We start from the raw sequence: 53,981 nt of genomic DNA on the forward strand, positions 1-53,981 counted from the left end.
CGACCGTCTGTCTGGAGCGAAGGTGCGAAGGGCGGGCGGCCTTGCGGCTGCCCGCCCTCGATTGAGGTGTCAGGAGGGCCTTACTTCACCAGGCCGACATCCGTCATCACCTTGCTGACGCGTGCCGTCTCGGTCTTCAGGAAGCTGTCGAACTCGGCCGCGCCGAGATAGGCGTCATCCCAGCCGCGGGCCTTGAGGATCTCGGCCCATTCCTTCGACTTGACCAGCTTTTCGACCGCGCCGGAGAGATCCTTCTTCTGCGCGTCGCTGAGGCCCGGAGGGGCGACGACCGAGCGCCAGTTCAGCAGCTCGAGATTGACGCCGCCTTCCTTCAGGGTCGGGGCGTCCGGAGCGTTGTCCAGGCGCTTGGTTGCGCTGACGCCGATCACGCGCAGCTTGCCGGCCTTGATCTGACCCTCGAACTCGCCATAGCCCGAGATGCCGGCGGTGACGCGGCCGCCGAGCATGGCGGCGAGCGCTTCGCCGCCGCCCGAGAATGGGATGTAGTTGATCTTCTTCGGGTCGCCGCCGGCGGCCTCTGCGAAGAGCGCGGCGAGGATGTGGTCGGCGCCGCCGGCAGAGCCGCCGGCCCAGGTCACCTTGGCCGGGTCGGCCTTGACGCGCTCGGCGAGGTCCTTGGCGTTCTTGATCGGCGAATCCGTCGGCACGACGATGACCAGCGCCTCGGCGGTCAGACGCGCGATCGGCGTGGTCTGCGACAGGTTCACCGGCGACTTGTTGAGCAGGATGGCGCCGACCATGACGAAGCCGTTGACCATCAGCTGGTGGCCGTCACCCTTGGCGCCGATCAGCTGGGCGAGGCCGATGGTGCCGCCGGCGCCGGTGACGTTGGTGACCTGGACGCTCTTGGCGATGCCGGCAGCGGTCAGCGCCTGCTGCATCGAGCGCGCCGTGCCGTCCCAGCCGCCGCCGGGTGCGGCGGGAGCCATGATCTTCAGCTCCATCTGGGCGAACGCAGCCGTGGTGAGGCCTGTGAGAGCGACGGCGGCGACGGCCCCGCGCTTGAAGAAGGACGTGAGCATAGTTACCTCCCGAGTGGTGCGCTTTGCGCACCGATTGTCGACGCTCGCCTGTGGCACCGCATCGGACTGCGGATCAATTGCGCCTGATTGCATAATCACAAGTCAAGATGTTTCGCTCCGGAGCCCTGCGAGCGCAGGAAAATTCGACGAGAGGCGGCTGGTGACATCGTCGAAGGTCGTAAGTCTTCATGGGGCGGCAGCGGCCTCGGAGCAGGTTCGGTCGGCGCCGTTGCCCCTAGGCGCGGCATCCCCCATCGCGTAAGCCGCAGCGCATGAGTCAGATCTCCCCGCCCGCCAGTTCGAAGGTCCTGCCCGCTCATGGGAGCGAGCCCGCGGCAGCGCGCGCCCTCCGTGTCGCAGGCGCGGTCTGCCTCGTGCTGATGCCGCTCGCCATGTGGCTGGCGAACCGCTCGGCTCCGCTCATGCTGGGGCTCGCCGCCGCGGCCTTCCTGGGCGCTGGGCTGCTGTCGGGGCCGGCCACCGCGGTGCTCGCACGCCTGCGGGCCTTGCTCTCGGCGCCGCTGGCGCTGGCGGTCGTGGCCTTCCTCGCCTGGGCGCTGGTCTCGATCGGCTGGAGTCACAACCCGTCCATGTCCCTGCGGGCTTGGGGCGAATTGGTCCTCCCGATCGTGTTCGCGCTCGCCATCGCCGCTTCGGGGCAATTGCAGCGGAGCCCGGTTCTGCTGCGGGCGCTCGCCCTGGCGATCATCGTCGCTTCGGGTCTTCTGGTCTTCGAACTCGCTTCCGGCCTGTCTCAGCGTTCTGCACTCGGTTCGGGCAAGATGATGAGCTTCGTCTTCAATCGCCCGGCCGTCGTCCTGCTACTGCTCGCCGCTCCGACCGTCCACGCGCTCTGGTCGCGGCCGGCCGCGGGCCTGCCCGACCGTGCTCTGGCGGCTCTGCTGGCGGTGATCGTGGTCGTCTTCGTCTTCCGCTCCGAGAGCGAGGCCGCCAAGCTCGGAGCGCTGGTGCTGATCGCTTGCTGGGCGCTCGCCCGCGTCGCGCCCCGCATTGCTCTGGCGGGTACCGCGCTGGCATTCGTCCTGACCATGGCGGTCGCCCCGGTGCTCGGTCCGATGGCCGAAAAGCTGGTGCCGTCCTTCGTGCTCAATCGCCTCGATGTCATGAGCGCCCAGGCGCGGATCGACATCTGGGACAGCTTCGGCGAGGTGGCGCGGGCGCGGCCAATCGCCGGCGCCGGCTTCGGCACCTCGGCGACCATGCACCTGCACCCTGTCGCCCCCGAGGTCTCGGCGGAGCATCGGACGCTGCTGGAGGTAGGCCATCCGCATGACATGCCGCTGCAGGCCTGGGCGGAGACCGGCGCGGTGGGGGCCGGCCTGCTGACGCTGGCTGGCCTTTTGCTGCTCGCCTGGCTGCGGCGCCTGCCGGCGGCGGAACAGGCGCCGCGCCTGGCCTTGTTCGCGGCAGCCTTCTCGATCGCCACCGTCGGGCACGGAGCCTGGCAGGGCTGGTGGATCGCCGGGCTCGGCGCCGCCACGCTCTTGTTCTGCAGGGATGCCGCATCGCGGCAGGGGGACAGCCATGTCTGAATTCGACGTCGATCTCTTCGTCATCGGCGCGGGATCGGGCGGAACCCGCGCCGCCCGCATCGCCGCCGGCCATGGGGCCCGCGTGATGATCGCAGAGGAGGACCGCATCGGCGGCACCTGCGTCATCCGTGGTTGCGTCCCCAAGAAACTCTTCGTCTACGCCAGCCGCTTCGCCGACGAGTTCGAGGATGCCGCCGGCTTCGGCTGGAAGGTCGGCAAGCCGGAATTCGACTGGCCGACGCTACGCGATGCCGTGGCCAACGAGGTAACGAGACTGTCCGGCCTTTATCGCAAGGGGCTCGACGCTGCGATGGTCGAGATCCGCGAGGAGCGTGCCGTGGTCGCCGGGCCGCACGAGATCAAGCTGCTGAAGAGCGGCGAAACGATCCGCGCCCGTCACATCCTGGTCGCGACCGGCGGTCACCCGGCCTTCGATCCGCCGATCCCTGGCGGCGAACTCGGCATCTCCTCGAACGAGGTCTTCAACCTTCCGAGCCTGCCCAAGCGCATGCTGGTGATCGGCGGGGGCTACATTGCACTCGAATTCGCCAGCGTCTTCGCCCGGCTCGGCGTCGCCGTCACGCTGCTGCATCGCGGCGACAATGTCCTGCGGGGCTTCGACGAGGATCTGCGCTCGCGTCTTCGCGACGCGCTCGGCCATGCCGGGATCACCCTGCGGCTCGGCTGCACCGTCGACCGGATCGAGTTGCTGCCCGATGGCAGCCGCCGGGCCCATTGCGCCAACGGCGCGCCGATCGATGCCGATGTCGTGCTCGTCGCCACCGGGCGCCGCCCGAACACGGCCGGGCTCGGCCTCGAGGCGGCCGGCGTCAAGCTCGGCCCGACCGGTCAGGTCCTGGTCGATGCAGCCTCGCTCTCCAATGTCCCCTCGATCGCGGCTGTCGGCGACGTCACCGACCGCGTCAACCTCACTCCCGTCGCGATTCGCGAGGGCCACGCCTTCGCCGACTCGACCTTCGGCAGCAAGCCGTGGACAGTCGAGCACACCCTCGTCGCCTCCGCCGTGTTCACCACGCCCGAGATCGGCACCGTCGGCCTCACCGAGCAGCAAGCAATGGCGACCGGCCGTGAGCTGCGGATCTTCGAGACTGGCTTCAGGCCGATGAAGGCGACGATCTCGGGTCGCAACGAGCGCATCTACATGAAGCTCGTCGTGGATGCTGAGACCGACCGGGTGCTTGGCGTCCACATCCTCGGCCATGACGCCGGCGAGATCATCCAGGCGGTCGCCATTGCCGTCACGATGGGCGCGACCAAGGCTGATTTCGACCGCACTGTCGCTTTGCATCCGAGCGCGGCCGAGGAACTCGTCACCATGCGCACGCCGCGTAAGAGCGCGCTCTGACGGCTGTCAGGCCTCCTGGTCCGAGCGGCGGCTGTCATAAATCAGGCTTGCATCACTGAGCCCGACATCGCGCGCCATGTGAGCGGTCAGCCCCTCCTGCTCGAGCCGGTCGTCGAGCCCGACCAGGCGATTGCGCTGGATGCGGCGCCACTGGGCCAGCACGGCCTGCAGGACAGGCATAAGGCTGACATATCCATTGTTTCTGCTAACTTCGGCCGACATGATGCGGCTCCTGGGAGTGGATTTCGTTGTGCCCAGGGATGCTGCCGATCGGCCCTGAGGACAAACCGGATTTCACGCCTGATACATAAGGCCAGCTGATGAATGACCTGGTGACAGGCCTGCCTCCGCTCAGCGCGGTCCGGGCCTTCGAGGCGGCCGCCCGCCATGGCAGCTTCACCCGCGCCGCAGCCGAGCTCGGCATGACGCAGGCTGCGGTGAGTTATCAGATCAAGCTGCTGGAGGAGCGGCTCGGCCTGCCTTTGTTCCAGCGCCAGGCCCGCCGCGTCATCCTGACCGAGGCGGGCGAGCGGCTGGGCATCTCTGTGACGGACGCTTTCGACGGCCTGCGTGGCGCCTTCGCCGCCGTCACGGAGACGGCGGAGGGTGTGCTCTCGATTCAGGCGATGCCGACGCTCGCCGCGAACTGGCTGGCGCCGCGGCTGGGCCTGTTCCAATGCGCCAACCCCAGCCTCGCCATCCGCCTCGTCCCGCGGGCGATCCAGCGTGAGTCGGAGGCCGACGATTGCGATGTCGCGATCCTGCGCGGGAGCGGGCAGTGGCCGGGGCTGGAGGCGCACTGGCTGATGACCAACGAGTACAGTCCGCTCTGCGGCCCGGGGCTGTTCCGGCACCTCGGCCGCGCCCCGGAGCCGTCGGACCTGCTGGCGGTGCCGCGCTTCGGCTGCCCGAAATCCTGGGCCAGCTGGTTCGCCGCGGCAGGGCTCTCGTCGGCCAGCCTGCCCAATGAACCCCGGATCGATCTCGTCGTGCAGCAATACGAGGTCACGGCCGCGCTGGCCGGCAATGGCGCGGTGATGGCTCAACCGGCCTTCTTCCGACGCGAGCTGAACCAGGGCGTCCTGGTCCAGCCCTTCGACGTGATGCTGCGCGACGGACAGGACTACTGGCTGGCCTATCCGGCGCGACGACGCAATTCCCGCAAGATCCGCCTGTTCCGCGACTGGCTGCTCAAGGAGGCGCGGGACGGCTGAGGCTGCGCCTTTACTTGTAGAGCCCCTTTTTCGCCAGCCAATCCTGGATCACCTGCGCGACCGCGAGGTTGTTCTTGTCCATCATCAGCATGTGCGAATTGCCCTTGATGCCGATGGCGGGCAGGTTGACGACCTCCACCGAGCCGCCGGCAGCGCTGATCTTGTCGCCGAAATCGGTCGCGGTCTTGCGGATGGTCGGCCAGCGCGCGTCCTGCTCGATATAGTCGCCGAACACCATCAGGACGGGGATGTCCTTCAGCGCCGCGGCCTTGGCCGGATCGCCGATGCCGGCCGGCTCGACGGCGATCAGCGCCTTGACCTTGTCAGGCCGCGCCTGCGCCACCTTGAAGCCGAACTGGCCGGACTGGCTGTGGAACGAGATCACGCAGGGGCAGACCCTGTCGACCTCGGCGATATAGGCATCGATGATCATCTGGTCGGTCGAGGTCCAGCGCGGCACGATCTGCTTGACGAAGTTGTCGTAGCCCTCGGCCGGGAACTGGCTGCCCGGCAGGTATTTCCGCTTGGCCGGATCGCCGTCGTAACCGCCGCTTGCGCCGATGCGGAAGCGTTCGAACGGGTTCGCCGTGGTCAGGAACAGTGGCTCGCCGGGGATGACATCCGGGTACATCGCCCAGCTTGAGCGGCCGCGCTCGACCGCATCCGAATTGTAGACCGACCAGCCCTTGCGCAGGAAGAATTCGAGCCAGCCCTGGCGGCCGTCGGGCGTGGTCTCGTAGTTGACGCCGGTCATGCCGCCGCCATGCCAGAGCAGCAGCGGAGCGCTGCCGCGCTCGTTCTGCGGCAGGAAGTACTGCACATACATCTGCCCGGTCTGGTAGGTGCCGTTGGGATCGACGCGAGCGGGTGTGCCGCCCGGCGTGAACACCACGTCCTTCACCGGCCGCCCGGAGATCTCGACCAGCTTGCCGCCGACATGGAAGGAGCCCATCCCGCGCAGGGAGATCGGCTCCTGCGCCTGCTGCGCCTGTGCCGCGCCGAGGCCGCAGGCGAGGCCGAAAGCGGCCGCCAGAACGTGACGTCTCATGGTTCCTCCCGTCGCCGCGATGGGCGTTGTTGTTTGCGCGGCCATCTTCGGCCGCGCCGCGCGAGGGAGACAATGGTCTTTGCGTGCGGGAGTGAAATGCAAATGCCGGAGTGATTGATGCAGGTGATGCATCAAATCGCTCTGCCTCACTCCACTTTGCCGAGATAGGCGGTCGCGTCGATCTCGACGAGACAGTCGGGCGAGCCGAGCCCGTTGACGATGCAGGAGACGCGATGCGGCGCCTCCTCGGCGAAGTTTGCGAAATAGACCTCGTTCATCGGCTCCCAATAGGCCCGGTCGGTCACGTACACCGTGCACTTGACCACGTCCTTCAGGCTCGCCCCGGCCTCATCGAGCAGGGCCTTGATGTTGTCGATGCATTGCTGCGTCTGCCGCCTCGCATCGCCAGTCGCATACTTGCCCTGCTGGTCCGCGCCGACGCAGCAGACGAACATGAAATCGCCGGCGATCGTCGCCTGGGCGAAGGGCAGCCGGCTCTTGTAGACCCGGTCCGAGGAAACGCTGCGCTTGGGCATGAGGTCGTCCTTTCCTGGCGCAGAGCCGGTTGAATCAATGTCCGAACGGGTTGAATCGTGCTCTCAGGCGTTTGAATCGCGATCGCAGCGGACCGCGCCAAGCGCTTGACGGGCTTCGAACTTTTGCGCTGCGGCACATCACCCTTGCCGTAGCGGTGGCCAGCGGCCACTTGCGGGTGTATAGGCCGCCCTTCGCGCCAAGATGAGGTTAACGCAGGCGCGACATGTGAAATCAGGAGCAAGACGATGTCCGAGCGGTGGACGCCCGAGAGCTGGAGGGCAAAACCCGTCCAGCAGTTGCCGGAATATCCGGACCAGGCAGCCTTGAAGGCGGTTGAGCAGCAGCTCGCCGGCTTTCCGCCGCTCGTTTTTGCAGGCGAGGCGCGCAAGCTCAAACGGGCGTTGAGCAAGGTCGCAGCCGGTGAGGCCTTCCTCCTCCAGGGCGGCGACTGCGCCGAAAGCTTCGCCGAGCACTCGGCCGACAACATCCGCGATTTCTTCCGTCTGTTCCTGCAGATGGCGGTGGTGCTGACCTTTGCCGGCGGCTCTCCGGTGGTGAAGGTCGGGCGTATCGCCGGCCAGTTCGCCAAGCCGCGCTCGGCCCCGACCGAGACGATCGGTGGCGTCGAGCTACCGAGCTACAAGGGCGACATCATCAACGACAACGAGTTCACGCCTGAGTCCCGGATCCCGGACCCGCGCCGCCAGCTCGAGGCCTATCGCCAGTCGGCGGCGACGCTGAACCTGATCCGCGCCTTCGCGACCGGCGGCTACGCCAATCTCGACCAGGCGCATCGCTGGATGCTCGGCTTCGTCAAGGATTCGCCGGCGTCGCACCGCTACCAGGAGGTGGCTGAGCGCATCACCGAGGCGCTCGACTTCATGCGCGCCATCGGCATCGATCCGGAGACGCATCCCGAGATGCGGACCACGGACTTCTACACCAGCCACGAGGCGCTGCTGCTCGGTTACGAGCAGGCGATGACGCGTACGGATTCGACCAGCGGCGAGTGGTACGACACCTCCGGCCACATGGTCTGGATCGGTGATCGCACGCGTCAGCTCGATCATGCCCATGTCGAGTTCTTCCGCGGCATCAAGAATCCGATCGGTCTGAAATGCGGGCCCTCGACCACGGTCGATGGGCTGCTCAAGCTGATCGATGTGCTCGACCCGCAGAACCAGGCCGGCCGCCTGACGTTGATCGGCCGCTTCGGCGCCGACAAGGTCTTCGACCACCTGCCAGCCTTGGTGCGCGCCACCAAGCGGGAAGGGCGCAATGTCGTCTGGTCGTGCGACCCGATGCACGGCAACACGGTCAAGGCGGCGAGCGGCTACAAGACCCGGCCCTTCGACCTGATCCTGACCGAGGTGAAGAACTTCTTTGCCGTGCATCAGGCCGAGGGGACGCATGCCGGTGGCCTGCATCTCGAAATGACCGGCAAGAACGTCACCGAGTGCACCGGTGGCGCACGGGGCATGACCGATGCGGACCTCAACGACCGCTACCACACCTTCTGCGATCCGCGCCTCAACGCCGAGCAGGCGCTGGAGATGGCCTTCCTCGTCGCCGAGCTGGTCAAGCGCGAGCGCGCCGGCCGCGCGCGGCCCGAGGTCGAAGCGGCCGAGTAACCGACAAGGTGACGGGCCGGCTTCATCTGCCCGTCACCTTGACCACCTAACCCCCGCCTCCCATGGTCGATGCCGAGAGCGGCTGAAGCCGACGAGGCGGGGGGAGACGGTGATGAAGCTCAAGGTTGCGGCGGCGCTGGCCGCTTTTCTGGTCGCGGCGCCTGTGCTGGCGCAGGAAGCCGCCAAGAAGCCCACGTCTGCGAGCGGTCGTTTCGTCGAGATCGCGCGCTTCAAGGCGCCCTCCGCCCGTCAGGCCGCAGCCGTCGATACGGGGCATGTCTACGCGATCACCGACCGGGCCATCGCCAAGCACGACAAGGCGACCGGCGCGCTGGTCAAGGAATGGAAGGGGGCCGAGGACGGCCCGATCATCCATCTCGACAGCGGCGCGGTGGTCGACGGCAAGCTCTACGCCGCCCATTCCAACTACCCGGCATCGCCGATGACCAGCTCGGTCGAGATCTGGGATGCGCAGACGCTCGAGCATGTCGGCTCGCACAGCTTCGGCATCCTGCTGGGCTCGCTCACCTGGCTCGACAAGCATGACGGCGCCTGGTGGGGCGTCTTCGCCAATTACAGCCGCGTCTTCGGCCAGAGCCAGCAGCCCTATGGCAATTCCTACTGGACGACGCTGGTGAAGTTCGACGAGGCCTGGAAGCCGGTCCAGGGCTGGACCTTCCCAGCCGCCGTGATCAAACGGGCCGAGCCGATGAGCATGTCGGGCGGCAGCTGGGGCAAGGACGGCCTGCTCTACGCCACCGGCCACGATCACAAGGAGGTCTATGCCCTGCGCCTGCCCAAGATGGGCTCGGTGCTCGAACTGGTCGGGACTTACCCGATCGAGGGCGAGGGCCAGGGCATCGCCTGGGATCGCAGCGGCGGCGCCGACACGCTGTGGATGATCAGCCGGGCGAAGTCCGAGCTGATCGGTCAGCGCTTCGAGCGCTGACCGGGGCGCGGATCAGAACTTCAGCGCAGCGGCGACGCGGGCGGTATTGACCGTCACCGTCGTGCCCTCGACCTCGGCGAAGCGGATGATCTGGTATTCGGCACGCAGGAACAGGTTGTCGGTGAGAGCCCAGTCGACGCCAGCGCCGGCGCTGAGGCCGAAAGCGTAGGTGTTGTTTTTGGTGCTGCCGACCTGCAGCGGATATCCTACGGCACGTACTCTAGTTTCGTTGACTTGGCCGGCATTCGTTACGATTGCGATGTCGGCGTCGATCGTCGAGGTCGTGTTGAAGCGCCCGAGCGCTGCGCCAATGGTCCCAAAGGGCATGATCCGGCCGTAGGCCCAGCCCATGCGCAGGCGCAAGGTGGCGTAGTCGTTGAGCTTGGCCGCCTGATTGGGAGCCATTGACCAGTCATAAACGCTGCCGCTCTGCAAGGAGCTGCGCCTGGCAATAGGCGGTATTTTGGATTGATAGGAATGCCCGGAGCGAGTGTAATCGGCTTCGAAGCCAAGCACGACATCGTCGAAGAGATAATTGTAGCCGACAATGCCGAAGAACTGAGCGCTGCTATCGCTCTTTTCGGGCTGGTTATCGATATACGAGCCCATATCCCGCTCGGCGACGAGGTCGGAATTGCGGAAGGCAGAATTGGCCAAAACTCGCAACCCTTCGTCCATTTTGAACTTGGTGTCGCTGACGCCAGCACCGCCGCCGAAATAGAAGCCGGACCAGTCGAAGCGCCCGCCCCCGAACATCGGCGGCGCTTCCACCGGCTGGTCGATCTGCGAGCCCCTGAGATAGTCGGCGCCTTGCGCGGCTTGCGGCAGCGCCAGTGTCCAGGCTATCGCGACGACGGGGGCGAGGGCGGCGATAGATGCAGCACGCATCGCGTGTCTCTCCAAGCAGCGGCCAGCACGATGGTAGCGCCGGTCCGGAGACAATTCATGCGCGGTTAACCCTAATGTCGGGTTAATGGATTGCCGATCAGGTCATCCTCGATCAGACATCCGCCCGCGGTCGACATTTGCGATTCCCGGCTGTGAGGAGAGGGCGGATGATTCGGCATATCGTGTTCTTCACAGCCAGGCAGGCCGAGGATGTCGGCGAGATCCAGCGACTGCTGGACCGCCTTGGCGATATCCCGCACGCACTCGCCTTCGAGATCGCGGCCAACGCCAGGATCGATCCGATCGGCAATGAGATCGATATCGTCGTCTACGGGGAGTTTGCCGATGAGGCTGCGCTTGCCGCCTGGAAGGCGCATCCGATCTATGACGAGACGACGCAGGCGGTGCGCCCCTTGCGCGAATTGCGCTACTCGGCCGACTTCCGCTCGTCGCTTCGCTGACCCGTCCTTGCGAAAACGCAGGGGCGGACCGGGCGCCGCACCGTTGCTGGCGCGGAGACCGCAAGCTACATCCAGATCATGACTGCGACCTCTCTTCGCCTGGCGCTCGCCCAACTCAACCCGATCGTCGGCGACGTCGCCGGCAACGCCGAGAAGGTGCGGGCCGCCCGCCGCGACGCGGCCGCCGGCGGCGCCGAGCTCGTGATGTTCCCCGAACTCTTCCTCTCGGCCTATCCGCCGGAGGACCTGGTGCTGAAGCCGGCCTTCCAGGACGCCTGCCGCAAGGCCTGCGAGGAACTCGCCCGCGAGACCGCCGATGGTGGCCCGGCCGTACTCCTCGGTCTGCCCTGGCTCGAGGACGGCAAGCTCTACAACGCCTATGCCCTGCTCGATGGCGGCCTGATCCAGTCGGTGCGCTTCAAGGTCGACCTGCCCAATTACGGCGTCTTCGACGAGAAGCGTGTGTTCGAGCCCGGCCCGCTGCCCGGCCCGATCGTCTTCCGCAACCATGTCCGCCTGGGCATTCCGATCTGTGAAGACATCTGGGGCGAGGAGGTCGTCGAGTGCATCGCCGAGACCGGCGGCGAGATCCTGCTGGTGCCGAATGGCTCCCCCTTCCGTCGCGGTGTCATCGAGGAACGGCTCAACGTTGCCGTGGCTCGCGTCGTCGAGAGCGGCCTGCCGCTGGTCTATCTCAACCAGCTCGGCGGCCAGGACGAACTCGTCTTCGAGGGCGCCACTTTCGTCCTCAATGCCGACCGCAGCTTCGCCCATCAACTGCCGGCCTTCCGCGAGACGGTCAGGATCACGCAATGGGAACGCGGACCTGACGGCTGGCGCTGCCTGCCAGGAGAGATCACCCCGATCGAGAGCGGCGACGAGGCTGATTACGCCGCCTGCGTGCTGGGCTTGCGCGACTATGTCGAGAAGAACCGCTTCCCGGGCGTCGTTCTCGGCCTATCCGGTGGCATCGATTCCGCCATCTGCGCGGCCATGGCGGTCGACGCGCTCGGACCTGAGCGCGTGCGCTGCGTGATGATGCCCTATCGCTTTACCTCGCAGGAGAGCCTCGACGACGCCAAGAAATGCGCCGACGCGCTCGGCGTGCGCTACGAGATCGTGCCGATCGCCGATCCGGTCGAGGGTTTCGAGGCGGCCTTGGCTGAGCTCTTCGCCGGCACCAATCGCGGCATCACCGAGGAGAACCTGCAGAGCCGGGTGCGCGGCACGCTGCTGATGTCGATCTCGAACAAGTTCGGGCCGATGGTGGTGACGACCGGCAACAAGTCGGAGATGTCCTGCGGCTACGCCACGCTCTATGGCGACATGAACGGCGGCTACAACCCGATCAAGGACCTCTACAAGACCGAGGTCTTCAGGCTTTCGGCCCTGCGCAATCGCTGGAAGCCGGCGGGCGCGCTCGGGCCGGACGGCGAGGTGATCCCCGAGAACATCATCGTCAAGCCGCCTTCAGCCGAATTGCGCGAGAACCAGAAGGACCAGGACTCGCTGCCGGCCTATGAGGTGCTCGACGACATCCTCGCCTGCCTGATCGAGCATGAGATGCGCCTCGCCGACATCGTCGCCCGCGGCCATGACCTCGAGACGGTGAGACAAGTCGAGCGCCTGCTCTATCTCGCCGAGTACAAGCGCCGGCAGGCGGCGCCGGGCGTCAAGGTCACCGTCAAGAACTTCGGCCGCGACCGGCGCTATCCGATCGTCAACCGCTTCCGCGATTCCGGCGAGCCGGCGCACGAGCCGGACCGGTCGTTGGTCAAGGGTGTCGGCAAGGCCGGCGGCGAGAGCTTCGATTTTTAGAGCGAGGAACCGCGTCGTCCTTCCGGGGCAGGCCGAAGGCCTGAGCCCGGAATGACGGCTAGGGAGGCGGCGCGTCTACAGCCAGAACCCGCCGATCTGGTTGGCCGCCGGATTGGCGATGCAGGCCGTCATCCGGTCGAGCCAGATGCGCTGATACTTGGCGTTGGCGCCGTGCTGGGTGTCGACGTCGTAACGGCGCTGGATCAGCTTGACGCGGCGCTTGATGTGCAGGTCCACGAGGCTGTTGAGCTGAGTGATCAGCCCGCCGATCGTCGGCGCACGGGCGATGGTGAGCTGATGCGCCAGCGCCCGGCAGACGACGAAGCCGACATCGTAGTGGAACTGCTCATGCGCCAGCAGAGGCGCGGTCAGCACCACGCCGATCCTGACCTGCGCGTTCGGCCAGACCTCGATCTCGTTGGGCACGCCGAAGGCGTAGTCGGTGCCGACCAGGCGGGCGCCCTTGTCGAAAATCTCGTATTCGAAGGCGGTGTAGGCGTCCTGCACCGTCCCGTCGGCCGGATCGATCACCATCGGAACCTGCAGGAAGTCGCCGGCCTTGAGCTTGATCGGCAGGCGCATCGCGCTCACCACGACGCCGGCAGGCGCCGGATTGTTGGCCATGTGCAGCAGGGTTGCGCCGCCCGGATCGACACGCGAATCCGTGCTCGGCATCTTGAGGTAGACCTGCTGGTAGCGCTTGATCGCGCCCCTCGTCAGCGGTCCGCAATCGCCATCGACATTGAGCAGGGCGACGCCGAGCGCGGCGACATGCGGATTGATAGTCGCCTGAACCAGGCGGACATCGGCAGCCACGTTCTTGCCGCCAAGCCCGACCGAAGCCGTGATGCTCATCCTCGCCTCCCAGCGTTGATATCGACATCCCCGTCGCCTTCTAACCTTGCGTCAATCTGGGCGGTTGTCGATCTCATTCCAACAAGCATGCGCCGTGCCCTTGCCCTCGCGCCGTTCCCGCGCGACAAGCGGCCGGTCATGACCACTCCCTTCGTCCGCACCGCCCCGTCGCCGACCGGCTATCTGCACATCGGCAACGCCCGCTCGCTGATGTTCAACTGGCTCTTCGCCAAACGGCATAGCGGGCGCTTCCTGCTGCGCTATGACGACACCGACCAGGCACGCTCGAAGCCGGAATTCGCCGATGCGATCGCCGAGGACCTCGGCTGGCTCGGCGTCATCCCCGATGCCAGCATCAAGCAGTCGGAGCGGATCGCGCTCTACGATGCGGCGGCCGACCGGTTGCGCGCCGTCGGCCGGCTCTATCCCTGCTATGAGAGCGCCGACGAACTCGACCGCAAGCGCAAGCGCCAGCTCGCCCGCGGCCTGCCGCCGGTCTACGATCGCGCCGGCCTGAAGCTGACCGCAGAGGAGCGCGCCAAACTCGAAGCGGAAGGCCGCAAGCCGCATTGGCGCTTCCTGCTCGACTGGGAGGAGATCGGCTGGGACGATCTCGTGCGTGGCCCGTCGCATGTCGACTGCGCCTCGCTCTCCGATACGGTGCTGGTGCGCGAGGACGGCACCTACCCCTATACGCTGCCTTCGGTCGTCGATGATCTCGACATGGGCATCACCCACGTCATCCGCGGCGAGGACCATGTCACCAACACCGCCGTGCAGATTCAGATCATGCAGGCGCTGGGCGGCGAACTGCCGGCTTTCGGCCACCACAACCTGCTGACCACCGCGAGCGGCGAGGGCTTGTCGAAGCGCCTCGGCCATCTCTCGCTCCGGGGCCTGCGCGAATCCGGCATCGAATCGCTGGCGGTGGCGTCGCTCGCCGTGCTGACCGGTTCGTCCGACGCGGTTCGGCCGGTATCGAGCCTCGACGAACTCGCCGGGTTGGTCGATCTCGCCCATGTCTCGCGCGCCCCGGCCAAGTTCGACGAGCACGAGCTGGAGGCGCTCTCCGCCCGCACGCTGCACCAGCTCGACTTCGCCACGGTCGAGGAGCGGCTGAAGCAGCTCGGCATCCCGGCGAGCGAGTCGTTCTGGCTGGCGGTACGCGGCAATCTCGCCCGGCTCTCGGGTGCGAAGGACTGGTGGAAGGTCGTCGAGGGGCCGCTCGAGACACACGTCGCCGATAAGGCGTTCGTGGCCGCTGCGGCTGCGCTGTTGCCTCCCGAGCCCTTCGATCAGAGCACCTGGAAGAGCTGGACCCAGGCTGTGGCGGCCGAAACGGGCGCCAAGGGCAAGGCACTGTTCATGCCCCTGCGCCAGGCGCTGACCGGCCTCGACCATGGCCCGGAACTCGCGGCGCTGCTGCCGCTGATCGGGCGCGAGAAGGCGCTGAAGCGACTCGCCGGCGAAGCGGCGTAATTCTCAGGAAGAACGCGCGCCGCCAGCCTGACCGACGACGCGCGCTTTTGATGCGAACTCAGGCCGCGGCGTAGCCCACGGTGCCCTTGATCTCGAGGAACTCCTCGAGGCCGAAATCGGCGTATTCGCGGCCATTGCCGGACTGCTTGTAGCCGCCGAACGGCGCGCCCGCGTCCCAGGCCGGGTAGTTGATGTAGACATTGCCGGAGCGCATCTGCGCCGCGACCTTGCGCGCCCGCTCCAGCGAGCCGGACTGGATATAGGAGGCGAGGCCGTAGGGCGTGTCGTTCGCCCGCGCGATCACTTCCGCTTCGCTCTCATAGGGCAGAATCGACAGCACTGGCCCGAAGATCTCTTCCCTCGCGATCGTCATCTCGTCGGTCACGCCGCCGAACACCGTCGGGCGCACGTAGTAGCCGCGATTGAGGTCTTCCGGCCGGCCCGGCCCGCCGGTCACCAGCGTCGCGCCTTCCTTGATGCCGCTTTCGATCAGGCGCTGGATCTTGTCGTATTGCGTCTCGCTGACGACCGGGCCGAGGAAGACCTTGTCAGCCGATGGCGCGCCGACCTTGAGGGGCTCGGCTGTCTCCCTGGCGATGGCCAGCGCGTCGTCGTGCAGCCTGGCCGGCACGAACATCCGCGTCGGGGCGTTGCAGGACTGCCCGGAGTTGCGCATCACGCTCTCGACGCCGAGCTTCACGGCGCGCTTCAGGTCGACGTCGTCGAGCAGGATGTTGGCCGACTTGCCGCCGAGCTCCTGATGGACGCGCTTGACCGTGTCGGCCGCCGCCTTGGCGACCAGGATGCCAGCGCGGGTCGAGCCGGTGAAGGAGACCATGTCGACGCCGGGATGGCGCGAGATCGCCTCGCCGACCGTCGGACCGTCGCCATTGACGAGGTTGAACACGCCCTTGGGCACGCCGGCCTCGTGCATCGCCTCGGCGAAGATGATCGCATTCATCGGAGCGATTTCGGAGGGCTTCAGCACCATGGTACAGCCCGCGGCGAGAGCCGGCGCGACCTTGCACATGATCTGGTTCAGCGGCCAGTTCCAGGGCGTGATCATGCCCACGACGCCGATCGCCTCCTTCGAGATCAGCGTCGAGCCCCGCAGCTCCTCGAACTCGAAATTCTCGAGCGTCTCGATCATCTTGGAAAGATGGGCGGTGCCCATCCCGGCCTGGGCGCGATGGGCCAGTTCCTTCGGCGCTCCCATCTCCTGCGACAGCGCATCTGCGATGTCGGCATAACGAGCCTTGTAGGCTTCGAGCAGGCGGCGCATCAGCGCCAGGCGCTCTTCCTTGGAGGTCGCGGCGAAGGCGGGAAAGGCGGCGCGTGCCGCCGCCACGGCCTTGTCGACATCGGCTGCGCTGCCGAGCGCGATCTTGGCGAACGCCTCCTCGGTCGAGGGGTCGATCACGTCGAGCGTCTTGAGCCCGCCGGCAGGATCGACCCAGGCGCCATCGATGTAGAACTGGAGAGCGTGGGACATTGGCTGGCTCCTTGCCGGCGGCCGTCGTGCAGGCCGGTCATCGCCACCCGCGTCGCCGGGGTAGCTGTATTCGGGGAGATATAGCGTAGCCGCGCCAGCCGGCGGATGTCACCGCATACCTGCGAATGGCGGGGATGCCTGGCGTGGGTATCGTGGGGGAATTGTCTGCAAGCCTTTCACTCGTGCCGGTGCATCGCCGAGGCGTGCTTGGTGTCGCGCATGGTCACGTAGACCAGCAGCGAGACGAAGATCACGCCAGCGAGATAGTAGTAGAACCACTGCTCGTGGCCCTGCTGCTTGAAGAACAGGGCAATCGCCGGCGCAGTGCCGCCGAAGATCGAGACCGTCACGGCGTAGGGCAGGGCGACGCCGGTGGTCCGGATCGAGGTCGGGAACAGCTCCGCCTTCACGATCGCATTGATCGAGGTGTAGCCGGCGACGAAAATCCAGGCGGCCGAGATCAGCAGGAAGGCCGTCCAGGGCGACTTGGTCTGAGAAAGCAAGGTCAGCAGCGGCACGGTCAGCAGGGTGCCGGCGATGCCGAAGAAGATCAGCAGCGGCTTGCGGCCGATCCGGTCCGAGACCCAGCCATAGATCGGCTGCAGGATCAGCGCGAAGATCAGCGAGCCGGCGATGACATAGGTCGTGGTGATGTCGGAGAGGCCGACCGTCTGCTTCACGAAGGTCTGCATATAGGTGGTGAAGGTGTAGAAGGCCGCTGTGCCGCCAGCGGTAAGCCCGACCACGATCGCCACCTCGCGCGGATACTTCAGCAGCCCGCGCAGCGAGCTTTCCTTCTGGAGGCCCGCTTTCTTGGCTTCCACGAAGGAGTCGGTTTCCTGCATGTGGCGGCGCATGAACATCGCGGTCACCGCCAAAAGCGCGCCGATCACGAACGGAATGCGCCAGCCCCATTCGACCAGCTGCTCATGCGTCAGGAAGACGTTCTGCAGCAGGAGCAGCACGAGGATCGCGGTGAGCTGCCCGCCGATCAGCGTGACGTATTGGAAGCTCGAATAGAAGCCGCGATGATCGGGATGGGCGATCTCGCTGAGATAGGTGGCGCTGGCGCCGTATTCGCCGCCGAGGCTGAGGCCCTCGATGATGCGCGCCAGCGCCAGCAGCGCCGGAGCGGCAAAGCCGATGGTGGCATAGGTCGGCGTCAGCGCAATGATCAGCGAGCCGAAACACATCATCACGACCGACAGGGTCAGAGACAGTCGCCGTCCATAGCGATCGGCGATATGGCCGAACAGCCAGCCGCCGATCGGGCGCACGATGAAACCGGCAGCGAACAGCGTCGCCGCATTGAGTTGCTGCACCACGGGGTCGTGCGACGGAAAGAAATGCGGCGCGAAGTAAAGCGAGAAGGCCGTGTAGGCGTAGAAATCGTACCATTCGACCAGGTTGCCGACCGAGCCGATGAAGATCGCCTTCAGGCGTCGCGCCGTATCGGCGACATCGAGGCCCTGAGGGGCAGGCGTGGTGATTGCTGGATCGGACATGGCTCGCTCCGCGTTTTGAAGGCGGCGCGAGCAGCAGCGGGCGCCGGCAGCAATACGCTGGTCTACGCCTAGCGCTCTGCGCCGGTCAGCGAGGAGAGATTTGGTCTGAGTTGCTTCTGGTGCATGGCCTGCGCGGGAACTTTATGGCCACGGGCATCCGGATGTCGGGAAAGAGGGCGGTGCTCTGCGGCGACCACAGATCAGTGGGCGTCGATGGAGGCCCCGTATTGACGCGTGCATGAGCCTGCGGCAATCACCCGGGCCCATAAGATCGGTCTCCGCGATGCCTGCCTACTCTCTTGCGATCTTCGACTATGACGGAACGCTGGCCGACAGCTTTCCGTGGTTCTGTTCGGTGCTCAACCAGACCGCACGGCAGTTCGGCTTCCGCGAGGTTGCCGAGGGCGAGGCCGACGAGCTTCGCGGGCTCGATTCGCGCCAGATCACTGCCCGCCTCGGCGTTCCCTTGTGGAGGATGCCGGCAATCGCGATGCACATGCGCAAGCTGAGCGCGGAAGCAGGGGATGCGGTGGCGCTCTTTCCGGGGGCCGAGTCGATGCTCGCGCGCCTGGCCGAGAGCGACGTCACGATCGCGATCGCCAGCTCGAACAGCGAAGCGGTCATTCGTCGTACGCTCGGCCGGGCCTCGGCTCATGTGAGCCATTTCGGCTGCGGTGCGTCGCTCTGGGGCAAGAGCGCCAAGTTCAAGGCCATCATCCGGCGGGCCGGAGTTCACCGGCGGCGCACGATCGCGATCGGAGATGAAATCCGTGACATCGATGCGGCGCGGCGAGCCGGCATCGCCTGCGGTGCGGTGACCTTCGGCTACAATACCGGCGAGTCCTTGCGAGCGCGCGGCCCTGACCTGATCTTTGATGACTATGGGCAGCTGCTGGCGACGCTGACCGCCTGAGCCGAGGCGATCACGGCCGTGCGGTTGCTCCGACGCCGAGATTGGGCGCGAGATTGGGCGCGACGATCCGCACGGTGCGGCGCTCGCCAGTGACACTCTTGCTCTCGCGCTTCAGGCCGTCGCCCTGCTGCAGCGTTTTCTCGCCGTCGATCCGCTGCGGGCCGACGCCGGCCGATTCGGTGCTGGCGGTCGGCACATTGGTGTCCGGCGTCGGTTCGTCGCCGGGGGCAGCCTGCAGCACGGTCGGGGCTGGGCCGGCCGGGGTGGCCGGCTTGGCCTCAGCCGTAGGCGCATTGGCAGCGCCCTTCTTGCCGCGCTGTGGCTGCTCGGGCTTTGGCCGTGACATTTCCTGCGAGCGTTGCTCGGTGACGATGATGTCGCCTTTGCGCTGCTCGAGCATCTGCTCGGCGTTCTGCAGCGTCTGGGCCCAGCTCTGGCCCTGGGCCCGGCAGGTGCAGGAGGCGTCGAAGCTGCGGGTGTATTTCAGCGCGTTCGGCAGGGACGAGTAGGGCTGCCCACTGCTGCGTGCCACCGCGTTCTGGATGTCGCCGCCGCTGCTCATGCCATAGGCCAGCGTCTCGCTGCCGGGGCAGAGCGACTGGCACATCTCGTCCTGGCTCTCGCGGCCGCCCGGGCTGTTGGCGAGCGGGAAGAAGTAGCCGTCGCAGCTGCGCACGCAGACCGAATAGGGCCCGCCCTGGCGTGCCCCGCCTTCCGTCGGCTCGGTCGGCTGATCGGGGTCGAGCTCTGGCAGGGTCGAATCGATCTCGCCACGGCGCGGCTCGATCCCGAAGATCGTCTCGAAGAAGCCGCGTTGCTGCGGCGCCCGGCAGTTGTTGTTGATCAGCGCCGCGAGCTGGGCGCGACGCTGCTCGACGCCGCCACCCTGGGCCTGCTGCTGGAGTTGGCCGTATTGCGACTGCAAAGCCCCGAGCTGGGCGCGGATACCGCCGCATTGCGGCGGCGGCTGCTCACCGAAGAACAGGAAACCGCCGCGGTCGCAGCCCATCGAGCGGTACTGGCTGGATAGCTGCGCCAGCTGGCCGGCGACGCGCTGCGCCGCCTGGGCGGCCCGGCCATCGCCGCCGCGCTGGCCCTGCAGGCTCGACAGCTCGGCCCGCCAGTTGTCGCAAGCCGGCGACTGCGCCAAGGCTGCGCCCGTCAGCGCGGCGAAGGCCAGCGCCGGAGCGAGCGCGCGTCGGAGCGAAGCGAAAATCATCGAAGGCAGAGTTGCTATCCCTGTGGCTCGTCCCATGCCAGCGGCGATCGCTTGCATCGGCAAAGCACATGCTAGAAACGCGACGGAACTAAGGAGGCACCTGTCGAACCGTCCGCGAAAGCCGATTCGATACGCTGCCCAGATAGCTTTGCGCATCGCATATCGCGTCCCGGGCGGCAAATCGCGCTGCGCGGATCACGGTCTTTTGAGGTCACGCCTCCTCGGTCTGGTAGGCGCCGGCGAGGTGGCGGCCGCGCTCGGTCAGCACCGCCAGCACGCGCTCGAAGACGCGCAGTTCATCGGCTGAGATTCCTTCGATCCAGCGCTCCTCGAAGGCCAGCGCCAACGGCACGATCTGGGCGTAGAGGCGTTGGCCGGCGGCGCTGAGGGCGACGAAGGCCTCGCGCCGGTCGGCCCGGTTCTCGGCTCGCGTCACCAGCCCGCGCTTGTCGAGTTCGGAGACGGCGCGCGAGACCTTGGTCTTGTGCATCTGCGAGAGCTCGCCGATGTCGCGCGAGGTCAATTGCCCGAACTCGCCGAGCTGCGCGATCACCCGCCATTCCGGGATGCCAATGCCGAAGCGCGTGCCGTAGACCCGGCCCAGCCCGCGGCTGGCGAAGAAGCCGACCACGTTTAGCCGATAGGGCAGGAACTGCTCGAGATGCAGGGCGCGGTCGGGGGCGGTTTTTGGCTTCGTTGACATTAGTTGCACATGTAACTAATTGAGGAGAAAGAAAAGGCCGCTGGCGGCCGCAGCCCGATCATTACCGAACGGCAGCGCCTGTCAAAGCGTGCGAGCATCGGATCGAAGAATGGACACCGTTTTTCGACGCAATACGATGCTCGACCAAGGCAAGGATCGTCCTGCGCCGACCGGGCCGGGCGATCGACGAGATCAGGAGGAAGCCCAGCCATGAACGTGCAGACCACGCTTCAGTCGAGCTTCGGCGAGCAGGTCCGGGGCGGTCGCCGCTACATGTCCGGTTTCGGCAACTCCTTCGAGACCGAGAGCCTGCCGGGCGCGCTGCCGGTCGGACGCAATTCGCCGCAGAAGGCGGCCTATGGCCTTTATGCCGAGCAGCTTTCCGGCTCGCCCTTCACCGCGCCGCGCTCCACCAATGAGCGCTCCTGGCTCTACCGCATCCGCCCGAGCGTCAAGCATGGCGGTCGCTGGACTTTGGTCGACAAGGGGCTGATGCGCACCGCGCCCTGCCGCGACGAGACACCGCCTACGCTCGGCCAATTGCGCTGGAGCCCGATTGCGATCCCGCAGGAGAAGGTCACCTTCCTCACTGGCCTGCGCACGCTGACCACCGCCGGCGACGCCGACAGTCAGGCCGGCATGGCGGCGCATATGCTCTTCGTCACCGCCTCGATGGAGCGCGAATACGTCTTCAACGCCGATGGCGAGTATCTCGTCGTCGCGCAGGAGGGCAGCCTGCGCTTCTTCACCGAGTTCGGCATCATCGAGATCGAGCCGGGCGAGATCTGCATCATCCCGCGCGGCGTCGTCTTCCGCGTCGAGTTGATGGGCGGGCCGGCGCGCGCCTATGTCTGCGAGAACTATGGCGGCGCGTTTACGCTGCCCGATCGCGGGCCGATCGGCGCCAACTGCCTCGCCAATCCGCGCGACTTCCTCACCCCCGTCGCCGCCTATGAGGACATCGAGGAACCCTCGACGCTCTACGCCAAATGGGGCGGGGAACTGTTCTCGACCCGTGTCGGCCAGTCGCCGCTCGACGTCGTCGCCTGGCACGGCAATTACGCGCCCTACAAATACGACCTGCGGCATTATTCGCCGGTCGGCGCGATCTCCTTCGACCATCCCGACCCGTCGATCTTCACCGTGCTGACGGCGCCCTCCGAGACGCCCGGCACCGCCAATATCGACTTCGTCATCTTCCCGGAGCGCTGGATGGTGGCGGAGAACACCTTCCGCCCGCCCTGGTACCACCGCAACATCATGTCGGAGTTCATGGGGCTGATCTACGGCGTCTACGACGCCAAGCCCGAGGGCTTCACCCCCGGCGGCTTCAGCCTGCACAACATGATGCTGCCGCACGGCCCGGATGCGCAGGCCTTCGAGCATGCCAGCACGGTCGAGCTGAAGCCGGTCAAGCTCACCGGCACCATGGCTTTCATGTTCGAGACGCGGTTCGCCCAGCGCGTCACCGGCTACGCCGCCGGCCTGCCGGAGCTGCAGGACAATTACAGCGATTGCTGGAGCGAGCTGAAGAAGCGCTTCGACCCGAACAAGCCCGAGGCGTGGTGAGAGGTTCGCGTTTGCGTGCCGTCATCACACGGGCCGGATTCCAGAGGGCGCATTCTGCCGATCAGGCGCGGGGAACCCTTCTCCCGTGTGGGAGAAGGGCAGGGATGAGGGCCCGCCGTCGACTATTGATGTCGCAGCGTCGCCACCTTCGCCTTGTCCGGAAAGGGCAGGCCCTCATCCGGCGCTCCGCGCCACCTTCTCCCATTCGGGAGAAGGAAGAGCGCGCGGATGCTGTCGGTCTCGCATGCCTGCTTATCTGGAAGGCGTGCCCTTCAGCGCGAGCGCAACCGGTTCATGAAGGCGTCGTAGGAGAGTTCCGCCACCTGCCACCAGAGCAGGTTCTCGCCACGGAAGGCGACCATCGACTCATAGCCCTTCTTGAAGGCTTCGCTCTTGGCCGAGGTCTCGGCGTAGTATTCCTCGGCCGCCTTGAGCGAGGCTTCCATGATCGGCTGCGGGAAAGCCTTGAGCTGCGCGCCCTGGGCGATCAACTTGCGCAGGCCGCCCGGATTGACGAAGTCGTACTTCGCCAGCATCCAGTTGTTGGCGGCTTCGCAGGCATTCTGCATGATCGCCTGATAGTGCTTGGGCAGCTTGTTCCACTGCTCCTGGTTGATGACGAGGTGCAGCATGGCGCCGCCCTCCCACCAGCCGGGATAGTAGTAATAGGGCGCGACCTTCACGAAGCCGAGCTTCTCGTCGTCATAGGGGCCGACGAACTCGGCGGCGTCGATCGTGCCGCGCTCCAGCGCCGGGTAGACGTCGCCCGCTGCGATCTGTGTCGGCACCACGCCGAGCTTGGCCAGCACCGCGCCGCCCATGCCGCCGATGCGGAACTTCAGGCCCTTGAGGTCATCGACTGTCTTCAACTCCTTGCGGAAGAAGCCGCCCATCTGGCAGCCAGAATTGCCGCAGGGGATCGAGTAGGCGTTGAACTTGGCGAGCGCGCCGTTGACGATCTGTTCGCCGCCGCCGAAATACCACCAGCTGTGCTGCTGGCGGGCGTTGAGGCCGAAGGGGATGCCGGTGCCGAGGCCGAGAGCTGGCTCCTTGCCCACATAGAAATAGGTCGGCGTATGCGCGCACTCGACCGTGCCGGAGGTGACGGCGTCGAGCGCCTGCAGGCCGGGCACGATCTCGCCGGCCGAGAAGGTCTGGATCTGGAACTTGCCGTCGGTCGCCTCGCCCATGAACTTCGCGAACTGCTGGGCGGTGCCGTAGATCGTGTCGAGCTGCTTCGGGAAGCTCGAGGTCAGGCGCCACTTTATCTCAGGCATCGACTGCGCGATCGCGGGCATCGCGATCGGCGCGGCGGCCGCGGCGAGCGCGCCCGTCTTCAAAAACGTACGGCGTTGCATGGACTTTCCTCCCCGGGACGGATTTGCTGCCATCATCACTGTTCGGCGAGGATTGAAAAGAGATGAAAGTCGCATCCCTCATGCATGGCCGGGATGGCCGCCTCGTCGTCGTCTCGAACGACCTGACCCGCGCGACCGACGCCTTTCCCGTCGTGGCGACGCTGCAGGGCGCGCTCGACGACTGGGCGCGCTGCGCCCCGCGCCTCGCCGATCTCGCCGAGAGCCTCGAGCACGGCTCGGTGCCGTCCTTCCGTTTCCACGAGCATCACTGCGCCTCGCCCTTGCCACGTGCCTATCAGTGGGTCGATGGCTCGGCCTATGTGAACCATGTCGAATTGGTCAGGAAGGCGCGGGGCGCCGAGATGCCCGAGAGCTTCTGGACCGATCCGCTGATGTACCAGGGCGGCTCCGATTCCTTCCTCGGGCCTCGCCAGGCGGTAAAGCTGGCGAGCGAGGATTACGGCATCGATCTCGAGGCCGAGATCGCCGTCGTCACCGGCGACGTGCCGATGGGCGTCACGCCCGAGGAGGCGAGGGGGCTGATCCGCCTCGTCATGCTCGTGAATGACGTGAGCTTGCGGAATCTGATTCCCAACGAATTGGGCAAAGGCTTTGGTTTCCTTCAAGCAAAGCCGTCTTCCGCCTTCTCGCCGGCGGCGGTGACGCCGGACGAGCTCGGCCCCGCCTGGAAGGATGGCAAGCTCAGTCTGCCGCTGCTCGCCCAGATCAACGGCAAACCCTTCGGCAAGCCTGAGGCGGGCGTCGACATGACCTTCGATTTCGGCGTGCTGATCGCCCATGCCGCCAAGACCCGCCCGCTCGTCGCCGGCACCATCGTTGGCTCCGGCACGGTCTCGAACCGCGACGCCGATGGCGGACCGGGCAGGCCCGTCGCCGAGGGCGGGCTCGGCTATGCCTGCATCGCCGAACAACGCATGGTCGAGACCATCCGGCATGGCGCGCCGAAGACACCCTTCCTGCGCTTCGGCGACAGCGTCCGCATCGAGATGAAGGCTGCCACCGGCCAATCGATCTTCGGCGCGATCGAGCAGGAAATCCTGCCGCATGCGGGGTGAAGCCACACCGTCATTCTCGGGCGAAGCAAAGCGCAGACCCGAGAATCTCAGGACGATTCGGGCGCCGACTGGAGCCCTCGCGGCTTGAGATGCCCGGGTCAAGCCCGAGCATGACGTCAGTATCGACACGTTTTACGAGGTTGCCCCATGTCCTCCCCCGCTTTCGCCTCCACCGCCGATCTCGGCGAGAAGACCGTCTCTTTCGAGGAGGTCGGCAAGGGCGTCTACGCCTATACCGCCGAGGGCGATCCCAATAGCGGCGTCGTCGTCGGCGACGACAGCGTGCTCGTCTTCGACGCGCAGGCGACGCCGACCATGGCTGAGCGCGTCATCGCCCGGGTGCGCGAGGTCACCGACAAGCCGGTCAGCCATGTCGTGCTCTCGCATTATCACGCCGTGCGCGTGCTCGGCGCGCCGGCCTATGGCGCCAAGGAGATCGTCTGCTCGGATGCGGCGCGGGCGATGATCGTCGAGCGCGGCGAGGAGGACAAGGCGAGCGAGATCGGCCGTTTCCCGCGGCTCTTTCAAGGCGCCGACTCTATCCGCCCGGGCCTGACCTGGCCGACCACGACCTTCTCGCACAACGCCTCGATCTGGCTCGGCAGCCGCGAGGTCCGCCTGATGAAACTTGGCCGCGGCCACACCGCCGGCGACATCGTCGCCTGGGCGCCGGACACCAACGTGATCTTCGCCGGCGACCTCGTTGAATACGGCGCCACACCCTATTGCGGCGACGCCCACTTCACCGACTGGCCGGCGACGCTCGATGCGCTCGCCGCCTTCGCACCCGCCGCCATGGTGCCGGGCCGCGGCGCGGCCCTGACCAACCGGGGCATGGTCGCCGACGGCATCAAGGGCACGCGCGCCTTCCTCTCCGACCTCTATGAGGCGGTGAAGGGCCATGTCGCCCAAGGGCGTTCGCTGCGCGAAACCTTCGAGCGCGTCCACGAGACGCTGAAGCCCTCCTATGGCGACTGGGTGATCTTCGAGCACTGCCTGCCCTTCAACGTCACCCGCGCCTATGACGAGGCTGGCGGCCTCGACCATCCGCGCATCTGGACCGACGAGCGCGACCGCCAGATGTGGCTGGACCTGCGCGGCTGAGGCGTCGCCCTATGCAGCCCTTCCGCCGGTTCGCCTACCAACGCAGTCCGGACCAGGACGCGGCCACGCCGGCCCGCCACCCGGTGGTCATCGTCGGCGCTGGCCCCGTCGGGCTGACGCTGGCGCTTGATCTGGCGCGCCGGCAGGTCCCGGTCGTGCTGATCGACGATTCCGATCGGATCGGCGAGGGCTCGCGCGCCATCTGCTTCGCCAAGCGCACGCTCGAGATCTTCGACCGGCTCGGGCTTGCCGAGGCGATGGTCGCCAAGGGCGTGACCTGGCAGAAGGGCAAGGTTTTTCGCGGCGAGGCGCAGCTCTACGAGTTCGATCTCCTGCCCGAGGGCGGCTACAAGCAGCCGGCCTTCATCAACCTCCAGCAGTTCTATGTCGAGGCGGCGCTGGTCGAAGCCGTTCTGGCCGAGCCGCTGGTCGATCTGCGCTGGAGCAACCGGCTCGCCGGCCTGGAAAACCGCGAGGACGGCGCGGAGCTCAGAATCGCCACGCCGGACGGGGACTACTCTCTCGAAACCGACTGGCTCGTCGCCTGCGATGGCGCACGCTCGCCGACGCGCGGCCTGCTCGGGCTGGAGTTCCGCGGCGAGGCTTTCGAGGACCGTTTCCTCATCGCCGATGTGAAGATGACCGCGCCGTTCCCGACCGAGCGCTGGTTCTGGTTCGATCCGCCCTTCCATTCCGGCCAGTCGGCGCTGCTGCACAAGCAGCCGGACGATATCTGGCGCATCGACCTGCAACTCGGCCCCGATGCCGATCCCGAGCATGAGAAGCGGCCGGAGATCGTGCGGCCCCGGATCGAGCGCATGCTCGGCCATGCCGAGTTTGCGCTGGAATGGGTGTCGGTCTACCGCTTCCAGTGCCGCCGGCTCGACAGGTTCCTGCATGGTCGCGTGATCTTCGCTGGCGATGCCGCCCATCAGGTCTCGCCCTTCGGCGCCCGCGGCGCCAATTCCGGCATCCAGGACGCCGACAATCTTGGCTGGAAGCTGGCGCTCGTCACCCAGGCTAGGAGCCCGGCCTCGCTGTTGCAGAGCTATGACGGCGAGCGCGTCGCCGCAGCCGACGAGAACATCCTGAACTCGACGCGGGCGACCGATTTCATCGCGCCACGCTCGCCCGGCGAGCGGCTGCTGCGGGAAGCTGCGCTGTCGCTGGCGCCGCTGACCGGCTTCGCCAAGCGCTTCGTCAATTCCGGCCGGCTTTCGTTGCCTTCAGCCTATGCCGGCTCGGCGCTCTCGACGGAGGATGACGGCTGCGAAGGCAACCTGCCGCCGGGCGCGCCCTTTCTCGATGCTCCGCTGGCCAATGCCTCCCACGCCTGGCTGAGCGAGGCCTTTTCGACTGGGCAGGCGATCCTGCTCGGTGAGGCGGCAGCGACGCTTGCGCCTGACGGTGTTCTTCCGATCGAGCCGGTTGAAGGCGACGAGACGCTGCGCCGCCGTTACGCCCTGGATTCTGGTGCGGTCGTATTGCTGCGGCCGGATGGGCATGTCGCCGCCCGCTTCCGCGGGCCGCGACGAGCCGCGATCGAGGCCGCGATCGAGCGGATGGAGGGCAGGGGATGACTGCCGCGGTTGCCATGGCCCCCGTGAACGGGCTCGCGCGCGAATCGCGCTTCGCCGATCCTGATGCCGCCTTTCGCCTGCTGGCGAAGGCGCATCGTGACCTCGATGAGCGCGAAAGTGCCGCACTCAATGCCCGCCTCATTCTGATCCTCGCCAACCATATCGGCGACGAGGCGATCCTGCGCGAGGCCGTGGCGCTGGCGCACGAGGCGAGGTAGACTCGGCTCACGACACCTTGGAGCCTTGAGCCTGATGGAAGATCTGCCGACCTTCTACTCCACCGTGATCCCGCTCGGCTTCTTCTTCTGGGGGCCGGCGCTGGTGGTGCTGACGCTGTTGCTCTCCTGGCTCTGGGCGCGCAGCCTCAAGGTCGACCGGGCGCTGGAGAGCGATTTCAACGGCTTCACCAAGGAAGACGTCGAGAAGCTGTTCTCGCTCTACGGCCCCGAGCGCCGGGCGATCTACCGCAACAAGCTGCTGCCGGCCGATCTCGCCTTTGCGCTGGTCTATGCGGTCGTCGGCGCGCTGATCGTCACCGGCCTGTCGATGCGCGGCTATCCCTGGTGGGTGGCAGCGCTTTGCGGCGGCGGCTGGCTCTTCGGCGGGCTCTGCGACGTCGCCGAGAACCTCGCCATCGCGCGCCTGCTCGATCGCTATCCCAAGGTCGAGAGCGGCACGGTCGCCTTCGCCAGCGGCTTCACCCAACTGAAGCTGGTGCTGACCGGGCTCGGCTTCGTCGGCGCGATCGCGGCTTATTATCTCGCCTTCAAGCCGATCGTCGCCTGAGCATGCGCGGCGTCGCGCGTGCCTTGCTGGTTGCGGGCGTCTTCGGCGCGCTGGTCGGGCCGGCGGCGGCCGACGAAGCCTATAAGCGCTGCATCGACACATCTGACGGCACCAATCCCGCATGGGCCGCCTGCGGCGGGGCATGGGTTGCGCGCGAGGATGCCAAGCTGAACGCAGCCTGGAAGCGTCTCCTCGCGGCGAGCGAGCCGGCGACCAGGAAGGACCTGCTCGGCGAGCAGCGCGCCTGGAACGCCTTCAAGGACAAGGCCTGCCAATTCTACGCCAATGGCGATTTCGGCCGGGAAGGGCAGGTTCTGCATTTCCCGAGCTGCCGCGCCGAGCTCATCGCCCAGCGTACCGCGACGCTCGACAGCTACGGCGCCGACCGGCGCTAACAAACATCAGGCCGCGATGTAAACGCGCCGAAGGCGGAAGCGGACCGCGGGCACAGGCGTTGCGCCGATCAGGATCTCGATCTCGCTCGGCGCCGATTCGAAGCCGAGCCGCGCCGCCAGCTGCAGCGATGCTGCGTTCTGCGGATGCGTGACGATGAGGGTCTCCGGCAGCTCTAACGTCTCGAACCCGTAGCGGAGCAGCCGGTCCACCGCTTCCCGGGCGAAGCCCTGTCCCCAATGCCGGGCGGCGAAGCGATAGCTGATCTGGGCCTGCTCCGCGTCGTCGCCATCCGGAATGAGCCCGACATAGCCGAGCGGGTCGCTTTCGTCTGTGCGGGCGAACACGGTCCAGTATCCGAGTCCGCGTTCGACATGGAGGAAGCTGCGCGCTGCGACGCCCTCGCGGCCCATCGCCGGATCGCCGACTGCTGCGATGTAGCGCATGACCAGTGGGTCGGCGTTGAGGGTGGCGATAAAGTCGAGGTCGGCCTCGGTTCGCTGCTTCAGGAGCAAACGCTCGGTTACCAGCTCGGGCAGCATGGTCGTCACTCTGTTGCTTGGTTTGCCTATTGAGCGTCGCATGCACTGGTGCGGCCGGGCTCGCCATCCCATATCCTGCCGGCTGTCCTGCGGGAACGCTTTGGGAGAAACTGGATGAGCTTTCGTCGTTGCCTTCTCGCCGTCTCGGCTGTTCTCGCGCTCGCTGGCGTCGCTGCGCCGGCCTTCGCGCAGGAGGACCTGATCTTCAGGAAGTCGACGGTCTGGAAGATGCTGACCCCGGACGACAAGCTCGCGGTCTACGGCGTCGACGACCCGGTCGTCGAGGGCGTCGCCTGCCATTACACCGTGCCCGAGAAGGGCGGCGTCTCCGGCATGTTCGGCGTCGCCGAGGAGGTCTCGGAGGTCTCGCTCGCCTGCCGCCAGGTCGGCCCGGTGAAGATCAAGGAGAAGTTCTCGCAGGGCGACGTCGTCTTCCGCGAGCGCCGTTCGCTGATCTGGAAGAAGATGCAGATCGTGCGCGGCTGCGACACCAAGCGCAACGTCCTGATCTACATGGTCTACACCGACAAGCTGATCGACGGCTCGCCGCAGAACTCGACCTCGAGCGTGCCGATCATGCCCTGGGGCGGGATGGGCGAAGTGCCGAAATGCTCGGAATGGGTGAGATAGCGCGCGTCCCGATCGCCCTCTCTAACGAGGCGTATAGTCGCCGGTGTAGTTGCAGTTCGCGCCGTGGAAATGAGCGCAGCTGCCGGTCTCCGTTATCGTAAGGGCGCGGCCCCGGCGACGGATGTCCAGGCGGCAGATGTCGTCGTATTCCTTGGCTTCGGCCACGAGCCGATCGCCCTGGGGGCGGCCGCGCGCCGAAATCACACCGACGCAGCTCCTGCTGCCGATCTCGATATCGACCTTGAGCACGCCGGCGCCGGCCGGGCGGATCGTCATGCTGCCGCCGAGCGTTCGATAGCGGCCCTCGAAGGCATGGGCCGGCAGGAGTGCCGTCAAGACGACGGCGGCGACGAGCGCTGAGCGGACCATGAGCCGACGATCCTCGATGCAACCGCACCAGATCCGCGGCTGCTAAACATACGGCTTGCGTTGATCCGGGGGAAACTCGCCCGTCGGGATTAGCCCCCGCAGGTGATCGCCAGCGGCTGCTCTGCCGGGGCGGCGCTGGTCTGGCGCGGGGTCGAGCCGGTGAAATCTTCCGGCGTGGCAAGGCCATAGGCGGTGGCGACGCGGTGGCCTTGCGACTCGCACCAGGCGTCGGCGACGATCTGGCCGCATTCCGACTTGCTGGCGATGCAGTCGGCGACGCCATAGCCGTCTCCGGCCGGGATCAGATAGGTGCGCTCGGCTTTGGGGGCGGCGACGGTTCCGGTCGCGGGCAGCAGGGCCAGCGACATTCCGGCGCCGAGGATTCCGAAGAGCCCGACCAGAGCAACGGCGCGGCGCATGATACTGTCCCTGAGACCCGACCGGGGCTGAACCTTCGACATGTCAAACTGGTTCCAAATGGTTAAGACCGCGTGAACCACGGCAATCTTGGTTGCGCGCAAACCGTCTTTCGCTTGTGGCGGCATTGCGGCGAAGAGAGCTGAAATCGCGGGAGGGCAGGGCGATGGCGCGCAAGCGTTGCGCAGCTGCCACTTGACGTAAGCGCACATGACAGGCATCACGGCTGGATGACGCGAGCCCTCGCCATTATTTGCTTGATTTGCCGCTAGCTTTCGCTGGCCGGCTGCTCACGTCATCGTCCCAACGAAAAGACAGACAGCGCCCCGGCCAGCGGCCAGGATAAGCCGTTTTTGTCGCCTTCTCGTCAGGATACCGCTTCGATGCAGCCGACCCTCAGGCTCTACAATACGCTGTCGCGGACGAAGGAGGTCTTCACCCCCGTCGATCCCGAGAACGTGCGCATGTATGTCTGCGGCCCGACGGTCTATGACTACGCCCATATCGGCAATGCCCGCCCAGTCATCGTCTTCGACGTGCTCTACCGGCTGTTGCGGCAGCTCTATGGCGAGGGTCATGTCCGCTATGCCCGCAATCTCACCGACGTCGACGACAAGATCAACGCCCGCGCCGCGCGTGATTTTCCCGATCTGCCGCTGAACCAGGCAATCGCGAAGGTGACCGAGACGACAACGGCGCAGTTCCACGCCGATGTCGATGCGCTCGGTAACTTGCGTCCCGACGACGAGCCGCGCGCCACCGGCCATATCGAGGAGATGAAGGCGATCATCGAGCGCCTGATCGCCCGCGGCGTCGCCTATGTCGCCGAGGAGCATGTGCTCTTCCACGTGCCGGCGGTCGCCGGGCTGAAGGGGGTGCCGAAGTATGGCTCGCTCGCCCGCCGCTCGCTCGACGAGATGGAGGCCGGCGCGCGTGTCGACGTCGCCCCCTACAAGCGCGACCCGATGGATTTCGTGCTGTGGAAGCCGAGCCGTGCTGGCATCGATCCGGGCTGGCCGTCGCCGGCCGGCATCGCCACGCCCGGGCGCCCCGGCTGGCACATCGAGTGCTCGGCGATGTCGATGAAGACGCTGCTCGAGCCGTTCGGCGGCGGCCTCACATGCGACGATCCCGCCCGGAACGTCTTCGACATCCATGGCGGCGGCATCGACCTCGTCTTCCCGCACCATGAGAACGAGCTGGCCCAGAGCTGCTGCGCCTTCGGCGCGGCCGGCGGCGCGCCGCGCATGGCGAACTACTGGATGCACAACGGCTTCCTGCAGGTCGAAGGCGAGAAGATGTCGAAGTCGCTCGGCAACTTCGTCACCATCAACGAGCTGCTGGCGACCGACACCTTCGGCGGGCGGACATGGCCCGGCGAAGTGCTGCGCCTTGCCATGCTCAAGACCCATTACCGCCAGCCGATCGACTGGACGGTGAAGGCGCTGGAGGAGGCGGAGAGGACGCTGGCTGACTGGGCCACGGCAGCCGGAGAGGCTGAGGCCGGGCAGGTCCCTGCTTCGGTGATCGAAGCACTGGCGGACGACCTCAACACCTCCCAGCTGCTCGCCGAATTGCACGCCCTGCGCAAAGCGGGCGACTATGCGAGCCTGAAAGCCAGCCTCGCCTTGCTCGGTATTGCTTTGCCGCAGGTTGCGGTGGCCGAGATCGATGATGCTCTGCGGGCAAAGGTCGAAGCGTCGATCGCCGCTCGCCTGGCCGCCCGCAAGGCGAAGAATTTCGCCGAGTCCGACCGCCTCCGCGACGATCTCGTCGCGATGGGCATCGTGCTCATGGACGGCAAGGACCCGGCCACCGGTGAGTTGATTACGAGCTGGGAGGTGAAGCGCTGATGCCGAACCTCAAGAAACTCTGGCCGGCCTCCGGCGTTCGTCCATCCTGTTGAAATTCACTTCGTTGAAAGAAGAACAACACCAATGACCGCCCAGGCCCCGAAGATCCGCAAGCGCGGCTCGCTCTCGATCGCGATGAAGCTCGTCATGCTCGCCATGGTGATGCCGAAGGTGTTGCGCTACCGGCTGCGGGTGAGGCGATGAGCGTCGCGGCACAAGCCACGCTGGCCGAGGCTGCGCCGCGCAAAGGCGGCGACGCGACGCTCGCCCGCATCCACCTTTTTGACACGACGCTGCGCGACGGCGCCCAGACCACGGGCGTCGACTTCTCGCTGGACGACAAGCGCGCGGTCGCGGCGATGCTCGACAAGCTTGGCATCGACTATGTCGAGGGCGGCTATCCCGGCGCCAACCCGCTCGACACCGCCTTCTTCGCGGAAAAGCCGACCAAGCGGGCGAAGTTCGCCGCCTTCGGCATGACCAAGCGGGCAGGGCGCTCGGCCGCCAACGATCCCGGCATCGCCGCGCTGCTCGACGCGAAGGCCGACGCCATCGTCTTCGTCGCCAAGAGTTGGGACTATCACGTCCACGTCGCGCTCGAGATTTCGCTCGAGGACAACCTCGACGGCATCCGCGACAGCGTCGCCACCGCCAAGGCCGCTGGCCGGGAGGTCATGCTCGATTGCGAGCACTTCTTCGACGGCTACAAGGCCAATCCCGATTATGCGCTCGCCTGCGCCCGCGCCGCCTATGAGGCCGGCGCCCGCTGGGTCGTGCTCTGCGACACCAATGGCGGCACGCTGCCGGATGAGATCAGTCGGATCGTCGCCGAGGTCGCGAAGGTCGTGCCGGGCGAGAATCTCGGCATCCATGCCCATGACGATTGCGGCTGCGCCGTCGCCAATTCGCTCGCCGCGGTCGAGGCCGGCGTGCGCCAGATCCAGGGTACGCTGAACGGCCTCGGCGAGCGCTGCGGCAACGCCAATCTCGTCACCCTGATCGGCGCGCTCAAGCTCAAGGATCGCTACAACCGCCGCTTCACGCTCGGCGTGGGCGAGGCCGAGCTCGGCGAGCTCACCCATGTCTCGCGTGCCCTCGACGAGATGCTGAACCGGGCGCCGAACCGCCACGCTCCCTTCGTCGGCGCCTCCGCCTTCGCCACCAAGGCCGGCATCCACGCCTCGGCCGTGCTGAAGGACCCGCGCACCTACGAGCATGTCGCGCCCGATCTGGTCGGTAATGTCCGGAAAGTGCTGGTCTCCGACCAGGGCGGAAAATCGAACCTCGTCGCCGAGCTGGAGCGCATCGGCGTCACCATCGGCCGCGACGATCCGAGGCTCTCGCGCGTGCTCGAAGAGCTGAAGGAGAAGGAGGCGCAGGGTTACGCCTTCGAGGGCGCCGATGCCTCGTTCTACCTGCTCGCCAAGCGCATCCTCAGCGAGCTGCCGGCCTATTTCGAGATCGAGCGCTTCACCGCCAATGTCGAGCGCCGCTACAACGCTCTCGGCGAGCTCGTCACCTTCTCGGAGGCGATCGTCAAGGTGAAGGTCGGCGAGGAATCCCTGATATCGGTCGCCGAAAGTGCGCTCGGCCCGGTAAATGCGCTCGATCTCGCCTTGCGCAAGGACCTCGGCCGCTACCAGTCGCTGATCGGCGGCCTCAGGCTGGTCGACTACAAGGTTCGTGTCTTCCAGGGCGGTACGGACGCCGTCACCCGCGTTCTGATCGAATCCGCCGACGAGACTGGCGAACGCTGGACCACGGTCGGCGTCAGCGCCAACATCATCGACGCCTCATTCCAGGCGCTGGTCGACTCGATCACCTACAAGCTGATGCGCGAGGGCGCGACGGCGTAGTCAACACGGCCGTCATTCTCGGGCGTAGCGAAGCGCAGACCCGAGAATCTCATGACCAGCTGGCTGGTTTCCGAGATGCTCGGGTCAAGCCCGAGCATGACGGGTGTCCCTCACTCCGTCAGGCGCAGCGACTTCTCCTTACAGAGATTGATGCCGTCATTGTCGCTTTCGCTCTCGTCGCTGAACTTGCCGAGCAGGTAGTAACTGCAGCCTGCCGGCTTGTTGAGCTTGATCATGATGCTCTTGCCAGGCGCCAGCGGCTTGGCGAGCTTGGCGACGAGACGGGCCTGCTCGCCCGTGGTCGTGATCTCCAGCGTCTCCAGCGGCACGGTGCGGGCATTGGTGATCTTGATCTGTGCCGGCGGGCGCGATTGCGCGAGCGCCGGCACGATCGGCAGCAGCGCGAGCGCGCAGGCGGCGGGAAGAATGCGTCGAAGCGTCATGGCGTCTTCTCCAAGGCTCGGCCTTTAAAGGCTTTAGGCCAGTCTGACATCGCAGTTGCGACGAGAAAAAGGCGGGATCGGTGTCGCTTCATGGCACCAGCGTCCGGTTGCAGACGTTGCGGACGTCGCCGATCCTGCAGCAGTGCAGCGGAGATTCCGGGCCTTTGACCATGCAGACCGCCGAGGACATCGCCGCCCGGATCGTCGAGCAGGCGCGTGGTCTGAACCGCATCATCGTCGCGCTCGCTGGCGCTCCGGGAGCCGGCAAGTCGACGCTGAGCGAGCAGCTGCTTGCGGCACTTCCCACCGGCGAGGCGGCGCTGGTGCCGATGGACGGCTTCCACTTCGACAATGTCGTGCTGGACGCGATGGGGCTGCGCAACCGCAAGGGCGCACCCGAGACCTTCGACTGCGCCGGGCTCGCGGCGACGCTGCGGCGTGTCCGCTCGGGCGACGAGGCTGTCGCCGTGCCGGTCTTCGATCGCGAGGCCGATCTTGCCCGCGCCGGTGCTGCGATCATCCCGGCCGATGCTCGTTTCGTGCTGGTCGAGGGCAACTATCTCCTGCTCGACCGGGCGCCATGGTCCAAGCTCGCGCCGCTCTTCGACCTGACCATCTTCATCGAGGTGCCACTCGCCGAGCTTGAGCGCCGGCTGCTCGCCCGCTGGACTGATCTTGGCCGGAGCGCTGAGGCCACCCGCGCCTGGGTCGATGGCAACGACCTGCCGAATGCGCGCCTAGTGATCGAAAGCAGCCGCCCGGCGGGTATCGTTTGGCGGAATGAGGCGATGGTGGGCTGAGTTGGCTGCAAAACAAAGCGCCTGTCATCCCGGGCGACCGTAGGGAGACCCGGGATCCATTCCGGAGCCTTTCCGATAGACGCTCAGGAATGGATCCCGGATCTCCGCTTCGCTGCGTCCGGGATGACAGGAGGGGTTCGAGAGGGGACAGAACAGGAAAACCGTCCCAGTCTATTTCTTCTCCCGCCCCCTGCATTCCAAAGAGAATCCGCCTATATCGGCGGTTCCATTTGGAAGCATTTCAATGTCCTCGCCTGCCACGCCGGTCTCGGCGCCTCTCGCGCGCCCCACCGTGCTCCAGCCCGGCTCCGGTTTTATCGCCACGTTCCAAGCGCTCTGGCCTTATCTCTGGCCGCCGGAGCGGGCCGATCTGCGCCAGCGCGTCGTCGCCGCCTTCGTGCTGCTGGTGATCGGCCGCCTCGTGCTGATGGGCGTGCCCTTCACCTTCAAATGGGCGACGGACGCGCTCGCCAACAACCCGACGACACTGTCGAACTGGCTGCCCTGGCTGGTCGGCGCGCCGCTAGCGCTGACCGTGATCTACGGCTTCGCCCGGGTCGGCTCGGCCGCCTTCGTGCAATTGCGCGACGCGATCTTCGCGCCGGTCTTCATGCATGCGGTGCGGACGCTGGCGCTGCAGACCTTCGGCCATCTCCACCATCTCTCGCTGCGCTTCCATCTGGAGCGCAAGACCGGCGGGTTGACGCGCGTGCTGGAGCGCGGCCGCAACGGCATCGAGGAGATGGTGCGCCTCGGCCTCAACCAGCTCGTGCCGGTGATCATCGAGGTCACGCTGATCGTGACCGTGCTGCTCTATATGTTCGACTGGCGCTATGTCGTCGTGCTGGTGACGATGGTGGTCGGCTACATGGCCTACACCATCAAGGCCACCGAGTGGCGCATCGCCATCCGCGCCCAGATGAACGAGTCCGACACCGACGCCAACGCCAAGGCGATCGACTCGCTGCTCAACTACGAGACCGTGAAGTATTTCGGCGCCGAGGCGCGCGAGACCGCGCGCTACGATGTCTCGATGGCGCGCTATGAGCGCAACTCGATCAAGGCCTACACCTCGCTCGCCTGGCTCAATTTCGGCCAGGCCGCGATCTTCGCAGCCGGCCTCACCATCTCGATGGTGATGTGCGTGCGCGGCTTCCAGGCCGGCACCAATACGGTCGGCGATTTCGTGCTGATCAACGCCATGCTGATCCAGCTCTATATCCCGCTGAATTTCATGGGCACCGTCTATCGCGAGATCAAGCAGGCGACGCTCGACATCGAGCAGATGTTCTCGCTGATCGGCCGCGATCCGGAGATCCAGGACAAGCCGGGTGCGCCCGCGCTCGACGTCCGCGCCGGCACCGTCACCTTCGAGGATGTCCACTTCGCCTATGTGCCGGAGCGGCCGATCCTGCGCGGCATCTCCTTCGAGGTGCCGGCGGGCAAGACCATTGCGATCGTCGGCCCGTCAGGTGCCGGCAAGTCGACGATCTCGCGCCTGCTCTTCCGCTTCTACGAGCCGCAGAAGGGGCGCATCCTGATCGACGGCCAGGACATCGCCGAGATCCAGCAGGTCTCGCTGCGCTCGGCGATCGGCATGGTCCCGCAGGATACGGTGCTGTTCAACGACACCATCGAATACAATCTGCGCTATGGCCGCCCAGAGGCGACGCAAGGCGAGATCGAGGAGGCCGCGCGGCTCGCCCAGATCGATCGCTTCATCAAGTCGCTGCCGGAAGGCTACCAGACCTCGGTCGGCGAACGCGGCCTCAAGCTCTCCGGCGGCGAGAAGCAGCGCGTCGCCATCGCCCGCACCATCCTCAAGGGACCGCCTGTCCTGGTACTGGACGAGGCGACCTCGGCGCTCGATTCCTTCACCGAGAAGGAAATCCAGGATGCGCTCGACCGGGTCAGCGAGGGCCGCACCACGCTGGTCATTGCCCACCGGCTCTCGACCGTGGTCAACGCCGACGAGATCATCGTCCTCGACAAGGGGCTGATCGTCGAGCGCGGCCACCATCGCGAGCTGCTGGCGGCCGATGGCGTCTACGCCGCGCTCTGGAACCGCCAGCGCCAGGTGGACGAGGCCAAGGCGACGCTGCAGCGCGCGACGGCAGAGGAAGGCGAAAGCGTCAGGGTCAAGCTGACGGAGTGACGTAATCGCTCCGCGGCGCGTGTGGACGAACGATCAAGCGACGGGCTGAAGCCGATGATATGCACGGGGCTCTCAGGGGAGGAGCCGGGGCATGTCGCTTGCCGACAAGGCGCTTTGGGTGATCGAGCGTAATTCGGGCCGGGAACTGACACTCGGCTCGATCGCGGCAGCTTGTAACGTCTCGCGGTCACATCTGGCCAACGGCTTCGGAACCGCCAGCGGCTGGCCGGTGATGGCCTATCTCCGGGCGCGGCGACTGAGCGAAGCCGCCAAGCGCCTCGCAGCCGGTGCCCCTGACATCCTCTTGGTCGCGCTCGAATTCGGCTACGGCTCGCACGAAGCCTTCACCCGCGCCTTTCGCGACCAGTTCGGAACCACGCCGGAAGAGGTTCGCAACGGCGGCAGCACTGACAGGCTGAGCCTTGTCGCGCCTTTGCGGCTGACCAACGGCCGCGCGCGGACACCGATCCCGACGCTGGGGGAGCTGCGCCGGTTGCGCCTCGTCGGCCTGTCCGCGCCGTGCTCGTATGAATCGGCGATCGGGATTCCGGCGCAGTGGCAGGCGTTCATGTGCGACCACTATGCCGACATCCCCGACAAGGCCCCGGGGATACCGATCGGCGTCTGCCGTGCGCCGGATGAGGACGGCTGCTTCGAATATATGTGCGCCACCGAGATCCGGTCGGTCTCCTCGCCCCGCAAGCCACTGGCCGCGCTGGACATCGAACCGGGGGCCTACGCGGTCTTCGACCATCGCGACCACGTCTCGACGATCTTCGACACCTACACGGCGATCTGGAACGAGGCGCTGCCCGCTGCGGGCCTCAACGCCGCGAACGGGCCCGTCCTCGAATTCCACAACGATGCCTTCGACCCCGGCACCGGGCTTGGCGGTCTGACGATCTGGATTCCGCTGCAGCGCGATGGAAACGGGAGCGGGAGATGACGGCATCAGAGATGCCCAAGGACGACGAAGCGGCGAGCCGCTCGGCTTCCAACCCATCGACCCTCGCCGGCTACGAGGGCTGTGCCGACGACTATGCCGAAACGACGGCGCCCAAGCCGGATGCGGATGACCAGCCAGCGCTGGTCGAGCTGCTGAAGGCGCTTGAACCCGGCAGCCGCCTGCTCGAGATCGGTTCCGGCCCGGGCTGGGATGCCGACTGGTTGAAGGAGAGGGGGCTCATAGTCAGGCGCACCGACGGAGCTGAGTCTTTCGTGCAGTTCCAGGCTGGCCGCGGCCGTCAGGCCGAGCGCCTCGACGTGATCAGCGATCCACTCGGCGGGCCCTATGACGGGGTCGTCGCGCTCCACGTGCTCCAGCATGTCGAGCGCGAAATCCTGCCTGCGGTCTTCGCCAGGATCGCAGAGGCGATCCGCGATGGTGGTGTCTTCCTGCTCGCACTCCGGGAGGGGGAGGGCGAGAGCGTCGAAATCGGCTCGACGGGGAGCGAGTATTACGTCGCCCTGTGGCCGCGCTCCGAGATCATCGCTGCCCTGGCGGCGCTTGGCCTCGGCTTGCTCTGGTCGCGCTCGTTCGACGGCCGCGAAGGATGTTGGCTGACCGCCTTGTTCCGGAAGGGCGCACTGCGATGAGCCGAAAGGCCTTGGTTCTCTTCTTCGCCCTCGGCGTGATCTGGGGCGTGCCCTATCTGCTGATCAAGGTCGCCGCCGCCGACTACCATCCGGTCATCGTCGCCTTCGGCCGCGCCGCCATCGGCGCTCTCGTGCTCTTGCCCTTTGCGCTGCGTGGCAACGGTATCATGGCCGGCTTCCGCAAACCGGGCTGGCTGATCCTGTTCACGCTCGCCGAGATCAGCGGGCCCTGGTTCCTGATCGGCTTCGCCGAGACGCGGGTCACGAGCTCGCTCGCCGGCCTGATCATCGCGCTGACGCCGATAATCGCGGCGATCCTCGGCGTCGTGCTCTCGCAGGAGCGGCTCGGGGCAGGGCGGCTCGTCGGCCTCGGGCTCGGCCTTGCCGGCGTCGCCGCGCTGCTCGGCTTCGACGAGCAGCCGGTGGAGCTCTGGCCGGTACTGGCCTTGGCCGCGAGCGCGCTCGGCTATGCGCTCGGTCCGATCATCGTGGCGCGCAAGCTCGCAGATGCCGACGATGGCGCAGTGGTCGTCGTCTCGCTCATCGTCGCTTCCGTCCTCTATCTACCCTTCGTCCCCGCCTATTGGCCGGCGCGTTTCCCGCTGGATGCATCGCTCGCCGTCATCGCCTTGGCCGTGGTTTGCACGGCTCTGGCGTTCCAACTGCTGTTCGCGCTGATCGCCGAGGTCGGCGCGTCACGCGCGACGGTCATCGCCTATCTCAATCCGGCAGTGGCGGTGCTGCTCGGCGTCGCTGTGCTTGGCGAGCCCTTCTCCCTTGCATTGCTGGCGGGCTTCGCGCTCATCGTCGCAGGCTCCTATTTCGCCACCGCCCGAAAATCGGTCGAAACCCAGCCTGAAGAGATCCGAGCTGGGGCGGAGTGATCCAGTTGAGAAGGTTTCCACAAAGTCCTCGCCAGGATGGCCCGGGATTTGCCAGTATGGCGCACTGCGGTTGAGGCGGGGGGCTTCATCATGTTCGTGCTCGATCCGACCACCTTGGTCGGCTTCCATACCTGGCTCAGCCTGATCGCCCTCGTCGCCGGCTTCCCGATGACGGCGGCCCTGCTGAAGGGCCATCTCAGCCCGCGCTGGAACGGTATCTTCCTCTCGACTGCCTTCGCGACCAGCGCGACCGGCTACGCCTTTCCCTTCAACAGCGTGCTGCCCTCGCACATCGTCGGCGCGGTCTCGCTGGTGCTGCTCGTGCTTGCGGGGCTGGCGCTCTACGCCTTCGCCTTGCGCGATGTCTGGCGGCGCATCTACGCGATCACGGCGGTGCTCTCCTTCTATCTGCTGATCTTCGTGCTGATCGCCCAGCTCTTCCTCAAGGTGCCTGCGCTGCACGAGATGGCGCCGACCCAGAGCGAGCCGCCCTTCGCGATCGCCCAGGCGCTGGCGCTGATCGTCTTCCTCGTCCTGACGCTGATTGCAGCGCGGCGCTTCAGCGCCGGCGTGCCATCGACCAGAGCGGCATGAAAAATGGGCGGCCGGTTGGCCGCCCAGGTTCTCACCATGATCTTATGAAGCCGCATCAGTTGCGGTCGACGTCGACGATCTCGCCGCGCCAGTTGATCTCGACGCCAAGCTCGTCACCGCGCCTGTCGGCGCCGTCGATCACCCAGACATTGCCGCTCCAGCGGGCCTGATCGATCTCGGAGACGCCGTTGCGACGCGCGATCCGGATGGCCTCGCGCTGCGAGATCGTGTCGTAACGGGCGCCATCATAGCCGCCCCGATCATAGCCTCGGCGGACATCGTCCGGCTTGTAGGTGCCGCCGCGATAGGGCGCATTGTCGTTGCTCGTCGCCCCACGCTCATATTTCGGAATGCTGTTTTCCGGTCGCAGATCGACGCCCTGTGCCATAACCGCGATCGGTGCCAGCGCCAGCGCGCCCGCCATCAAGCCAATCTTCAGGGGTTTCATCGTCATCCTCCAGGGTTGATGATGTGTCCTGAAGACTCAACCGCTGCGGGGATGATGCGTTCCGAAGTCTTTCGTGACCATTCTGCGGCAAATATTTGATCCGCCGAATGATCTACGCATGGCCACCGATGATCGGCAGAATCTCGCCGGTGATGTAGCTCGAGCAGTGCGACGAGGCGAGGAAGACATAGGCGGGCGCAATTTCCTCCGGCTGGGCCGGGCGCTTCATCGGGACCTTCGAGCCGAACTCCGCCACCGCCTCGGCCGGCCGGTCCGACGGGTTGAGCGGGGTCCAGACCGGCCCTGGCGCGACCGCGTTGACCCTGATCCCGCGCGGCAGCAGATGCGCCGCCAGCGAGCGGGTGAAGGCATGGATGCCGCCCTTGGTCGTGGCGTAGTCGATCAGCTCCTTGCTGCCCTCCAGGCCGACCACCGAGCCGGTGTTGACGATCGCGCAGCCCTTGCCGAGATGCGGCAGCGCCGCCTGGGTCAGATGGAAATAGCCATGCAGGTTGGTGCGGATCGTCGTGTCGAAATGCTCTTCGGTGAGATCCTCGAAGCGCGGCGCATGCACCTGGAAGGCGGCGTTGTTGACGAGGATGTCGAGCCCGCCCAGCGCCTTCACGGTCTTCGCCACGGCATCGCGGCAGAAGCTCGCGTCGCGAATGTCGCCTGAGAAGGCCACGCCGGTCCGGCCCTCCTTCTCGATCGCGGCGAGCGTTTCCTTCGCATCCTCGTCCTCGCCGAGATGCAGGATCGCGACATCGGCGCCTTCCCGCGCGAACAGCACCGCGACCGCCCGACCGATGCCGGAATCGCCGCCGCTGATCAGCGCGACCTTGTCCTGAAGCTTGCCCGAGCCCTTGTAGTAGGGCGCGTCATACATCGGCGCCGGATCGAGCGCCGCTTCCGAGCCGGGCTTCGCCTGGTGCTGGCGCTTGAACGGCGGCACGGGATAGAGCCGCGCGCCGGCCTGCACCGCGCCATCCTTCTTCTTCTGCGGCCGGGCGTCGGCGCGGGCGACGTCCTTCTGGATGCGGCGCTGCTGCTTGGCTGCGGCCTTCACCGCTTTGGGCTGCTTGTCGTCCTTTCGTTTCGTGGCGGTCTTGGCCATCGTCGCCTCCTTGCGCGCGTTCCCATTGCTTCGGGCAACGTGTCGTTCCCGCGCCGGTTCCGCCGACGGCCGGATGCGCCCTTGCGATCCGGCGATTTCTCGGCAAGCTCAACCGCAACGGGGATCCGGCAGCTGGGAGGGCACATGGCGCTTGAGGCGGACGTCGTCATTGTCGGCGCTGGCCTTGCCGGCCTCGTCGCCGCGGCCGAGCTGACTGACGCCGGCCGCAAGGTGATCGTCGTCGAGCAGGAACCGCGCGCCAGTCTCGGCGGCCAGGCACACTGGTCCTTCGGCGGGCTCTTCCTGATCGATTCGCCCGAGCAGCGCCGCCTGCGGATCAAGGATTCGCTCGCGCTGGCCCGCCAGGATTGGTTCGGCTCGGCCGGCTTCGACCGCGACGAGGACCGTTGGCCGAAGGCATGGGCGGAGGCCTATCTCGATTTCGCCGCTGGCGAGAAGCGGGCCTGGCTGCACCAGCAGGGCATGCGCTGGTTTCCGGTCGTCGGCTGGGCCGAGCGCGGCGGCTATCTCGCCACCGGTCACGGCAACTCGGTGCCGCGCTTCCATGTCACCTGGGGTACGGGCCCCGGCGTACTCGCACCCTTCCTGCGCCGCGTCGCGGAGGCTGAAGCGAGGGGCCTGATCGAGTTGCGCTTCCGCCACCGCGTCACCGGCCTGACGCGCAGTGCTGGTGCCATTGAGGGCGTCGAAGGCGAGTTGCTTGAGGAAAGCGCGGTCGAGCGCGGGCAGGCGAGTTCGCGCGCGGTGACCGGCAGCTTCGCGATCAAGGCCCAGGCAGTGATCGTCGCCTCCGGCGGCATAGGCGGCAATCACGAGCTCGTCCGCCGCAACTGGCCGCAGCGCCTGGGTGAGCCGCCCAAGCATATGCTCTCCGGCGTGCCGGCCCATGTCGATGGTGCCATGCTTGCCGTCACGGAGGCTGCTGGCGGCCGGCTGATCAATGGCGACCGGATGTGGCACTATGTCGAGGGCATCGCCAACTGGGCGCCGATCTGGCCGGCGCATGCGATCCGTATCCTGCCCGGCCCGTCCTCGCTCTGGTTCGATGCCCGCGGCAAGCGCCTGCCGGTGCCGCTCTTTCCGGGCTTCGATACGCTCGGCACGCTGGAGCATCTGCGCAAGACCGGCTTCGACCATTCCTGGTTCGTCACCAGCCGCAGCATCGTCGCCAAGGAGTTCGCGCTCTCGGGCTCCGAACAGAACCCGGACCTCACCGGCAAGAGCTGGCGCAAGGTCATCCAGCGCGCCCGCGCCGGCATGCCGGCACCGGTCCAGGCCTTCCTCGACAAGGGCGAGGACTTTATTGTCGAGACCGACTTCTCACGCCTGGTCTCTCGGATGAACGTGCTCGGTGGTGCCGGGCTGATCGACGAGGCAGATCTGCGGGCGCAGATCGAGGCGCGCGATCGCGACGCCGACAACCCCTATGGCAAGGACCTGCAGGTCACCGCGCTGCGCGGCGCCCGCGCCTATATCGGCGACCGGCTGATCCGCACCGCCAAGCCACATCGCATCCTCGACCCGGCCCATGGCCCGCTCATCGCGGTTCGTCTCAACATCCTGACGCGCAAATCGCTCGGCGGGCTGATGACCGATCTGTCGTCGCGCGTGCTGGGCGATGACGGCGAGCCGCTGCCTGGGCTCTACGCGGTCGGCGAAGCGGCCGGCTTCGGCGGCGGCGGCCTGCACGGCTATCGCGCGCTCGAGGGCACCTTTCTCGGCGGCTGCATCTTCTCGGGGCGCGTGGCGGGGAGAGCGGCGGCGAGGACGGTGGGGTAGGGCTCCCGGTGCAAGGGGCGGGGATTGATTGTCGCGCCATCCCCGCGCCTCTTTCGCGAAAGCGCGCAAAAGCCTAAACAGCTTCGCCGTCATGCGGCCTCAACCCCGCCGTGAAGGCGCTGCCAGATGCGCGCGCCGCGCCAACAAGAGCAACAGGACTAACGCCCATGTCTCTCGTCGACTCCGTCCGCCGGACGATCGTACCGATCCACAAGGAAGGCTATGTCTTCATCGCCATCGGCGTGGTGGCGACGCTGGTGCTCGGCCAGCTCTGGGGGCCCTTCGGCTGGATCGGCACGCTGATCACGCTGTGGATCTGCTATTTCTTCCGCGATCCCGTCCGCATCGTGCCGCAGCGCGAAGGGCTGGTGATCTCGCCGGCCGATGGCCGCATCAGCCAGATCGCCACCGCCGTGCCGCCGCCGGAACTCGATCTGCCGGCCGAGCCGATGACCCGCATCTCGGTGTTCATGAACGTCTTCGACTGCCATGTGAACCGCAGCCCCGTCGCCGGCCGCCTGCTCAAGATGGCCTATACGCCCGGCCTCTTCCTCAATGCCGAGCTCGACAAGGCGAGCGAGGACAATGAGCGCAACGCATTGGCGATCGAGACGCCGGCCGGCACCATCGCCGTCGTCCAGATCGCCGGGCTGATCGCGCGCCGGATCGTGCCCTTCGTCAAGGAGGGCGATCCGCTCGGCCAGGGCGAGCGCTTCGGCCTGATCCGCTTCGGCTCGCGCGTCGATGTCTACCTGCCGCAGGGCGTCACTCCGTTGGTCGGCGAGGGCCAGACCGCGATCGCCGGCGAGACCGTGCTGGCCGATTTCTCGGGCAACGACATTGCCCGGGTGTTCCGGGGGATTTGAGCTAAAGCCGTCATTCTCGGGCGGAGCGAAGCGCAGACCCGGGAATCTCCTGCGAGAGGGCGATGCCGCCCTTGGTCCTGAGATGCTCGGGTCAAGCCCGAGCATGACGCTATGCGCTTCGCCCAGCGCTAGCCTCCCGCCCCAAAACCACGTATTCCGGCTGGTATGAGCGACCTCTTTCCCCCTTTCGAGCCTGAGCGCGTCGAATCGAAGCGCGCCCGCTTCAAGGCGATCCCGTTCCGGCTGATCGCGCCCAATGTCGTGACGCTGATCGCCCTTTGCCTCGGCCTGACCGCGATGCGGCTGGCGGTCGACGGAAAGTTCGAATCGGCGACGATCTGCATCCTCGTCGCGGCGCTGCTCGATGGCATAGACGGGCGCCTCGCGCGCCTGCTCAAGGGCACCTCGCGTTTCGGCGCCGAGCTCGATTCGCTCTCGGATTTTGTCTGCTTCGGCGTTGCCACCGGCTTCGTGCTCTGGACCTTCGTCCTGCACGACCTGCGCTCCTTCGGCTGGATCATCGTGCTGACGCTGGCCTGCGCCATGGCGCTCAGGCTGGCGCGCTTCAACGTGATGATCGACGATCCGAACCGGCCGGAATGGCAGAAGAACTTCTTCGTCGGCATGCCGGCGCCGGCCGGCGCGATCACGGCGATGCTGCCGTTCTACCTTGAGTTCGTCGGCGTGCCGGTGCGGGAGTATGGCGCCCCCTTCGTTGGCCTCTACATCCTGTTCATCGCCTTCCTGACGATTTCGCGCATTCCCTGCTACGCCGGCAAGACGCTCGGCACCCGCGTCCCGCGCGACCAGGTGCTGCCGATCTTCGTCGCTGTCGTCGTCGTCGCCGGCCTGCTCTTCGCCTATCCGTTCGAGATGCTGGCGCTGGTCGTCGTCGCCTATCTCGCGCTGATTCCGGTCAGCGTCGCGCGTTATCGCAAGCTGGAGCGCGAGTATGCAGCGGCGGCCGCGCTGCCGACCGTCGCCGAACCGGTGATCGAGACGAATTCCGAATCTAAGGCTTAGCGCCGCTTCGCCAGCCGGCTGGCATTGGCGCGGGTACGCCGCGAGAACGGCTCCAGCGTGCTGTGGACGGCCTTGGCTGTCGCTTCGCCGAGCCCGTTCGGCGTCAGCGGGTTGAACGCCATGCTCCACCAGAACAATGTCGCGGCATGGCCGATGGCGAAACTGCTCTCGGCCATGGCGGCGGCCTTCTCGACCATGGCCTTGCCGGCCTCGCGCTGGCCCCTGGCGTCGCCGAGCGCGCCCTTGGCCAGGATCGGTAGCCGCATCGCGATGGTGAGCCCGGCATCGACCTGCATCGCGACCATCTGGGCGAGGACGCTTTGCGCGTCCGCCGCCAGCGCGACAGTCGAAGCAGATCCAGTTCGTGACGCCATGGCGAAAGCTCTCCGGTGACGAGAAGGGGGCCGCATAGGCCGAGCCTCGCGGGTCGCCGCCACGCCCGCCTGTCTGATGTGGCGACCTAAACGAATTAGTGCAATCCGGAACCATGCATGGCGGTGCCCAAATTCTGGGCCTTGCACAGGAGATGCAAGGAACCATGCGCGACGCCCCGGCCGCATGCAACCATGCCGTGATCGCGAAAGTGGTTCCCAGTTCGGCGGAACATGCTCTAAAGCCATGCGGGAAATCCGTTCTCGACGCGCAGCGAGCCGACACGCTTTGAATCTCTTCAGCTCCCAGAAGCCGCCGGGCTGGCGGCCCAAGCTGGTCCTGGCTTCGGCCTCGCCGCGCCGCCTCGCTCTGCTCGAACAGGCCGGTCTCAAGCCCGACGCGCTGTTGCCGTCGGATCTCGACGAGAGCCCGCTCAAGAGCGAGCGCCCGCGCGACCTCGCCCGCCGGCTCGCCCGTGCCAAGGCCGAGGCGGGGCTCGCCGGGCTGAAAGGGCGGCCCGATCTCGAAGGCGCCTATATCCTCGCCGCCGACACGGTCGTCGCGGTCGGCCGGCGCATCCTGCCCAAGGCCGAGATCGTCGACGAGGCGGCCGCGTGCCTCCGCCTGCTCTCCGGCCGGGCCCACCGCGTCTATACCGGCGTCGCGCTGGCGACCCCCTCCGGCTCTATCCGCGAGCGCATCGTCGAGACCCGCCTGCGCTTCAAGCGGCTCTCCAATGACGATATCGAGAATTATCTCGCCTCGGGCGAATGGCGCGGCAAGGCCGGTGCCTATGCCATCCAGGGCATCGCCGGGTCGTTCGTCGTCAAGCTCGTCGGCTCCTATACCGGCGTGGTCGGCCTGCCGCTCTACGAGACGGTCAATCTGCTCGGCGGCGAGGGCTTCCCGATCCGCTTGGGCTGGCTGAATGTCGGCTGAGCGAACCTGAAGCCAGGCGATCATGGTCCTGATCTGGCTCTCGCCGCTCATCCTCTTCCTTGGATTGATTCTCTCCGGACGCACGGCGCTGACCGCCGGCACGCTGGGCACGATCTGCGCCGCGCTTGTCGCCTTCTTCGCCGGTCCCGCGCAGCCGGATGCGGCCGCGATCATCAGGCATTTCGCGGCCGGCGCCTGGATCGGCCTGCCGGCGACGCTGGTCATCATCGCCGGGCTCGCCTTCTCACTCAGCCTCGAGCGGGCGCAGGCCGATGTCGACCCGGCCCGTCCCGAGCATGGCGCGCTCGCCGAGGCCTGCCTGCTGCGTGGGCCGTTCCTCGAAACCGCGACCGGCTTTGGCGTCGGCTATGTCGTCGCGGTCTCGGGCGCCCGCCGGCTCGGCGTCGACAAGGCGCCGGCGCTGGCGCTCGCCACCTTCAGCCAGATCCTGGTGCCCTGGGGCGCGCTCGGCATCGGCACCAGGATCAGCGCCGATATCGCCGGTGTTTCGCTGACCGCGCTGATCTGGCGGATCGCGGTCGTGACCGCCCTGCTCGGCGTGGCGCTGCTGCCGCTGTTCTGGCGGCTGTCGCGCCAGGCCGGCCTGCCGCCCGCACTCGCCGACCGCATCGAATGGGCCGGCCTCATCCTGCTGCTGATGGCCCTTCTGGTCGCAGCCAATCTCACGCTGCCGCTGGAGCTCGCCGCCATCGCGGCGCTCGCGCCGGTGATGCTGCTGCGCTTCCTGCGGGTCAGGGGCTGGGCCGGGCTCGACCGGGCGCTGCTGGACCGGCTCATGCCCTATATCGCGCTCGTCGTCGCGCTGGCGCTGATGCGGCTGGTGCCGGCGATCCATGACCGGCTGGAGCACCCGTCCTTCAAGCCGTTCGCCGATGCCTCGGCCTTCACTCCGCTGCTCTCGCCGGCCCTGCCGCTGATCGTCATCGCGCTCGTGGTCGCCATCCAGCAAGGCGGGACGAAGCTGGCCGTGGGCTTGATGAAGCTGACGCTGCAGCGCGCGGGGCGCGCGGCGCTGCTGACCTTCCTGCTCGTCGGCATGGCCTGGATCATGGTCGGCTCCGGCCTCGCCGGCGGCATCGGCCTCGCCGTCAGCAGCGTGCTCGGCTCTTGGTCGGCCGGCGTCGTGCCTATTGCCGGCGCGCTCGGCGGCTATCTCACCGGCTCGAACACCGGCGCCGGCGCCGTCTCGATGCCGCTCGCCACCGCGCTCGTCCCGGCCGGCGAGGCGCGGCTCGCGGTGATCGCCGCCGCGGTCGTCGCCGGCAGCCTGCTCACCGCGGTGAGCCCGGTCCGCGTCACCATGGGCCAGGTCCTGATCAAGGCGACGACGGCCGAGACCGGGCAGGCGATGCGCTCGCTCTGGCCCTGGTTCGCACTGGTCGTCGGCCTCACCACGGCCATCGCCCTCGCGGCCGCGCAGCTCGCCTGAGCATCTGGAGCGCATGCCGGCGTGCATGCCATGCGCTTGCTCCAGAGACGGCGAGTGCCGATGGTGGCGCCATCACAAAGGCTCCGATAGCGAACGAACGCAGGGCAGGGAACACCGGTATGACGAAACGTCTCGAAGGCAAGGTCGCGATCGTTGCGGGCGCGGGCTCGATCGGCCCGGGCTGGGGTAATGGCAAGGCGACCGCGACCGTGTTCGCCCGCGAGGGCGCCAGGGTCGTCTGCGCCGACCGCAATCTCGAGGCGGCCGAGGAGACCGCGAGCATCATCAAGGGCGAGGGCGGCGAGGCCTTCGCGATCCGCACCGACGTCACCAGTGAGGACGATCTGCGCGCCCTCGTCGAGGCGACGCTCAAGGCCTATGGCCGCATCGACGTGCTCGACAATAATGTCGGCATCGCCGAGGTCGGCAGCGTCGTCGACCTGCCGCTCGAAACCTGGGAGCGCGTCTTCAAGGTCAATGTGACCGGCTGCTTCCTGACGATGAAGCACGTCATCCCGGTGATGCAGCGCCAGTTCGCCGAGGACGGGCGGGGCGGCTCGATCATCAACATCTCCTCGATCGCCTCGATCCGCCACACCGGCGTGCCCTATGCCAGCTATGGCGCCAGCAAGGCGGCGATGAACCAGCTCACCCGCACGACGGCGGCGCAATACGCGCCCGAGAAGATCCGCGTGAACGCCGTGCTGCCCGGGCTGATGAAGACGCCGATGGTCGAGCATTCGGCCGGGCTCGCCCAGACCTATGGCAAGGGCGACGTCGCCGCGATGTGGGCGGCGCGCGATCGGCAGGTTCCGATGGGCCATATGGGCGAGGCCTGGGACGTTGCCTGGGCAGCGCTCTTCCTCGCCAGCGACGAAGCGCGCTATGTCACCGGCATCGAGCTTCCTGTCGATGGCGGAGTGACCTTGCAATATGGCGCCTGAACAACCCGAGAATCCCGCCCCGCCTGCGCGGCCCTGCCCGATCTGCGGCAAGCCGGCGGTGCAGCGCTTCAAGCCTTTCTGCTCGGGCCGCTGCTCCGACATCGACCTCGGCCGCTGGCTCAAGGGCAATTACGTGATTCCGGGCGAGCCGGTGGAAGAGGCCGAGGAAGTGCCGACGCGGCGGGGCGAGGACGACTGAGCCCGGCAAAGAAAGGCCCGGCGTTTCCCTCTCGGGAGGACGCCGGGCCGTTCTCTGACCGCCGCGCGACGAGTCAGGACTTTCCGTGTGGGCTGATCGCCCTGAATTCCGCCTCCCGCGCGATCGAGCCACCGGTACATCCGCGGCTTGCTCCAGATCGGCGGTAGGCACGGCGCCGTTTCCAGCGCCGCCGCATCAACTTGGCCGCGTCGCTTTGGTTCCAGGGTTTATTCACGCCGGAAAGACGGCCGTTCTGGCAGCTTGTCGGATTGGCGGCGCCATCCGCTCCAGCGCAGCAAAACGGCCGTGCAGGCCGCGGGTTCGACGCTTGTGTGGGCTCTAATGAAAATTTCAGAGGGGCAGGATCGTTTGTCGGCTGGACAGCCCATGCCCATGCCTCTATATCGCCTCCACCAACCGGAGCGCAGCGCGCTTCGCGGGACGCCCAGGTAGCTCAGTTGGTAGAGCATGCGACTGAAAATCGCAGTGTCGCTGGTTCGATTCCAGCCCTGGGCACCATTTTTCCGCTGAGCGCTGCTTTCTCAAAAAACTGGTTTCTAGCGTCCCGACACTTTGTGTCCGGGTCTGTCCTTGCTGCTGAACTGGACATTGAAGCTTCTGAATCAGAGTCTCTGCAGTTTTGGCGATTGTTAGCCGCTAGCAGGCTCTTGCACAGCGTCGAACACGTGAACATCGGCCCCAACGCGGACGCGGATCTGATAGGTCTTCTGCTTCGCATCTCCTGCAGGAGGTGCAATGCCAACCGTGCCGCCGTACCACTCGCCCGGCAGTAATGTGTGATCCTTGATGTAATCATTCTCAAGGCGAGCCATGTTTGCTTGCCCTTGAGCGATTGAGGACTCAATCATCGCTCCATTCTGCGCCGAGGCGTTTGCCGATGCGATTGCCGCTGCTGCCGGGCTGTAGCCGGTCGTTGTGGCGATGTAAGTTCCGCGGGGCGTATAGATCGTGCTGTTCGACCGATAATAGCCTGCCTGCGACGCCGCAGCTGCGTTTGCACCGGCGGCGACACCGACGAGGATGGCAGAGACGACCTGCCGTGTTTTCTCTTCCTGCTGCAGCTTCTCGAAAGTCAGAACTTCGAGGGGCTGCCCCGTTGTACCTGCACCGAAAGACTGTTCGACCTGAATCTCGGCGACCGTGAAATTCTGCGGCGCCTTTCCACGGTTTTGCATGGCGACAACGAAGCCAACACGCTGACCGGCCGGGATTTCACGGCCGCTGCGGCTCAGCAGAACCACGGATTCTTTGCCTACTGAAGAAACCGCAGGCTTACCCTCCCGCATCAATGCGGTCTGTCCAGGCCCAGCGTTGAATCGTACACGATCAGAAACGCAGCCGGTTGCCACAGCAGCCACAAGGACCGCGCACCCCACCCTAATCATCGCTCCCCCCGAGGCTGCAGCTTTTTGTTCTTGGCAGCCAACACAAGCGTAAGTTGCTGGAGCGAAGGGCGTCAATTCAACCTATGTCGATCACGACAGTCGCCGATCCCGAATGTCGTAAATCTGTTCGGCTAGATTCTGATACTCCGCCAGCAACTCCTGCAACGGCCCGATATCCCGGAAGGCCCGCTGATCCTGCTCTTCCTCGCCTTGCTCGTCCCAGGCGGTGATCGCCTCGTCGGCGGCGGCCATCTGATCTGCTGACGGGGAGGGTGGTGGCGTGGCGCCGGTTTCCTCGACAAGTCGCAGGGCGATCTGGCGGCGCAGTTCGTCTGCGCGTTGGAGCATCGGCTCGAGCGGGTCGGTGTAGGGCATCTGTCGAACCTTGCTTCGCCAATCCGGATCACGAAAGCCGCTCGCGGCAACACCTTGCTTCCTCGCGCGTTGAGGCCCGACGAGCAATCGCTGTGGGGGAGAGTGGCATGAATTTCGGCAACATCAGTTTCGACATCTGGCGCGAGATCGATCTGTTGCTGCGCCTGCTGGCCGGGATGGCGGCCGGGATCGTCGTCGGCTGGGAGCGCACTGGCAAGCAGCAGGCGGCCGGCATCCGCACCTTCGGGCTCGTCGGCCTCGGTACCGCCGCCGCGGCGACGATCTTCAGCGAGCCGCATGAGATCGACGCCGCCAGCCGCGTCGTGCAGGGGCTGATCACCGGCATCGGCTTCCTGGGCGCCGGCGTCATCGTGCTGCGCGAGGGGCAGACGACACCGCAGGGCATGACAACGGCGGCGGCGATCTGGGTCACGGCGGCGCTGGGCTGCGCCGCCGGGCTCGGCGATCATGCGATCGTGCTCTCGGCGACCGTGCTCGCCTTGGGCCTGCTGATCGTCGATCATTCGATCGAGCGCCGGGCCGGCCGGCCGGCGCCCACGGCAGAGAACGGCGGTGAGGGAACTGGCTGATCGGCCGGGCAGTTGTCCTGCCACTCCCATCGAGGCGTGACATCCGGCAGAATGCCTGCCGCGGACAAGAAGGCGAGGGCAGGGCGATGATGGCACGCGCGATGATGGCGGCAGTCCTGGCCGCGCTGCTGCTGGTCGATCCGGCGCTCGCCCAGATCGGCACGCCGGGCAATGCGCCGCTGGCGCCGGGGGGCGCGCGCCAGGGCCTGGGGCCGCCCTCGATCTTCGATAGTACGCCCGACATCAGGCTACATGCGCCGGGACCAGGCGGCCTGCCCGGCGCCGGCCCGCCGGTCGACTATGGCGGGACGCCGCGCGGCGCGCCGCGCTCGTCGAATCCGATCTACATGCCGCGCTACGGGGCGGTCGATGATCCCTCGCCCCGGCGAGCCGTCGTCGCCTATTGCAAGACCCCGCGCCGGGCCTGCGCGGCGCCGAGCCGCGCCCGGGCCGGCGCGGCCTGCTCTTGCCGCCTGCCGAACGGGACGCGGCTGCGCGGACGTGTCGCCCGCTAGAGTATATTCGAGCGAAGTGGACACCGGTTCGTGTGAAGAAAATGCGATAAAACAATGAGCTGGAGCATGTCCGCGATTCGGAGAAACGCGGACATGCTCTAGTGCGGCAGGGGGCTTCCGGCGGCGGCGATCGATGTTTTAGCTTCCGTTAGGGCTTGTCTTGCCTGGTGGTTCTGCCGTTCACTGAATAACGGTTGTATCGCCGTGAAAGGGGCGCCCGGCGTTTGTCGATACTCAGGGACGTTGCCGACGACATCTATGAGGCTGCCTTCGATCCGGAGAGATGGCCGCGCGTCATCGATCGGATCAGCCTGCGCAGCGGCGCCGAGTCCGGCGGGATGATGGTGTTCGACAGCACCCGGCCAATCAGGAACCTCGCGACCGGGCGCACGGCCGATCTCCTGGCGAAGGTGTCGGAGGGCGGCCACTGGAAGCTGGACCGCCGCATCCCGTTCTTCTTCGCCAATCCGCTCAGCGGATTCGTCATCGCGGACGAGTATTTCTCGCCCGAGATCGCCCAAGACGAGACCGCGATGCTGGGGCAGGCGCTTGGCTTCGACCAGCAGGCCGGCACGATCATCCCGATGCCGACGGGCGAACTGGTCGTCTTCATCCTCAACCGGCTGCGCGAGGAGGGGCGTTTCGACCCGTCTCTGACCGCGGCGCTGAACGAGTTCCACCCCCATCTCGCGCGCAGCGCCTATCTGGCGGCGCGGCTGAGAATGGAGCGGGCGCTCTCGGCGGTGGCGGCGCTGCAGGCCCTCGGCGTGCCGGCGGCCGTGCTCTCGGGCAAGGGCAGGGTGATGGCGAGCAACGCCCTGATCGAGAGCGTCTCGCAAACCCTGATCCCGCTCGCCTTCGGCGGCCTCGGCCTCGCCCGCCCGGCCAACAACAAGCTGCTGCAGGAGGCGCTCACGGCGGCCCAGGGCGATCAGGAGGCCGCCGCCCGTTCGATCCCGGTGCCGGCCGAGGATGACTGGCCGGCGATGATCGTCCATGTCGTGCCCTTGCGGCGCTCGGCGAGCGACATCTTCTCCGGCGCCGCCATCCTGATCGCCGCCGTCACGGTGAGCGCGAGCCGCCTCGTGCCGTCGCTGCAGGTGCTGATGGGCCTGTTCGACCTGACCCCGGCCGAGGTCAAGCTCGCGGCGGCCCTTGCGAGCGGCTTGTCGCTGGAGCAGGCCGCGGCCCAGGCGCGTATCCAGAAGACCACGGCGCGCACCCATCTCGACGGCATCTTCCGCAAGACCGGTACGCGCCG

General features: G+C 66.7%; 55 protein-coding genes and 1 tRNA gene (1 of these 56 cut by a window edge). 36 read left to right on the forward strand and 20 right to left on the reverse strand.

Features of this window, described 5'->3' with window-relative positions; all coding sequences use genetic code 11:
• Nucleotides 1-80 precede the first annotated feature (80 nt).
• A complete protein-coding gene (locus ASE66_RS14190; RefSeq protein WP_057190266.1) occupies nucleotides 81-1,043 on the reverse strand; it encodes a Bug family tripartite tricarboxylate transporter substrate binding protein in 963 nt (320 codons plus the stop codon).
• Between the two features lie 272 nt (nucleotides 1,044-1,315).
• Here ASE66_RS14190 and ASE66_RS14195 point away from each other — a divergent pair, with 272 nt between their 5' ends.
• Nucleotides 1,316-2,596 (forward strand): O-antigen ligase family protein, encoded by a 1,281-nt coding sequence (locus ASE66_RS14195; RefSeq protein ID WP_057190267.1) that lies wholly within the window; start codon nucleotides 1,316-1,318, stop codon nucleotides 2,594-2,596.
• Entirely contained in the window at nucleotides 2,589-3,962 is a 1,374-nt protein-coding gene (gor, locus tag ASE66_RS14200; RefSeq protein WP_057190268.1) for a glutathione-disulfide reductase, read from the forward strand. The genes ASE66_RS14195 and gor overlap by 8 nt, the downstream gene beginning before the upstream one ends.
• A gap of 6 nt (nucleotides 3,963-3,968) precedes the next feature.
• Here the strand turns inward: gor and ASE66_RS32105 are convergent, their stop codons facing one another.
• Nucleotides 3,969-4,142, reverse strand: coding sequence for a hypothetical protein (locus ASE66_RS32105; RefSeq protein ID WP_156412154.1), 174 nt, complete (start codon nucleotides 4,140-4,142; stop codon nucleotides 3,969-3,971).
• 140 nt (nucleotides 4,143-4,282) lie between these two features.
• On the opposite strand from ASE66_RS32105, the gene ASE66_RS14205 reads away from it, so the two are divergent.
• Nucleotides 4,283-5,176, forward strand: a complete 894-nt coding sequence (locus ASE66_RS14205; RefSeq protein WP_057190269.1) for a LysR family transcriptional regulator — start codon at nucleotides 4,283-4,285, stop codon at nucleotides 5,174-5,176.
• A gap of 10 nt (nucleotides 5,177-5,186) precedes the next feature.
• On the opposite strand, the gene ASE66_RS14210 is transcribed toward ASE66_RS14205, so the two are convergent.
• Together ASE66_RS14210 and ASE66_RS14215 are read right to left on the reverse strand one after the other, a co-directional pair.
• Nucleotides 5,187-6,224: an esterase gene (locus ASE66_RS14210; protein ID WP_057190270.1), complete on the reverse strand. Its 1,038-nt coding sequence runs from the start codon at nucleotides 6,222-6,224 to the stop codon at nucleotides 5,187-5,189.
• 146 nt (nucleotides 6,225-6,370) lie between these two features.
• The gene (locus ASE66_RS14215) at nucleotides 6,371-6,760 is read right to left on the reverse strand and encodes a RidA family protein (RefSeq protein WP_057190271.1); all 390 of its coding nucleotides are present in this window, start codon (nucleotides 6,758-6,760) and stop codon (nucleotides 6,371-6,373) included.
• Nucleotides 6,761-7,006: 246 nt separating this feature from the next.
• Here ASE66_RS14215 and ASE66_RS14220 point away from each other — a divergent pair, with 246 nt between their 5' ends.
• Both ASE66_RS14220 and ASE66_RS14225 read left to right on the forward strand, forming a co-directional pair.
• Nucleotides 7,007-8,392, forward strand: coding sequence for a class II 3-deoxy-7-phosphoheptulonate synthase (locus ASE66_RS14220; protein WP_057190272.1), 1,386 nt, complete (start codon nucleotides 7,007-7,009; stop codon nucleotides 8,390-8,392).
• 112 nt (nucleotides 8,393-8,504) lie between these two features.
• On the forward strand, nucleotides 8,505-9,341 hold the full coding sequence (locus ASE66_RS14225; RefSeq protein WP_057190273.1) for a hypothetical protein: 837 nt from the start codon (nucleotides 8,505-8,507) through the stop codon (nucleotides 9,339-9,341).
• 12 nt (nucleotides 9,342-9,353) lie between these two features.
• On the opposite strand, the gene ASE66_RS14230 is transcribed toward ASE66_RS14225, so the two are convergent.
• Nucleotides 9,354-10,244, reverse strand: a complete 891-nt coding sequence (locus ASE66_RS14230; RefSeq protein ID WP_156412155.1) for an outer membrane protein — start codon at nucleotides 10,242-10,244, stop codon at nucleotides 9,354-9,356.
• A gap of 152 nt (nucleotides 10,245-10,396) precedes the next feature.
• Here ASE66_RS14230 and ASE66_RS14235 point away from each other — a divergent pair, with 152 nt between their 5' ends.
• Complete coding sequence (locus tag ASE66_RS14235; protein WP_057190275.1) at nucleotides 10,397-10,690, forward strand: Dabb family protein; 294 nt, start codon at nucleotides 10,397-10,399, stop codon at nucleotides 10,688-10,690.
• A gap of 78 nt (nucleotides 10,691-10,768) precedes the next feature.
• Nucleotides 10,769-12,508 (forward strand): NAD+ synthase, encoded by a 1,740-nt coding sequence (locus tag ASE66_RS14240; RefSeq protein ID WP_057190276.1) that lies wholly within the window; start codon nucleotides 10,769-10,771, stop codon nucleotides 12,506-12,508.
• A gap of 75 nt (nucleotides 12,509-12,583) precedes the next feature.
• Here the strand turns inward: ASE66_RS14240 and ASE66_RS14245 are convergent, their stop codons facing one another.
• Entirely contained in the window at nucleotides 12,584-13,363 is a 780-nt protein-coding gene (locus ASE66_RS14245) for a peptidoglycan-binding domain-containing protein (RefSeq protein ID WP_057190277.1), read from the reverse strand.
• A gap of 138 nt (nucleotides 13,364-13,501) precedes the next feature.
• On the opposite strand from ASE66_RS14245, the gene gltX reads away from it, so the two are divergent.
• Nucleotides 13,502-14,842, forward strand: a complete 1,341-nt coding sequence (gene gltX / locus ASE66_RS14250; protein WP_057190402.1) for a glutamate--tRNA ligase — start codon at nucleotides 13,502-13,504, stop codon at nucleotides 14,840-14,842.
• 58 nt (nucleotides 14,843-14,900) lie between these two features.
• Here the strand turns inward: gltX and ASE66_RS14255 are convergent, their stop codons facing one another.
• Nucleotides 14,901-16,334 (reverse strand): aldehyde dehydrogenase family protein, encoded by a 1,434-nt coding sequence (locus ASE66_RS14255; RefSeq protein WP_057190278.1) that lies wholly within the window; start codon nucleotides 16,332-16,334, stop codon nucleotides 14,901-14,903.
• A 176-nt stretch (nucleotides 16,335-16,510) separates the two neighbouring features.
• The gene (locus ASE66_RS14260; protein WP_057190279.1) at nucleotides 16,511-17,839 is read right to left on the reverse strand and encodes an MFS transporter; all 1,329 of its coding nucleotides are present in this window, start codon (nucleotides 17,837-17,839) and stop codon (nucleotides 16,511-16,513) included.
• Between the two features lie 283 nt (nucleotides 17,840-18,122).
• On the opposite strand from ASE66_RS14260, the gene ASE66_RS14265 reads away from it, so the two are divergent.
• Nucleotides 18,123-18,752 carry an HAD hydrolase-like protein gene (locus ASE66_RS14265; protein ID WP_057190280.1) on the forward strand — a complete coding sequence of 210 codons (630 nt, stop codon included), beginning with the start codon at nucleotides 18,123-18,125 and terminating at the stop codon, nucleotides 18,750-18,752.
• A gap of 10 nt (nucleotides 18,753-18,762) precedes the next feature.
• Here the strand turns inward: ASE66_RS14265 and ASE66_RS14270 are convergent, their stop codons facing one another.
• The gene (locus tag ASE66_RS14270) at nucleotides 18,763-19,971 is read right to left on the reverse strand and encodes a DUF2865 domain-containing protein (RefSeq protein WP_057190281.1); all 1,209 of its coding nucleotides are present in this window, start codon (nucleotides 19,969-19,971) and stop codon (nucleotides 18,763-18,765) included.
• 211 nt (nucleotides 19,972-20,182) lie between these two features.
• Nucleotides 20,183-20,674 carry a MarR family winged helix-turn-helix transcriptional regulator gene (locus tag ASE66_RS14275; protein ID WP_057190282.1) on the reverse strand — a complete coding sequence of 164 codons (492 nt, stop codon included), beginning with the start codon at nucleotides 20,672-20,674 and terminating at the stop codon, nucleotides 20,183-20,185.
• 210 nt (nucleotides 20,675-20,884) lie between these two features.
• Between ASE66_RS14275 and hmgA the strand changes: the two genes are divergently transcribed.
• A complete protein-coding gene (hmgA, locus tag ASE66_RS14280; RefSeq protein ID WP_057190283.1) occupies nucleotides 20,885-22,243 on the forward strand; it encodes a homogentisate 1,2-dioxygenase in 1,359 nt (452 codons plus the stop codon).
• 272 nt (nucleotides 22,244-22,515) lie between these two features.
• On the opposite strand, the gene ASE66_RS14285 is transcribed toward hmgA, so the two are convergent.
• Nucleotides 22,516-23,601 (reverse strand): TRAP transporter substrate-binding protein, encoded by a 1,086-nt coding sequence (locus tag ASE66_RS14285; protein ID WP_057190284.1) that lies wholly within the window; start codon nucleotides 23,599-23,601, stop codon nucleotides 22,516-22,518.
• 62 nt (nucleotides 23,602-23,663) lie between these two features.
• Here ASE66_RS14285 and ASE66_RS14290 point away from each other — a divergent pair, with 62 nt between their 5' ends.
• The 6 genes from ASE66_RS14290 (at nucleotide 23,664) to ASE66_RS14315 (ending at nucleotide 28,542) form a co-directional block, all read left to right on the forward strand.
• Entirely contained in the window at nucleotides 23,664-24,677 is a 1,014-nt protein-coding gene (locus ASE66_RS14290) for a fumarylacetoacetate hydrolase family protein (RefSeq protein WP_057190285.1), read from the forward strand.
• Between the two features lie 147 nt (nucleotides 24,678-24,824).
• Entirely contained in the window at nucleotides 24,825-25,781 is a 957-nt protein-coding gene (locus tag ASE66_RS14295) for an MBL fold metallo-hydrolase (protein ID WP_057190286.1), read from the forward strand.
• A gap of 11 nt (nucleotides 25,782-25,792) precedes the next feature.
• Nucleotides 25,793-27,361, forward strand: a complete 1,569-nt coding sequence (locus ASE66_RS14300) for an FAD-dependent oxidoreductase (RefSeq protein WP_057190287.1) — start codon at nucleotides 25,793-25,795, stop codon at nucleotides 27,359-27,361.
• Nucleotides 27,358-27,579, forward strand: a complete 222-nt coding sequence (locus ASE66_RS14305; RefSeq protein ID WP_082613437.1) for a DUF2783 domain-containing protein — start codon at nucleotides 27,358-27,360, stop codon at nucleotides 27,577-27,579. Before ASE66_RS14300 ends, ASE66_RS14305 begins: the two co-directional genes overlap by 4 nt.
• A 34-nt stretch (nucleotides 27,580-27,613) precedes the next feature.
• Nucleotides 27,614-28,147, forward strand: coding sequence for a hypothetical protein (locus ASE66_RS14310; protein WP_057190288.1), 534 nt, complete (start codon nucleotides 27,614-27,616; stop codon nucleotides 28,145-28,147).
• Nucleotides 28,148-28,149: 2 nt separating this feature from the next.
• A complete protein-coding gene (locus ASE66_RS14315) occupies nucleotides 28,150-28,542 on the forward strand; it encodes a lysozyme inhibitor LprI family protein (protein ID WP_057190289.1) in 393 nt (130 codons plus the stop codon).
• Nucleotides 28,543-28,548: 6 nt separating this feature from the next.
• Here ASE66_RS14315 and ASE66_RS14320 read toward each other — a convergent pair whose 3' ends face one another.
• On the reverse strand, nucleotides 28,549-29,082 hold the full coding sequence (locus ASE66_RS14320) for a GNAT family N-acetyltransferase (protein WP_057190290.1): 534 nt from the start codon (nucleotides 29,080-29,082) through the stop codon (nucleotides 28,549-28,551).
• A 114-nt stretch (nucleotides 29,083-29,196) separates the two neighbouring features.
• Here ASE66_RS14320 and ASE66_RS14325 point away from each other — a divergent pair, with 114 nt between their 5' ends.
• Nucleotides 29,197-29,712, forward strand: a complete 516-nt coding sequence (locus ASE66_RS14325; RefSeq protein ID WP_057190291.1) for a CreA family protein — start codon at nucleotides 29,197-29,199, stop codon at nucleotides 29,710-29,712.
• Nucleotides 29,713-29,733: 21 nt separating this feature from the next.
• Here the strand turns inward: ASE66_RS14325 and ASE66_RS14330 are convergent, their stop codons facing one another.
• A complete protein-coding gene (locus ASE66_RS14330) occupies nucleotides 29,734-30,081 on the reverse strand; it encodes a hypothetical protein (RefSeq protein WP_057190292.1) in 348 nt (115 codons plus the stop codon).
• Nucleotides 30,082-30,170: 89 nt separating this feature from the next.
• The gene (locus ASE66_RS14335; protein WP_057190293.1) at nucleotides 30,171-30,500 is read right to left on the reverse strand and encodes a hypothetical protein; all 330 of its coding nucleotides are present in this window, start codon (nucleotides 30,498-30,500) and stop codon (nucleotides 30,171-30,173) included.
• Nucleotides 30,501-30,881: 381 nt separating this feature from the next.
• Here ASE66_RS14335 and cysS point away from each other — a divergent pair, with 381 nt between their 5' ends.
• Nucleotides 30,882-32,351: a cysteine--tRNA ligase gene (gene cysS, locus ASE66_RS14340; protein WP_057190294.1), complete on the forward strand. Its 1,470-nt coding sequence runs from the start codon at nucleotides 30,882-30,884 to the stop codon at nucleotides 32,349-32,351.
• A 200-nt stretch (nucleotides 32,352-32,551) separates the two neighbouring features.
• The gene (gene cimA, locus ASE66_RS14345) at nucleotides 32,552-34,207 is read left to right on the forward strand and encodes a citramalate synthase (RefSeq protein ID WP_082613439.1); all 1,656 of its coding nucleotides are present in this window, start codon (nucleotides 32,552-32,554) and stop codon (nucleotides 34,205-34,207) included.
• Nucleotides 34,208-34,317: 110 nt separating this feature from the next.
• On the opposite strand, the gene ASE66_RS14350 is transcribed toward cimA, so the two are convergent.
• On the reverse strand, nucleotides 34,318-34,650 hold the full coding sequence (locus tag ASE66_RS14350) for a hypothetical protein (protein ID WP_057190295.1): 333 nt from the start codon (nucleotides 34,648-34,650) through the stop codon (nucleotides 34,318-34,320).
• A 170-nt stretch (nucleotides 34,651-34,820) separates the two neighbouring features.
• On the opposite strand from ASE66_RS14350, the gene ASE66_RS14355 reads away from it, so the two are divergent.
• The 6 genes from ASE66_RS14355 to ASE66_RS14380 all read left to right on the forward strand — a co-directional run bounded on the left by ASE66_RS14355 (nucleotide 34,821) and on the right by ASE66_RS14380 (nucleotide 40,679).
• Entirely contained in the window at nucleotides 34,821-35,450 is a 630-nt protein-coding gene (locus tag ASE66_RS14355) for a nucleoside triphosphate hydrolase (protein ID WP_057190296.1), read from the forward strand.
• Nucleotides 35,451-35,694: 244 nt separating this feature from the next.
• The gene (locus ASE66_RS14360; protein ID WP_082613440.1) at nucleotides 35,695-37,605 is read left to right on the forward strand and encodes an ABCB family ABC transporter ATP-binding protein/permease; all 1,911 of its coding nucleotides are present in this window, start codon (nucleotides 35,695-35,697) and stop codon (nucleotides 37,603-37,605) included.
• 91 nt (nucleotides 37,606-37,696) lie between these two features.
• Nucleotides 37,697-38,551 carry an AraC family transcriptional regulator gene (locus ASE66_RS14365; protein ID WP_057190297.1) on the forward strand — a complete coding sequence of 285 codons (855 nt, stop codon included), beginning with the start codon at nucleotides 37,697-37,699 and terminating at the stop codon, nucleotides 38,549-38,551.
• Nucleotides 38,548-39,201, forward strand: coding sequence for a class I SAM-dependent methyltransferase (locus ASE66_RS14370; protein ID WP_082613441.1), 654 nt, complete (start codon nucleotides 38,548-38,550; stop codon nucleotides 39,199-39,201). Before ASE66_RS14365 ends, ASE66_RS14370 begins: the two co-directional genes overlap by 4 nt.
• A complete protein-coding gene (locus ASE66_RS14375; protein WP_057190299.1) occupies nucleotides 39,198-40,085 on the forward strand; it encodes a DMT family transporter in 888 nt (295 codons plus the stop codon). Before ASE66_RS14370 ends, ASE66_RS14375 begins: the two co-directional genes overlap by 4 nt.
• 90 nt (nucleotides 40,086-40,175) lie before the next feature.
• A complete protein-coding gene (locus ASE66_RS14380; protein ID WP_156412156.1) occupies nucleotides 40,176-40,679 on the forward strand; it encodes a hypothetical protein in 504 nt (167 codons plus the stop codon).
• A gap of 55 nt (nucleotides 40,680-40,734) precedes the next feature.
• On the opposite strand, the gene ASE66_RS14385 is transcribed toward ASE66_RS14380, so the two are convergent.
• On the reverse strand, nucleotides 40,735-41,127 hold the full coding sequence (locus ASE66_RS14385; protein ID WP_057190301.1) for a hypothetical protein: 393 nt from the start codon (nucleotides 41,125-41,127) through the stop codon (nucleotides 40,735-40,737).
• A 112-nt stretch (nucleotides 41,128-41,239) separates the two neighbouring features.
• Nucleotides 41,240-42,241 carry an SDR family oxidoreductase gene (locus ASE66_RS14390; RefSeq protein WP_057190303.1) on the reverse strand — a complete coding sequence of 334 codons (1,002 nt, stop codon included), beginning with the start codon at nucleotides 42,239-42,241 and terminating at the stop codon, nucleotides 41,240-41,242.
• Between the two features lie 144 nt (nucleotides 42,242-42,385).
• On the opposite strand from ASE66_RS14390, the gene ASE66_RS14395 reads away from it, so the two are divergent.
• The 3 genes from ASE66_RS14395 (at nucleotide 42,386) to ASE66_RS14405 (ending at nucleotide 45,930) form a co-directional block, all read left to right on the forward strand.
• Nucleotides 42,386-44,041 carry an FAD-binding dehydrogenase gene (locus tag ASE66_RS14395; RefSeq protein ID WP_057190304.1) on the forward strand — a complete coding sequence of 552 codons (1,656 nt, stop codon included), beginning with the start codon at nucleotides 42,386-42,388 and terminating at the stop codon, nucleotides 44,039-44,041.
• Nucleotides 44,042-44,160: 119 nt separating this feature from the next.
• Entirely contained in the window at nucleotides 44,161-44,907 is a 747-nt protein-coding gene (locus ASE66_RS14400; RefSeq protein ID WP_274532955.1) for a phosphatidylserine decarboxylase, read from the forward strand.
• 165 nt (nucleotides 44,908-45,072) lie between these two features.
• Nucleotides 45,073-45,930, forward strand: coding sequence for a CDP-alcohol phosphatidyltransferase family protein (locus ASE66_RS14405; RefSeq protein ID WP_057190307.1), 858 nt, complete (start codon nucleotides 45,073-45,075; stop codon nucleotides 45,928-45,930).
• On the opposite strand, the gene ASE66_RS14410 is transcribed toward ASE66_RS14405, so the two are convergent.
• Nucleotides 45,927-46,304: a hypothetical protein gene (locus ASE66_RS14410; RefSeq protein ID WP_156412157.1), complete on the reverse strand. Its 378-nt coding sequence runs from the start codon at nucleotides 46,302-46,304 to the stop codon at nucleotides 45,927-45,929. The genes ASE66_RS14405 and ASE66_RS14410 overlap by 4 nt on opposite strands.
• 286 nt (nucleotides 46,305-46,590) lie before the next feature.
• Here ASE66_RS14410 and ASE66_RS14415 point away from each other — a divergent pair, with 286 nt between their 5' ends.
• From ASE66_RS14415 to ASE66_RS14435, 5 genes are all read left to right on the forward strand, one after another.
• Nucleotides 46,591-47,241 (forward strand): Maf-like protein, encoded by a 651-nt coding sequence (locus tag ASE66_RS14415; RefSeq protein WP_057190311.1) that lies wholly within the window; start codon nucleotides 46,591-46,593, stop codon nucleotides 47,239-47,241.
• 22 nt (nucleotides 47,242-47,263) lie between these two features.
• Nucleotides 47,264-48,691, forward strand: a complete 1,428-nt coding sequence (locus tag ASE66_RS14420; protein ID WP_057190313.1) for a hypothetical protein — start codon at nucleotides 47,264-47,266, stop codon at nucleotides 48,689-48,691.
• A 119-nt stretch (nucleotides 48,692-48,810) separates the two neighbouring features.
• Complete coding sequence (locus ASE66_RS14425; RefSeq protein WP_057190315.1) at nucleotides 48,811-49,635, forward strand: SDR family NAD(P)-dependent oxidoreductase; 825 nt, start codon at nucleotides 48,811-48,813, stop codon at nucleotides 49,633-49,635.
• A complete protein-coding gene (gene yacG, locus ASE66_RS14430; protein WP_057190318.1) occupies nucleotides 49,625-49,834 on the forward strand; it encodes a DNA gyrase inhibitor YacG in 210 nt (69 codons plus the stop codon). Before ASE66_RS14425 ends, yacG begins: the two co-directional genes overlap by 11 nt.
• A gap of 443 nt (nucleotides 49,835-50,277) precedes the next feature.
• A tRNA-Phe gene (locus ASE66_RS14435) sits at nucleotides 50,278-50,353 on the forward strand.
• Between the two features lie 131 nt (nucleotides 50,354-50,484).
• Here ASE66_RS14435 and ASE66_RS14440 read toward each other — a convergent pair.
• Nucleotides 50,485-51,096: a hypothetical protein gene (locus ASE66_RS14440; protein ID WP_057190320.1), complete on the reverse strand. Its 612-nt coding sequence runs from the start codon at nucleotides 51,094-51,096 to the stop codon at nucleotides 50,485-50,487.
• Nucleotides 51,097-51,330: 234 nt separating this feature from the next.
• The gene (locus ASE66_RS14445) at nucleotides 51,331-51,615 is read right to left on the reverse strand and encodes a hypothetical protein (RefSeq protein WP_057190321.1); all 285 of its coding nucleotides are present in this window, start codon (nucleotides 51,613-51,615) and stop codon (nucleotides 51,331-51,333) included.
• Between the two features lie 107 nt (nucleotides 51,616-51,722).
• Between ASE66_RS14445 and ASE66_RS14450 the strand changes: the two genes are divergently transcribed.
• From ASE66_RS14450 to ASE66_RS14460, 3 genes are all read left to right on the forward strand, one after another.
• Nucleotides 51,723-52,205, forward strand: coding sequence for an MgtC/SapB family protein (locus ASE66_RS14450; RefSeq protein ID WP_057190323.1), 483 nt, complete (start codon nucleotides 51,723-51,725; stop codon nucleotides 52,203-52,205).
• A gap of 86 nt (nucleotides 52,206-52,291) precedes the next feature.
• Complete coding sequence (locus ASE66_RS14455) at nucleotides 52,292-52,720, forward strand: hypothetical protein (protein WP_057190325.1); 429 nt, start codon at nucleotides 52,292-52,294, stop codon at nucleotides 52,718-52,720.
• 224 nt (nucleotides 52,721-52,944) lie between these two features.
• Nucleotides 52,945-53,981: the 5' portion of a helix-turn-helix transcriptional regulator gene (locus ASE66_RS14460; RefSeq protein WP_057190326.1), read on the forward strand. It continues 46 nt past the right edge of the window; 1,037 of the gene's 1,083 nt are visible here — the first part of the coding sequence; it begins with the start codon at nucleotides 52,945-52,947; its stop codon lies off the right edge, out of view.

The sequence above is a fragment of the Allobosea sp. Root483D1 genome, from assembly GCF_001429505.1.
Taxonomy (GTDB): Bacteria; Pseudomonadota; Alphaproteobacteria; order Rhizobiales; family Beijerinckiaceae; genus Allobosea.

What these genes read in the sequence shown, in the direction of transcription:
- ASE66_RS14190 (WP_057190266.1), bottom strand. Translation starts at nt 1,043, where the DNA reads ATGCTCACGTCCTTCTTCAAGCGCGGGGCCGTCGCCGCCGTCGCTCTC.
- ASE66_RS14195 (WP_057190267.1), top strand. Translation starts at nt 1,316, where the DNA reads ATGAGTCAGATCTCCCCGCCCGCCAGTTCGAAGGTCCTGCCCGCTCAT.
- gor (WP_057190268.1), top strand. Translation starts at nt 2,589, where the DNA reads ATGTCTGAATTCGACGTCGATCTCTTCGTCATCGGCGCGGGATCGGGC.
- ASE66_RS32105 (WP_156412154.1), bottom strand. Translation starts at nt 4,142, where the DNA reads ATGCCTGTCCTGCAGGCCGTGCTGGCCCAGTGGCGCCGCATCCAGCGC.
- ASE66_RS14205 (WP_057190269.1), top strand. Translation starts at nt 4,283, where the DNA reads ATGAATGACCTGGTGACAGGCCTGCCTCCGCTCAGCGCGGTCCGGGCC.
- ASE66_RS14210 (WP_057190270.1), bottom strand. Translation starts at nt 6,224, where the DNA reads ATGAGACGTCACGTTCTGGCGGCCGCTTTCGGCCTCGCCTGCGGCCTC.
- ASE66_RS14215 (WP_057190271.1), bottom strand. Translation starts at nt 6,760, where the DNA reads ATGCCCAAGCGCAGCGTTTCCTCGGACCGGGTCTACAAGAGCCGGCTG.
- ASE66_RS14220 (WP_057190272.1), top strand. Translation starts at nt 7,007, where the DNA reads ATGTCCGAGCGGTGGACGCCCGAGAGCTGGAGGGCAAAACCCGTCCAG.
- ASE66_RS14225 (WP_057190273.1), top strand. Translation starts at nt 8,505, where the DNA reads ATGAAGCTCAAGGTTGCGGCGGCGCTGGCCGCTTTTCTGGTCGCGGCG.
- ASE66_RS14235 (WP_057190275.1), top strand. Translation starts at nt 10,397, where the DNA reads ATGATTCGGCATATCGTGTTCTTCACAGCCAGGCAGGCCGAGGATGTC.
- ASE66_RS14240 (WP_057190276.1), top strand. Translation starts at nt 10,769, where the DNA reads ATGACTGCGACCTCTCTTCGCCTGGCGCTCGCCCAACTCAACCCGATC.
- ASE66_RS14245 (WP_057190277.1), bottom strand. Translation starts at nt 13,363, where the DNA reads ATGAGCATCACGGCTTCGGTCGGGCTTGGCGGCAAGAACGTGGCTGCC.
- gltX (WP_057190402.1), top strand. Translation starts at nt 13,502, where the DNA reads ATGACCACTCCCTTCGTCCGCACCGCCCCGTCGCCGACCGGCTATCTG.
- ASE66_RS14255 (WP_057190278.1), bottom strand. Translation starts at nt 16,334, where the DNA reads ATGTCCCACGCTCTCCAGTTCTACATCGATGGCGCCTGGGTCGATCCT.
- ASE66_RS14260 (WP_057190279.1), bottom strand. Translation starts at nt 17,839, where the DNA reads ATGTCCGATCCAGCAATCACCACGCCTGCCCCTCAGGGCCTCGATGTC.
- ASE66_RS14265 (WP_057190280.1), top strand. Translation starts at nt 18,123, where the DNA reads ATGCCTGCCTACTCTCTTGCGATCTTCGACTATGACGGAACGCTGGCC.
- ASE66_RS14270 (WP_057190281.1), bottom strand. Translation starts at nt 19,971, where the DNA reads ATGATTTTCGCTTCGCTCCGACGCGCGCTCGCTCCGGCGCTGGCCTTC.
- ASE66_RS14275 (WP_057190282.1), bottom strand. Translation starts at nt 20,674, where the DNA reads ATGTCAACGAAGCCAAAAACCGCCCCCGACCGCGCCCTGCATCTCGAG.
- hmgA (WP_057190283.1), top strand. Translation starts at nt 20,885, where the DNA reads ATGAACGTGCAGACCACGCTTCAGTCGAGCTTCGGCGAGCAGGTCCGG.
- ASE66_RS14285 (WP_057190284.1), bottom strand. Translation starts at nt 23,601, where the DNA reads ATGCAACGCCGTACGTTTTTGAAGACGGGCGCGCTCGCCGCGGCCGCC.
- ASE66_RS14290 (WP_057190285.1), top strand. Translation starts at nt 23,664, where the DNA reads ATGAAAGTCGCATCCCTCATGCATGGCCGGGATGGCCGCCTCGTCGTC.
- ASE66_RS14295 (WP_057190286.1), top strand. Translation starts at nt 24,825, where the DNA reads ATGTCCTCCCCCGCTTTCGCCTCCACCGCCGATCTCGGCGAGAAGACC.
- ASE66_RS14300 (WP_057190287.1), top strand. Translation starts at nt 25,793, where the DNA reads ATGCAGCCCTTCCGCCGGTTCGCCTACCAACGCAGTCCGGACCAGGAC.
- ASE66_RS14305 (WP_082613437.1), top strand. Translation starts at nt 27,358, where the DNA reads ATGACTGCCGCGGTTGCCATGGCCCCCGTGAACGGGCTCGCGCGCGAA.
- ASE66_RS14310 (WP_057190288.1), top strand. Translation starts at nt 27,614, where the DNA reads ATGGAAGATCTGCCGACCTTCTACTCCACCGTGATCCCGCTCGGCTTC.
- ASE66_RS14315 (WP_057190289.1), top strand. Translation starts at nt 28,150, where the DNA reads ATGCGCGGCGTCGCGCGTGCCTTGCTGGTTGCGGGCGTCTTCGGCGCG.
- ASE66_RS14320 (WP_057190290.1), bottom strand. Translation starts at nt 29,082, where the DNA reads ATGCTGCCCGAGCTGGTAACCGAGCGTTTGCTCCTGAAGCAGCGAACC.
- ASE66_RS14325 (WP_057190291.1), top strand. Translation starts at nt 29,197, where the DNA reads ATGAGCTTTCGTCGTTGCCTTCTCGCCGTCTCGGCTGTTCTCGCGCTC.
- ASE66_RS14330 (WP_057190292.1), bottom strand. Translation starts at nt 30,081, where the DNA reads ATGGTCCGCTCAGCGCTCGTCGCCGCCGTCGTCTTGACGGCACTCCTG.
- ASE66_RS14335 (WP_057190293.1), bottom strand. Translation starts at nt 30,500, where the DNA reads ATGCGCCGCGCCGTTGCTCTGGTCGGGCTCTTCGGAATCCTCGGCGCC.
- cysS (WP_057190294.1), top strand. Translation starts at nt 30,882, where the DNA reads ATGCAGCCGACCCTCAGGCTCTACAATACGCTGTCGCGGACGAAGGAG.
- cimA (WP_082613439.1), top strand. Translation starts at nt 32,552, where the DNA reads ATGAGCGTCGCGGCACAAGCCACGCTGGCCGAGGCTGCGCCGCGCAAA.
- ASE66_RS14350 (WP_057190295.1), bottom strand. Translation starts at nt 34,650, where the DNA reads ATGACGCTTCGACGCATTCTTCCCGCCGCCTGCGCGCTCGCGCTGCTG.
- ASE66_RS14355 (WP_057190296.1), top strand. Translation starts at nt 34,821, where the DNA reads ATGCAGACCGCCGAGGACATCGCCGCCCGGATCGTCGAGCAGGCGCGT.
- ASE66_RS14360 (WP_082613440.1), top strand. Translation starts at nt 35,695, where the DNA reads ATGTCCTCGCCTGCCACGCCGGTCTCGGCGCCTCTCGCGCGCCCCACC.
- ASE66_RS14365 (WP_057190297.1), top strand. Translation starts at nt 37,697, where the DNA reads ATGTCGCTTGCCGACAAGGCGCTTTGGGTGATCGAGCGTAATTCGGGC.
- ASE66_RS14370 (WP_082613441.1), top strand. Translation starts at nt 38,548, where the DNA reads ATGACGGCATCAGAGATGCCCAAGGACGACGAAGCGGCGAGCCGCTCG.
- ASE66_RS14375 (WP_057190299.1), top strand. Translation starts at nt 39,198, where the DNA reads ATGAGCCGAAAGGCCTTGGTTCTCTTCTTCGCCCTCGGCGTGATCTGG.
- ASE66_RS14380 (WP_156412156.1), top strand. Translation starts at nt 40,176, where the DNA reads ATGTTCGTGCTCGATCCGACCACCTTGGTCGGCTTCCATACCTGGCTC.
- ASE66_RS14385 (WP_057190301.1), bottom strand. Translation starts at nt 41,127, where the DNA reads ATGAAACCCCTGAAGATTGGCTTGATGGCGGGCGCGCTGGCGCTGGCA.
- ASE66_RS14390 (WP_057190303.1), bottom strand. Translation starts at nt 42,241, where the DNA reads ATGGCCAAGACCGCCACGAAACGAAAGGACGACAAGCAGCCCAAAGCG.
- ASE66_RS14395 (WP_057190304.1), top strand. Translation starts at nt 42,386, where the DNA reads ATGGCGCTTGAGGCGGACGTCGTCATTGTCGGCGCTGGCCTTGCCGGC.
- ASE66_RS14405 (WP_057190307.1), top strand. Translation starts at nt 45,073, where the DNA reads ATGAGCGACCTCTTTCCCCCTTTCGAGCCTGAGCGCGTCGAATCGAAG.
- ASE66_RS14410 (WP_156412157.1), bottom strand. Translation starts at nt 46,304, where the DNA reads ATGGCGTCACGAACTGGATCTGCTTCGACTGTCGCGCTGGCGGCGGAC.
- ASE66_RS14420 (WP_057190313.1), top strand. Translation starts at nt 47,264, where the DNA reads ATGGTCCTGATCTGGCTCTCGCCGCTCATCCTCTTCCTTGGATTGATT.
- ASE66_RS14425 (WP_057190315.1), top strand. Translation starts at nt 48,811, where the DNA reads ATGACGAAACGTCTCGAAGGCAAGGTCGCGATCGTTGCGGGCGCGGGC.
- yacG (WP_057190318.1), top strand. Translation starts at nt 49,625, where the DNA reads ATGGCGCCTGAACAACCCGAGAATCCCGCCCCGCCTGCGCGGCCCTGC.
- ASE66_RS14445 (WP_057190321.1), bottom strand. Translation starts at nt 51,615, where the DNA reads ATGCCCTACACCGACCCGCTCGAGCCGATGCTCCAACGCGCAGACGAA.
- ASE66_RS14450 (WP_057190323.1), top strand. Translation starts at nt 51,723, where the DNA reads ATGAATTTCGGCAACATCAGTTTCGACATCTGGCGCGAGATCGATCTG.
- ASE66_RS14455 (WP_057190325.1), top strand. Translation starts at nt 52,292, where the DNA reads ATGATGGCACGCGCGATGATGGCGGCAGTCCTGGCCGCGCTGCTGCTG.